At 70.1% G+C, this 57,671-nt stretch carries 40 protein-coding genes and 10 pseudogenes (2 of these 50 only partly in view); all 50 read right to left on the bottom strand.

Annotated elements, in window-relative coordinates; all coding sequences use genetic code 11:
• A protein-coding gene (locus ABTV91_RS11880; protein WP_433851627.1) for a methyl-accepting chemotaxis protein crosses the window boundary here: on the bottom strand, window positions 1-1,868 show its 5' portion. Its footprint begins 784 nt before the window's first position; the window shows 1,868 of its 2,652 coding nt (coding positions 1-1,868); it begins with the start codon at window positions 1,866-1,868; the stop codon falls past the left edge of the window.
• Between the two features lie 143 nt (window positions 1,869-2,011).
• Window positions 2,012-4,237 carry a methyl-accepting chemotaxis protein gene (locus ABTV91_RS11875; protein WP_433851626.1) on the bottom strand — a complete coding sequence of 742 codons (2,226 nt, stop codon included), beginning with the start codon at window positions 4,235-4,237 and terminating at the stop codon, window positions 2,012-2,014.
• A gap of 199 nt (window positions 4,238-4,436) precedes the next feature.
• Window positions 4,437-7,238 carry a methyl-accepting chemotaxis protein gene (locus tag ABTV91_RS11870; RefSeq protein ID WP_433854176.1) on the bottom strand — a complete coding sequence of 934 codons (2,802 nt, stop codon included), beginning with the start codon at window positions 7,236-7,238 and terminating at the stop codon, window positions 4,437-4,439.
• 158 nt (window positions 7,239-7,396) lie between these two features.
• Window positions 7,397-8,884, bottom strand: a pseudogene (locus ABTV91_RS11865) (methyl-accepting chemotaxis protein); the annotation flags it as partial.
• A gap of 171 nt (window positions 8,885-9,055) precedes the next feature.
• Window positions 9,056-9,556: pseudogene (locus tag ABTV91_RS11860) on the bottom strand (MCP four helix bundle domain-containing protein); the annotation flags it as partial.
• Between the two features lie 218 nt (window positions 9,557-9,774).
• The gene (locus tag ABTV91_RS11855) at window positions 9,775-10,935 is read right to left on the bottom strand and encodes an OprO/OprP family phosphate-selective porin (protein ID WP_433851625.1); all 1,161 of its coding nucleotides are present in this window, start codon (window positions 10,933-10,935) and stop codon (window positions 9,775-9,777) included.
• A gap of 187 nt (window positions 10,936-11,122) precedes the next feature.
• A complete protein-coding gene (locus tag ABTV91_RS11850; protein WP_433851624.1) occupies window positions 11,123-13,117 on the bottom strand; it encodes a chemotaxis protein CheA in 1,995 nt (664 codons plus the stop codon).
• A gap of 44 nt (window positions 13,118-13,161) precedes the next feature.
• Window positions 13,162-13,527 carry a response regulator gene (locus ABTV91_RS11845; protein ID WP_433851623.1) on the bottom strand — a complete coding sequence of 122 codons (366 nt, stop codon included), beginning with the start codon at window positions 13,525-13,527 and terminating at the stop codon, window positions 13,162-13,164.
• Window positions 13,524-13,832, bottom strand: a complete 309-nt coding sequence (locus tag ABTV91_RS11840; RefSeq protein ID WP_433851622.1) for an STAS domain-containing protein — start codon at window positions 13,830-13,832, stop codon at window positions 13,524-13,526. Before ABTV91_RS11840 ends, ABTV91_RS11845 begins: the two co-directional genes overlap by 4 nt.
• Before the next feature lie 205 nt (window positions 13,833-14,037).
• A pseudogene (locus ABTV91_RS11835) lies at window positions 14,038-14,901 on the bottom strand (chemotaxis protein CheW); the annotation flags it as partial.
• Window positions 14,901-15,683, bottom strand: a complete 783-nt coding sequence (locus tag ABTV91_RS11830; RefSeq protein WP_433851621.1) for a ParA family protein — start codon at window positions 15,681-15,683, stop codon at window positions 14,901-14,903. The gene ABTV91_RS11830 and the pseudogene ABTV91_RS11835, both read right to left, overlap by 1 nt.
• Window positions 15,683-16,636, bottom strand: coding sequence for a flagellar motor protein MotD (gene motD / locus ABTV91_RS11825; RefSeq protein ID WP_433851620.1), 954 nt, complete (start codon window positions 16,634-16,636; stop codon window positions 15,683-15,685). The genes ABTV91_RS11830 and motD overlap by 1 nt, the downstream gene beginning before the upstream one ends.
• A 3-nt stretch (window positions 16,637-16,639) precedes the next feature.
• Window positions 16,640-17,380 carry a flagellar motor protein gene (locus ABTV91_RS11820; protein WP_433851619.1) on the bottom strand — a complete coding sequence of 247 codons (741 nt, stop codon included), beginning with the start codon at window positions 17,378-17,380 and terminating at the stop codon, window positions 16,640-16,642.
• A 160-nt stretch (window positions 17,381-17,540) separates the two neighbouring features.
• Window positions 17,541-19,580: a chemotaxis protein CheA gene (locus ABTV91_RS11815; protein ID WP_433851618.1), complete on the bottom strand. Its 2,040-nt coding sequence runs from the start codon at window positions 19,578-19,580 to the stop codon at window positions 17,541-17,543.
• Window positions 19,581-19,584: 4 nt separating this feature from the next.
• Window positions 19,585-20,214: a protein phosphatase CheZ gene (locus tag ABTV91_RS11810; RefSeq protein ID WP_433854175.1), complete on the bottom strand. Its 630-nt coding sequence runs from the start codon at window positions 20,212-20,214 to the stop codon at window positions 19,585-19,587.
• An 8-nt stretch (window positions 20,215-20,222) separates the two neighbouring features.
• Window positions 20,223-20,615, bottom strand: coding sequence for a chemotaxis response regulator CheY (gene cheY, locus ABTV91_RS11805; RefSeq protein ID WP_194269699.1), 393 nt, complete (start codon window positions 20,613-20,615; stop codon window positions 20,223-20,225).
• 127 nt (window positions 20,616-20,742) lie between these two features.
• Window positions 20,743-21,492: an RNA polymerase sigma factor FliA gene (locus ABTV91_RS11800; RefSeq protein ID WP_433851617.1), complete on the bottom strand. Its 750-nt coding sequence runs from the start codon at window positions 21,490-21,492 to the stop codon at window positions 20,743-20,745.
• Complete coding sequence (locus ABTV91_RS11795) at window positions 21,489-22,373, bottom strand: MinD/ParA family ATP-binding protein (protein WP_433851616.1); 885 nt, start codon at window positions 22,371-22,373, stop codon at window positions 21,489-21,491. The genes ABTV91_RS11800 and ABTV91_RS11795 overlap by 4 nt, the downstream gene beginning before the upstream one ends.
• Window positions 22,360-23,534: pseudogene (gene flhF / locus ABTV91_RS11790) on the bottom strand (flagellar biosynthesis protein FlhF); the annotation flags it as partial. The pseudogene flhF and the gene ABTV91_RS11795, both read right to left, overlap by 14 nt.
• 364 nt (window positions 23,535-23,898) lie before the next feature.
• Window positions 23,899-24,082, bottom strand: a pseudogene (locus ABTV91_RS11785) (flagellar biosynthesis protein FlhF); the annotation flags it as partial.
• A gap of 158 nt (window positions 24,083-24,240) precedes the next feature.
• The gene (gene flhA / locus ABTV91_RS11780; RefSeq protein ID WP_433851615.1) at window positions 24,241-26,346 is read right to left on the bottom strand and encodes a flagellar biosynthesis protein FlhA; all 2,106 of its coding nucleotides are present in this window, start codon (window positions 26,344-26,346) and stop codon (window positions 24,241-24,243) included.
• Window positions 26,343-27,473, bottom strand: coding sequence for a flagellar biosynthesis protein FlhB (gene flhB / locus ABTV91_RS11775; RefSeq protein ID WP_433851614.1), 1,131 nt, complete (start codon window positions 27,471-27,473; stop codon window positions 26,343-26,345). The genes flhA and flhB overlap by 4 nt, the downstream gene beginning before the upstream one ends.
• Window positions 27,474-27,682: 209 nt before the next feature.
• Window positions 27,683-29,783, bottom strand: a pseudogene (locus ABTV91_RS11770) (putative bifunctional diguanylate cyclase/phosphodiesterase).
• A 165-nt stretch (window positions 29,784-29,948) separates the two neighbouring features.
• Complete coding sequence (fliR, locus tag ABTV91_RS11765) at window positions 29,949-30,740, bottom strand: flagellar biosynthetic protein FliR (protein WP_433851613.1); 792 nt, start codon at window positions 30,738-30,740, stop codon at window positions 29,949-29,951.
• A 7-nt stretch (window positions 30,741-30,747) separates the two neighbouring features.
• Window positions 30,748-31,017, bottom strand: coding sequence for a flagellar biosynthetic protein FliQ (locus ABTV91_RS11760; protein ID WP_433851612.1), 270 nt, complete (start codon window positions 31,015-31,017; stop codon window positions 30,748-30,750).
• Between the two features lie 114 nt (window positions 31,018-31,131).
• Window positions 31,132-31,914: a flagellar type III secretion system pore protein FliP gene (fliP, locus tag ABTV91_RS11755; RefSeq protein ID WP_433851611.1), complete on the bottom strand. Its 783-nt coding sequence runs from the start codon at window positions 31,912-31,914 to the stop codon at window positions 31,132-31,134.
• 2 nt (window positions 31,915-31,916) lie between these two features.
• Window positions 31,917-32,324 carry a flagellar biosynthetic protein FliO gene (gene fliO / locus ABTV91_RS11750; protein ID WP_433851610.1) on the bottom strand — a complete coding sequence of 136 codons (408 nt, stop codon included), beginning with the start codon at window positions 32,322-32,324 and terminating at the stop codon, window positions 31,917-31,919.
• On the bottom strand, window positions 32,321-32,665 hold the full coding sequence (gene fliN, locus ABTV91_RS11745; protein ID WP_433851609.1) for a flagellar motor switch protein FliN: 345 nt from the start codon (window positions 32,663-32,665) through the stop codon (window positions 32,321-32,323). The genes fliO and fliN overlap by 4 nt, the downstream gene beginning before the upstream one ends.
• Window positions 32,658-33,674, bottom strand: a complete 1,017-nt coding sequence (fliM, locus tag ABTV91_RS11740; protein WP_433851608.1) for a flagellar motor switch protein FliM — start codon at window positions 33,672-33,674, stop codon at window positions 32,658-32,660. Before fliM ends, fliN begins: the two co-directional genes overlap by 8 nt.
• Before the next feature lie 10 nt (window positions 33,675-33,684).
• Window positions 33,685-34,212 (bottom strand): flagellar basal body-associated FliL family protein, encoded by a 528-nt coding sequence (locus tag ABTV91_RS11735; protein WP_433851607.1) that lies wholly within the window; start codon window positions 34,210-34,212, stop codon window positions 33,685-33,687.
• A 379-nt stretch (window positions 34,213-34,591) separates the two neighbouring features.
• On the bottom strand, window positions 34,592-35,236 hold the full coding sequence (locus tag ABTV91_RS11730) for a flagellar hook-length control protein FliK (protein WP_433851606.1): 645 nt from the start codon (window positions 35,234-35,236) through the stop codon (window positions 34,592-34,594).
• A 616-nt stretch (window positions 35,237-35,852) separates the two neighbouring features.
• A pseudogene (gene fliJ, locus ABTV91_RS11725) lies at window positions 35,853-36,269 on the bottom strand (flagellar export protein FliJ); the annotation flags it as partial.
• A pseudogene (locus tag ABTV91_RS11720) lies at window positions 36,266-37,664 on the bottom strand (FliI/YscN family ATPase). The pseudogenes fliJ and ABTV91_RS11720, both read right to left, overlap by 4 nt.
• A pseudogene (locus tag ABTV91_RS11715) lies at window positions 37,661-38,298 on the bottom strand (FliH/SctL family protein). Before ABTV91_RS11715 ends, ABTV91_RS11720 begins: the two co-directional pseudogenes overlap by 4 nt.
• Window positions 38,295-39,281: a flagellar motor switch protein FliG gene (gene fliG / locus ABTV91_RS11710; RefSeq protein ID WP_433854174.1), complete on the bottom strand. Its 987-nt coding sequence runs from the start codon at window positions 39,279-39,281 to the stop codon at window positions 38,295-38,297. The pseudogene ABTV91_RS11715 and the gene fliG overlap by 4 nt, the downstream one beginning before the upstream one ends.
• A gap of 13 nt (window positions 39,282-39,294) precedes the next feature.
• Window positions 39,295-40,938 (bottom strand): flagellar basal-body MS-ring/collar protein FliF, encoded by a 1,644-nt coding sequence (fliF, locus tag ABTV91_RS11705; RefSeq protein WP_433851605.1) that lies wholly within the window; start codon window positions 40,936-40,938, stop codon window positions 39,295-39,297.
• A gap of 13 nt (window positions 40,939-40,951) precedes the next feature.
• Entirely contained in the window at window positions 40,952-41,308 is a 357-nt protein-coding gene (gene fliE, locus ABTV91_RS11700; RefSeq protein ID WP_433851604.1) for a flagellar hook-basal body complex protein FliE, read from the bottom strand.
• Between the two features lie 320 nt (window positions 41,309-41,628).
• Complete coding sequence (locus ABTV91_RS11695; protein ID WP_433851603.1) at window positions 41,629-45,144, bottom strand: glycosyltransferase; 3,516 nt, start codon at window positions 45,142-45,144, stop codon at window positions 41,629-41,631.
• 5 nt (window positions 45,145-45,149) lie between these two features.
• Window positions 45,150-46,412 carry a CDP-glycerol glycerophosphotransferase family protein gene (locus ABTV91_RS11690; protein WP_433851602.1) on the bottom strand — a complete coding sequence of 421 codons (1,263 nt, stop codon included), beginning with the start codon at window positions 46,410-46,412 and terminating at the stop codon, window positions 45,150-45,152.
• Between the two features lie 16 nt (window positions 46,413-46,428).
• A complete protein-coding gene (locus ABTV91_RS11685; protein ID WP_433851601.1) occupies window positions 46,429-47,559 on the bottom strand; it encodes a DegT/DnrJ/EryC1/StrS family aminotransferase in 1,131 nt (376 codons plus the stop codon).
• Between the two features lie 73 nt (window positions 47,560-47,632).
• Complete coding sequence (locus ABTV91_RS11680) at window positions 47,633-49,147, bottom strand: glycosyltransferase (RefSeq protein WP_433851600.1); 1,515 nt, start codon at window positions 49,145-49,147, stop codon at window positions 47,633-47,635.
• Window positions 49,144-50,424, bottom strand: coding sequence for an ATP-grasp domain-containing protein (locus ABTV91_RS11675; RefSeq protein WP_433851599.1), 1,281 nt, complete (start codon window positions 50,422-50,424; stop codon window positions 49,144-49,146). The genes ABTV91_RS11680 and ABTV91_RS11675 overlap by 4 nt, the downstream gene beginning before the upstream one ends.
• Window positions 50,421-52,046 carry a CDP-glycerol glycerophosphotransferase family protein gene (locus tag ABTV91_RS11670; protein ID WP_433851598.1) on the bottom strand — a complete coding sequence of 542 codons (1,626 nt, stop codon included), beginning with the start codon at window positions 52,044-52,046 and terminating at the stop codon, window positions 50,421-50,423. The genes ABTV91_RS11675 and ABTV91_RS11670 overlap by 4 nt, the downstream gene beginning before the upstream one ends.
• Window positions 52,046-52,498, bottom strand: a complete 453-nt coding sequence (locus ABTV91_RS11665) for an adenylyltransferase/cytidyltransferase family protein (RefSeq protein ID WP_433851597.1) — start codon at window positions 52,496-52,498, stop codon at window positions 52,046-52,048. The genes ABTV91_RS11670 and ABTV91_RS11665 overlap by 1 nt, the downstream gene beginning before the upstream one ends.
• Before the next feature lie 72 nt (window positions 52,499-52,570).
• Window positions 52,571-53,230: an acyltransferase gene (locus tag ABTV91_RS11660; RefSeq protein WP_433851596.1), complete on the bottom strand. Its 660-nt coding sequence runs from the start codon at window positions 53,228-53,230 to the stop codon at window positions 52,571-52,573.
• A gap of 50 nt (window positions 53,231-53,280) precedes the next feature.
• A pseudogene (locus ABTV91_RS11655) lies at window positions 53,281-54,745 on the bottom strand (sigma-54 dependent transcriptional regulator).
• Window positions 54,738-55,121: a response regulator gene (locus tag ABTV91_RS11650; RefSeq protein ID WP_433851595.1), complete on the bottom strand. Its 384-nt coding sequence runs from the start codon at window positions 55,119-55,121 to the stop codon at window positions 54,738-54,740. The pseudogene ABTV91_RS11655 and the gene ABTV91_RS11650 overlap by 8 nt, the downstream one beginning before the upstream one ends.
• A gap of 13 nt (window positions 55,122-55,134) precedes the next feature.
• Window positions 55,135-56,547: an RNA polymerase factor sigma-54 gene (gene rpoN / locus ABTV91_RS11645; protein WP_433851594.1), complete on the bottom strand. Its 1,413-nt coding sequence runs from the start codon at window positions 56,545-56,547 to the stop codon at window positions 55,135-55,137.
• Window positions 56,548-56,808: 261 nt separating this feature from the next.
• Window positions 56,809-57,441 (bottom strand): response regulator, encoded by a 633-nt coding sequence (locus ABTV91_RS11640; RefSeq protein ID WP_433851593.1) that lies wholly within the window; start codon window positions 57,439-57,441, stop codon window positions 56,809-56,811.
• An 87-nt stretch (window positions 57,442-57,528) separates the two neighbouring features.
• Window positions 57,529-57,671: the end of a PilZ domain-containing protein gene (locus ABTV91_RS11635; RefSeq protein WP_433851592.1), read on the bottom strand. Its footprint extends 442 nt past the window's final position; the window shows 143 of its 585 coding nt (coding positions 443-585); its start codon lies beyond the right edge, outside the window; its stop codon occupies window positions 57,529-57,531.

The following is a 57,671-nucleotide window of genomic DNA, read 5'->3' as shown; positions in this document are numbered from 1 at the left end:
AGTTCCTCCATCGAGGCCGCGGTTTCTTCCAGGTTGGCGGCCTGCTGCTCGGTGCGGCGCGACAGGTCGTTGTTGCCGGTGGCGATCTCCGAAGCGGCCAGGTTGATGCTGCCGGCCGATTGCTGGATGCGGCCGACGATCGAGGTCAGCTGCGCCACCGTGGCGTTGGCATCATCGCGCATCCGGGCGAACACGCCGTGGAAATCGCCGTGCATGCGCGCGGTGAGGTCGCCGCGGGCGATGGCCTGCAGCAGCGACGAGACCTCGGACAGATTGCCGTCGGTGGTTTCCATCAGCCGGTTGAGCCCGGCCACCATGTCGCGGAAATCGTGCTCGAAACGGCCCTCGTCGCCGCGCAGGCTGAAGTCGCCGGCGGCCGCGGCGCCGGCCAGGCGCTTGATCTCGGCGTTGATCGCCGACAGGCTGGCCTTGGTCTCGTCCATGGCCTGGGTGATGGCGGCCTTCTCGCCGGGCAGGCGGTCCATGTCCACCGACAGGTCGCCGCGCGCGTAGTGCTGCATCACCTCGACGATGCGCCGGGTCACGTCCAGGTGGCTGGACACCAGCTGGTTGGTGCCGGCGACCATCACGCCGTAATCGCCGGGGAAGCGGGAGGCATCGATGCGATGGCTGATGTTGCCCTCGTCGTGGCGCGCGGCCATGTCGCCCTGGGCGTGGATGACCGCCCGGATCTGCTCGCGCATGTGCGACTGCGCCCGCAGCAGCTGGCCCAGCTCATCGTTGCGGCGTTCGGGGATGGCGGTGTCCAGCCGGCCCTGGGCGACGTCGCCGGAAACGCGCACGGCCTCGGCCAGCGGGCGCAGCACCATCGCGCGCAGCAGCAGCCACAGGCCGGCGCAGAGCGAGGCGGCGGCGAGCAGGCCGACCAGCGCCACCAGCCCCAGCAGCGAGCGCGCCTGCGCGGTGAGCAGGTCGCGCGGCACCATCACGCCAAGCGCGAAGCGGCGGTTGCTCTGGCCAACGCGCAGTGGCGCATAGACTTCCACCATGCCGGCTTCGTCGGCCTTGAAGTCGCTGTAGAGCCTGTCCTCGGCGACGGCGGCCAGGATCGCCTTGGTGGTGGCGTCATCCCGGGTCTTGCCGACATTGGCCGCGTCCGGCGAGGCCACGACCATGCCCATCGGCGACAGCAGCTCGGCGCGTCCTTCGCCCATCGGGCGCAGCTTGGACACGCGTTCCTGCAGGGCGGAAAGCTCGAAGTCGGCGGTGACCACGCCCAGCACCTTGTCGCCTTCCATGATCGGTATGGCGATGGTGGTCAGCATCAGGGTCTTGCCGCCGACCTCGTAAGGATAGGGCTCGATGATGACCGGCTTCTTCAGCGTCTTGGGGGTGACGTACCAGGCGCCCAGCTTGGGATCGTCGTAGTCGCGCAGCGGTTCGCTGACCAGCTGGTCGCCGACCCGCGCCCAGTAGCTCATGAAACGCCCGGTGGAATCGTGCTCGGGCGCGTCGACGAATTCGGCGTCCTTGCCGTCGAAGGCGTCCGGTTCCCACAGGACGCACATGCCGGCACGCTCCGGGTGCAGTTCCAGCTGCTGCCTGAAGGTCTGCGAGACGGTGGCGCGGCTGATCTGTCCGCGCTGGGTGCCCAGGTTCTCGGCCAGGGTCTGCACCGTGTCGTAGGTCTGGCTCATCTCGGCGGCCAGGTGCTGGGCTTCGAAGCGGGCCAGGTTCTCCAGCGTGGCCTGCGAGGAGGCGAGCAGGGCGCGGCTGCTCTTCCAGTAGCTGATGGCGGCGGTGAGGCCGAAGGCGGCCAGGGCGATCAGGGCGATGCCCAGCATCAGGCGGGTGGCGACGCTGCTCTTGCGTTCGCCGGACGAGGCGCGGGGTGACGAAGCGGACATGGAAGAACCGATGAGGGCGGAATCCCCTGATTCATCGGTCGGCGGCGGCGGTTCTTGAGGGCCGGGCCCTGCCGTCCGTCGGGAAGTTCCTGCCTGGCCGCCGGCCCCGGCGGGGCCGGCGGCGGCTTTTCACGCGGGCGTACTCAGAATTGCTGCCAGTCGCCGGCTTCGGCGACCATCGCCGATTCGATCGGGCGCGGGGCGGGGGCCAGCTTCGGGGCCGGCGCGCGCGGGCCGGCGGTGGCGCGCCGGGCCGGTCGCGGGTCGGCGCCGGGCTTGCCGGTTCCGGTACGGAACACCGATACCGCCTCGGCCAGCTGGGTGGCCTGTTCTTCCATCGCGCGTGCCGCGGCGGTGGCTTCCTCCACCAGCGCGGCATTCTGCTGGGTGGCTTCGTCCATCTGCACCACGGTCTGGTTGACCTGCTCGATGCCGGCGCTCTGTTCCTGCGAGGCGGACGAGATCTCGGCCATGATGTCGGTCACGCGCTGCACCGAGGTGACGATCTCACCCATGGTGGTGCCGGCCTGGTGCACCAGCTGCGAGCCTTCGGAGACCTTTTCCACCGAGTCCTCGATCAGCCCCTTGATCTCCTTGGCCGCGCCGGCGCTGCGCTGCGCCAGCGTGCGCACTTCCGAGGCGACCACGGCGAAACCGCGGCCCTGCTCGCCGGCACGCGCGGCTTCCACCGCGGCGTTGAGCGCCAGGATATTGGTCTGGAACGCGATGCCGTCGATGACGCTGATGATGTCGGCGATCTTCTTCGAGGAGGCTTCGATGGCCGACATGGTGGTGACCACTTGGCCGACCACATCACCGCCCTGCGAAGCGACATCGGCCGCGCCCTGCGCCAGCTGGTTGGCCTGGCGCGCATGCTCGGCGTTCTGGCGCACGGTGGAGGTCAGTTCCTCCATCGAAGCGGCGGTTTCTTCCAGGTTCGCCGCCTGCTGCTCGGTGCGGCGCGACAGGTCGTTGTTGCCGGTGGCGATCTCCGAGGCAGCCAGGTTGATGCTGGACGCCGCCTGCTGGATGCGGCCGATGATCGAGGTCAGCTGGGCCACCGTGGCGTTGGCATCGTCACGCATTCTGGCGAACACGCCGTGGAAGTCGCCCTGCATGCGCACGGTCAGGTCGCCCTCGGCGATGGCGTGCAGCAGTGCCGAGACCTCGGACAGGTTGCCGTCGGTGGTTTCCATCAGCCGGTTGAGGCCGGCCACCATGTCGCGGAAATCGTGCTCGAAACGGCCCTCGTCGCCGCGCAGGCTGAAGTCGCCGGCGGCCGCGGCGCCGGCCAGGCGCTTGATCTCGGCGTTGATCGCCGACAGGCTGGCCTTGGTCTCGTCCATGGCCTGGGTGATGGCGGCCTTCTCGCCCGGCAGGCGATCCATGTCCACCGACAGGTCGCCGCGCGCGTAGCGCTTCATCACCTCGATGACACGCAGCTTCACGCCGATGTGCTGGCCCACCAGCGCGTTGCTTTCCTCGACCATGCGCCGGTAGTCGCCGGCGAAGGGCGCCGCGTCGATGCGGTAGCTGATGCTGCCGGCGTCGTGCTGGCGCGCCATCTCGCCCTGCGCGCCGATCACCGCCTGCACCTGCGCCTGCATGTGCTGCATGGCGCGCAGCAGGTCGGTGACCTCGTCACGGCCGGAAAGGTCGATGGTGTTGTCGAGCCGGCCGCCGGCGATGCCCTTGGCCAGGCCCACGGCGTCGGCCAGCGGGCGGGTCAGGCTGCGGGTGATCAGCAGCGCCAGCACCACGCCGAGCGCGATGCTCAGCAGGCCGATGCCCAGCGACAGCTTGCCGGTCCAGTTCTCGATGGCGTTGTACTCGTCGCTGCTCTTCCGGGTCAGCACTTCCTGGTGCTTGAGCAGGGCCGACAGGGCGTCGTTCCAGGCAGTGGCGCGCGCGGCCTGTTCGGCGAGCAGGACCTGGACGGCGGCATCGAAATCGCCGGCCTGCATGAGCCCATCCAGCCTGCCGGTCGAAATGGCGGCCTGGCGGCGGGCGTCCTCGATCCCGGCGACCATGCGGTCGCCGGTCGCATCGCGCGGGATCTTGACGTACTGCTGCCAGATTTCGTCGTAGTGGGCGGTGAGCCTGTGCAGCTCCGCCTGGTCCTGGGCGAAGCCTTCGCCACGCTTGAGCAGCATCAGGCGACGGTCGCGGATGACGGCGTTGTTGGTGTCGAGCATGTCGTTCAACAGGCGCATCTTCACCATGTTGACGTTGGTGAGGTACTTGAACTGCTCCGACTTGCGGCTGTTGCCGTACACGACGACGGCCAGGATGGCGACGATGAGCAGCAACAGCAGGCCGAAGCCAATGGCCAGCCGCGAACCAACCTTCAGATTCCTTGAAGTAAGCATGTCATTCCTTTGCTGTGGGTGTCGGGGCGATGGCGGTCCTGCCATCGGTTACGTCAGCGGTGGGCGCCTGTAACCGTGTTGGACGGGGCCGGCATCATGAAGTCATCCAGTTCTCTGCCTTCTCGATCTGCGGGTAACAAACGGGGTGGTGCGACAACGCTTTGCCGACAACGGGCGCCCCGCGCAACGGGGCGCCGGATCAGAACTCCTGCCAGTCGCCCGCGTCGGCGGCCACCACCTCGCGGGGCTGGACGACGGCCCTGGGCCGCGGAGCGGGCGCAGGGGCCACCGCCCGCGTAGGCGTCTTGCCAGCGACGGTGACTGGGGCAGGGGCAGGCGCGGGGGCGGCCAGCCTGGCGTCGGTGCGGAACTCCGCCACGGCATCGGCCAGCAGGGTGGCCTGTTCCTCCATCGAACGCGCGGCGGCGGTGGCTTCCTCCACCAGCGCGGCGTTCTGCTGGGTGGTTTCGTCCATCTGGGTGACGGTCTGGTTGACCTGCTCGATGCCGGCGCTCTGCTCCTGCGAGGCGGCGGAGATCTCGGCCATGATGTCGGTCACGCGCTGCACCGAAGTCACGATCTCGCCCATGGTGGTGCCGGCCTGGTGCACCAGCTGCGAACCTTCGGAGACCTTGTCCACCGAGCTCTCGATCAGCTCCTTGATCTCCTTGGCGGCACCGGCCGAGCGCTGCGCCAGCGTGCGCACTTCCGAGGCGACCACCGCGAAACCGCGCCCCTGTTCGCCGGCGCGCGCGGCTTCCACCGCCGCGTTCAACGCCAGGATGTTGGTCTGGAAGGCGATGCCGTCGATGACGCTGATGATGTCGGCGATCTTCTTCGACGAGGCCTCGATATCGGCCATGGTGGTGACCACCTGGCCCACGACCTGGCCGCCCTGCGAGGCGACGCCGGCCGCGCCTTGCGCCAATTGATTGGCCTGGCGCGCGTGCTCGGCGTTCTGGCGCACGGTGGAGGTCAGTTCCTCCATCGAAGCGGCGGTTTCCTCCAGGTTCGCCGCCTGCTGCTCGGTGCGGCGCGACAGGTCGTTGTTGCCCGAGGCGATCTCGCCGGCGGCGGTGTTGATCGCCGACGATGCGCTCTGGATGCGGCCGACGATCGAGGTCAGCTGGTCGACGGTGGCGTTGGCGTCGTCGCGGATGCGCGCGAACACGCCCCGGTAGTCGCCTTCCATGCGGGTGGTGAGATCGCCGTGCGACAGCGCGCCGAGCAGGGTCGAGACCTGGCCGACGCTGGTGGCGAAGCTGTCCAGCAGGTCGTTGAGCTGTTCCGAGAGCTGCAGCAGGAAGCCGCTCTTGCCGTCCAGCGCGATGCGTCCGGACAGCTCGCCGCTGGCCGCCGCGGCGACGATGCTGCTGACCTCGCGCTCGACTTCGACCTCGGCGGTGCGGTCGTCCCATTCCACTACGTAACCCAGGCGCCGGCCGTCGGCGTCGGTGACCGGGTTGATGATCTGGCGCATGACGTGGCTGCCGACGGTGATCTGTGCGCGGTGGGTGCCGTGCAATTCGCCCAGCAGCTTGCGCTGGTGCGTGGGATGCTTGTGGAAGACGTCGATGTTGCTGCCGATCAGCGTCTTCATGTCGAAGTTCGGCAGGTCGCGGCGCATGTCCTGCTCGGCCTTGCCCAGCATCTGGAACAGCGGGCGGTTGGCGTAGATGATGGTGAGGTCGGCATCGGCGATCATCACGCTGGTGGTCACGTCGTCCAGCGCCGAGCGGATGCGCAGGTTCTCGGCGGCGAGCGCGGCATCGCGTTCGAGCCGCTCGCGCAGGTTGCCCTGCATCAGCTGCATGGAGCGCATCAGCGTGCCGATCTCGTCCTGGCGCGCCACCTCGATGCGGCCGTCGAGCTTGCCGGGGGCGTCGTCGTCGGCGACGCCGGCCGCGGCGGCCAGCGGGGCCACCACCTGCCGGCGCAGCAGCACGAACAGCGCGGCGCACAGCGCCAGCGCGGCGAGCAGGCCGACCGCGACCACGATGTACAGCAGCACGTTGGCCTGCCGCGTGAGCAGCGACTGCGGGGCGATCACACCCAGCGCGAAGTACTGGGCGGCGTCGCCGACCTTGATCGGCACGTAGACCGCGACGTTGCCGGCGGCATCCGGCGCGAAGACCTCGGCGACCTCGCCCTTGGCGATGCGCGCGAGCATGGCGCCGGTGGCGGCGTCCTGGCGCTGCGTGCCGATCCCGGCCGGGTCGCGGCTGGCCAGGATGCGGCCGGCCGGCGAGAGCAGCTCGACGTGGCCTTCGCCCATCGGCGACAGCCGCGCGAGGTGTTCCTGCAGCGAGGACAGGGCGAAGTCCACCGTCACCACGCCCAGGAAGCGGCCTTCCTCGACGATCGGCATCGACAGGGTGGTCATCAGGATCTGCTTGCCGTTGATCGCGTAGCTGTAGGGCTCGACCAGCGTGGGCTGCCTGCTCTCGCGCGGCTTGAGGTACCAGTCGCCGTCGCCGGCCACGTCGAAGCCGCGCAGGGCCTCGGTGACGGGCTTGCCGTCGGCCCAGGCCCAGTAGCTCATGAAGCGTCCGCTCTCGTCATGGGCTTCGTCGCCCACGTGCTCGGCATCGGCGCCGTCGAACGCCTCCGGTTCCCACAGCGTGCTCACGCCGACCCATTCCGGATGGGCGAGCAGCTGCTGCTTGAGCAGGGCCGATACGCCTGGGCGGGTCAGGATGCCCTGTTGGTGCTGCAGGCGCAGAGTGGTGGCCAGGGTGTTGGCCGTGTCGTAGGCCTCGCCCAGCTCGGCCGACACCCGCTGCGCCTCCAGCCCGGCCAGGTTGCGCATCGTGTCCTGCGACGAGGCGAGCAGGGCATGGCTGCTCTTCCAGTAGCTGATGGCGGCGGTCACGCCGAAGGACAACAGCGCGATCAGCGCCACGCCCAGCATCAGGCGGCTGACGATGCTGGAACCGGAACGGGGATGGGGCACGGCTCTCTCCTCTGCCTTGTATTCCTCGACATCGGAACGCGGGCGCATAACTTTAGTGAACAGGGGCGGCGGGAGACCGTTGCCGGCCTTCCGTCGCCCCCGCGGGATGCCTGTGCGCCGCCTGGCGGGCGGCGTCATGGCGGTGCGGTCAGTACGCGTGCAGGTCGCCGCCGGCATCGCGCGCGGCGCCGGCGCGCCGACGCTGCGCAGGACCGGGCGCGCGGACGGCGCGGCGGCCACGCGCGCCAGCGAGGAGGCGACGGTATCGGACAGGCGGAACTGGGAAACCGCGTCGCTCAGCTGGTGCGCCTGTTCCTCCATCGAACGGGCGGCGGCGGTGGCTTCCTCCACCAATGCCGCATTCTGCTGGGTGGTTTCGTCCATCTGGGTGACGGTCTGGTTGACCTGCTCGATGCCGGCGCTCTGTTCCTGCGAAGCGGCGGAAATCTCGGCCATGATGTCGGTCACGCGCTGCACCGAGGTGACGATCTCGCCCATGGTGGTGCCGGCCTGGTGCACCAGCGTCGAGCCTTCGGACACCTTTTCCACCGAGTCCTCGATCAGCCCCTTGATCTCCTTGGCCGCGCCGGCCGAGCGCTGGGCCAGCGTACGCACCTCGCTCGCCACCACGGCGAAGCCCCGGCCCTGCTCGCCGGCACGCGCGGCTTCCACCGCGGCGTTGAGCGCCAGGATGTTGGTCTGGAAGGCGATGCCGTCGATGACGCTGATGATGTCGGCGATCTTGCGCGAGGACGCTTCGATGTCGGCCATGGTGGTGACCACCTGGCCCACGACCTGGCCGCCCTGCGAGGCGACGCCGGCCGCGCCCTGCGCCAGCTGGTTGGCCTGGCGGGGGCGTGTTCGGCGTTCTGGCGCACGGTGGAGGTCAGCTCCTCCATCGAGGCGGCGGTTTCTTCCAGGTTCGCCGCCTGCTGCTCGGTGCGGCGCGACAGGTCGTTGTTGCCGGTGGCGATTTCCGACGCGGCCAGGTTGATGCTGGACGCGGCCTGCTGGATGCGGCCGACGATCGAGGTCAGCTGGTCGACGGTGGCGTTGGCGTCGTCGCGCATCCGGGCGAACACGCCCTGGAAGTCGCCGTGCATGCGCGCGGTGAGGTCGCCGCGGGCGATGGCCTGCAGCAGGCTGGAGGTTTCGGCCAGGCTGTGGTCGGTGGCCTCCATCATCGCGTTGAGGTTGTGCACCATCTGCCGGAAGTCGAACTGGAAGCGCTCCTCGTCGCCGCGCTGGCTGAAGTCGCCGCCGGCCGCGGCGCTGCTCAGGCGCCGGATCTCGCTGCTGATCGCGGTGAGGTTGCGTTTGATCATCGCCATGGTCTCGGTGATCTCGGCCTTCTCGCCGGGCAGCTGCGGCATGTCGCGGGTGAGGTCGCCGACGGCATAGCGCTGCGCCAGCTCGATCACCTGCATCTTGACGCTGATGTGCCCGGCGACCAGCTCGTTGGTGCCTGCCACCATCACGCCGTAGTCGCCGGGGAAGGCGGTCTGGTCCATGCGGTAGCTGATGATGCCGTCGCCGTGCTGGCGCTCCATTTCCTGCTGCGCGGCGATCACCGCGCGCAGCTGCGACTGCATGCGCTGCATGGCCGACAGCAGCTGGCCGACTTCGTCGCGGCGCGAGGTGTCGATGCGGCGGTCGAGCTTGCCGGCGGACACGTCGTCGGCCACGCGCACCGCCTCGCCCAGCGGCAGCGTGATCGAGCGGATGATGGCCCAGCCCAGCAGCGCGGCCAGCGCCAGCGCCAGCGCCATGCCGGCGACCACGGCGATCACCGAGCGGGTATGCGCGGTCTGCGACGCGGCCACGTCCTTGGCCAGCTGTTCCTGGTTGTACTGCGACATCGCCTTGAGCTGGTCGAACAGCACGCGGCGCAGCTTGCGCGACTCGTCGGAGGAGATGCGCCGCGCGGCATCGAAGTCGTCGGCGGCGATGGCCGCGGCGATGCGGTCGTGCGCCTCGAAATAGGCCGCACGCTGCACCTTGAGCTTCTCGTACATCGCCCGTTCTTCGGGCGTGTAGTCGGTGTCGATGTCGTCGTAGGCCTTCTCGGCGGCCTCGATCAGGCCGCGGGTATCGGCCAGCCGCTTGTCGTAGTCGGCCAGCTGCTCGGCGTTGCCCTGGTAATTGAGCTGCGACTGCTCGTAGGTGCGGAACTCGCCCAGCTGCGCGCGCATCTCGCCGAGCTGCTGCACGGCGGGCATCCAGTTGTTGTTGATCTGCTCGATCTGGGTGTTGGCGAGCATCATGCGCCACAGCGAGAACCCGCCCATCAGCAGGGTGAGCAGGCAGGTGATGCAGAAAGCGAGGATCAGCTTGCGCGTGATCGAAAGGTTCTGGAACCATTTCATCGCAGGGTTCTCCAAGGGGCAGGCGTCAGCGAAAGGCAGGCCCGGCGCTCCTGCGGGGTGTCATCGATGCGGATGGGCCGCGACGGGAGGCCCGCACCCCGGGGGTGCACAACTGCGGTATCGGCGCCGGCGTCCGGTTCTTGACGCCCGTATTGAGGCGTTGCCGGAATCCCGTGACGGCCGGCACGGAATGCTCCCGCGCCGGCCGGGCCGGGTGGTCAGAAGTGCAGCTGGGCGCGCAGCTGCATGATCTCCGGCTGCACGTGCCGGTTGCCGCGGCGGGCGTCGGCGAACACGTAGTTGGCCTGGAACTTCATGTGGCTGCCGAGGTACCAGTTGGCGCCCAGGGTCCAGTTGCGCTCGCGGCCGCCGCGGATGGCGCCATCGTCCAGATCGATGCGGCTGTAGCGCGCCAGCAGTTCGATGGCGCCGCGCTTGCCGGCCGGCCGCGGGTTGGCGACGTTGCCGCCGCTGTAGGCGCGGGATTCGCCGGTGAGCAGCCAGCTGCCGGCCACGTACCAGCCGTCGCCGCGGTAGTCGGGCAGGGCGTGGCGGCGGGTGGTCTGCTGCAGGTATTCGCCCTGCAGCGACCACGGCCCTTCGATCCACAGCGCTTCCAGCCCGCGCCGGTCGATGCGGCCGACATCGCGCAGGGTGCCCGAGTCGACCAGCCGCGACGGCGTCAGCGAGGCTTCGGGCTTGGCCCGCCAGCGCACGCTCGGCGCGATCTCCACGCCCAGGCCGTTGGTCTCACCGTCGGGACGCTCGCGGGTGGCGGACACGCCCAGGTGCAGCACGTGGGTGGCGTCCTTCCACGGCGTCCAGGCCAGGCGCGCGGCCAGGCTGTCGCCACGGTTGTTGCCCTGCAGGTCGTGCGTATAGGCGCCGGCGTTGAGCAGCCAGCGCGGCCGCTCCAGCGCCCAGTCGATGCCGATGCGGCGGCCTTCGTAGAACGCCTGGGTGGGCAGCGCGTTTTCCAGGAAGGCGCCGTTGCGGGTGGCGGTGTTGCCCTCGAAGCCCAGCGGCAGTTTCATCTGGCCGATGCGCCACCTGCCGGCGTCGCGGCCGGTCAGGCCCTTGCTGTCCAGGCGCAGGGCCACGTCCATCCAGGTGTCGGACTGGAAGTCGTAGGAGGCGGTGAAGTCGTACAGGCCCTTGCGCTTGATGGCGACGCCGAACTCCTTGCGGCGCCAGTCCTGGTCGTTCTCCAGCGCGCTGCCGTCGGCGTCGAAGCGGTTGACGTCCCAGGCGAAGTTGCCGGTGAACGCGGCCTCGGTGCCGTCGGCGAAGGTCAGTCTGGGCGGCCACGGGCTTGCCTGCGTTCCGGCGAAGGCCGGCGCGGTCAGGGCGAGCAGGGCAAGCGGGGCGATGCGTTTCATGCGGGTGTCCTGGATTCAAAGACGCATTACCCAACAGGGCGCGAGGTGAATGCCCCTCTCCCCTCGGGAGAGGGGTTGGGGAGAGGGTTCGGGGCGAAGCCATCGCAATGTCCGACTGCACGAGGCTTCGCCCGAACCCTCATCCGCCCCTACGGGGCACCTTCTCCCGAAGGGAGAAGGAAAAACCTCAAGCCGCCTGCGGCAGGCGCAGCGAGCGGACCAGACCGCCGACGTCGACGATCAGCGCGACGCGGCCGTCGCCCAGGATCGTGGCGCCGGAAACGCCGGAGATGCGCCGGTAGTTGTTCTCGATGTTCTTGACCACGACCTGCTGCTGGCCGAGCAGTTCGTCCACTTCCAGCGCGATCTTCTGGCCATCGCCCTCGACCACCACCACCAGCGGGTCGGCGTGGGTTTCCTGGCGGTAACCGTAGTAGTGTCCCAGCGCCAGGATCGGCAGGTACTCGCCGCGCACGCGCAGCACGCGGCCTTCGCCTGCCATGGTGCGGATGTCCTCGGCCTTGGGCTGCAGCGCCTCCAGCACATAGGCCAGCGGCAGGATCAGGGTTTCGCCGGCGACCGACACGGTCATGCCGTCGAGGATGGCCAGGGTCAGCGGCAGGCGGATCAGCACGCGGGTGCCGGCGCCGCTCTGGCTTTCCAGCTGCACTTCGCCGCCCAGCGCCTGGATGTTGCGGCGGACCACGTCCATGCCGACGCCGCGCCCGGACAGGTCGGTGACCGCGTCGGCGGTGGAGAAGCCGGGCTGGAAGATCAGGTCCCAGACCTGGGTGTCGGTCGGGTTGTCCGGGATCGCCAGGCCGCGCTCATGGGCCTTGGCCAGGATCTTGTCGCGGTTCAGGCCGCGGCCGTCGTCGCTGACCTCGATGACGATGTGCCCGCCCTGGTGCGAGGCGGCCAGGGTGATCGTGCCCATCTCGTCCTTGCCGGCCTGGCGGCGCACGTCGGGCATTTCCAGGCCGTGGTCGATGGAGTTGCGCACCAGGTGCACCAGCGGGTCGGCGATCTTCTCGATCAGGCCCTTGTCCAGCTCGGTGCCTTCGCCGATGGTGCGCAGCCGCACCTGCTTGCCCAGGCGCGAGGACAGGTCGCGCACCAGCCGCGGGAAGCGGCGGAACACGGCGTCCACCGGCAGCATGCGCACGCCGATCACCGCTTCCTGCAGGTCGCGGGTATTGCGTTCGAGCAGGTCCAGGCCGGCCAGCAGGCGCTCGGCGTGGGACGGGTCCAGCCCGCCGGAGACCTGCTTGAGCATGGCCTGGGTGATGACCAGTTCGCCGACCAGGTTGATCAGCGCATCGACCTTGTCGACGCTGACGCGGATCGAGCTTTCGGCTTCGTGGCTGGCGCCGGCCGGCGCGTTGGCCGCGGCGGCAGCCGGCCGCACGGCCGCGGCGACTTCGGCCGCCACTTCCTGCGCCGGGCCCGGCGCGCTGGTAGCCAGGCTCGGCGGGGCGATGATCGGCTGGATGTCCAGCTCGCAGTCGTCCACGACCCAGGCGAAGGTGTCTTCGATCTTGCTGCGCGGGATGCGCCCGGTCAGGCCCAGGTCCCAGGCGATGTAGGCTTCCAGCGGGTCCATCTGCTCGAAGCCGGGCAGGCGCTCCATGCGCGCATCCACCTGCAGCTGGCCGAGGGTTTCCAGCTCGCGGATGATGCGCAGCGGGTCGTTGCCGCTCATGAACAGCGACGGCGCCGGCACGAAGCCGATCTGCCAGCCTTCCGGCTCGGCCGCGGCTTCTTCCTGCTTCGCCGCGACCGGCGCAACCGCCTGGCCGGACAGCACCGCTTCCAGGCGCGCCTTCACCGCGGCGACGGCCGCCGGGTCGGCGGCCTGGCCGTGCTCGGCCTCGCGCAGCAGGGCGCGCAGCACGTCCACCGAGGACAGCATGGCATCGACCGCGGCGCTCTCCAGCGCCCGCTTGCCGGCGCGCAGTTCGTCCAGCAGGGTTTCCAGCACGTGGGTCAGGCCGGCGATGGCCTCGAAGCCGAACGTGCCGGCGCCGCCCTTGATCGAGTGCGCGGCGCGGAACACCGAATTGATGATCTCCGGGTCCTGCTGACCGTCTTCCAGGGCCAGCAGCCCGGCCTCCATGGCGTCCAGCCCTTCGCGGCTTTCCTCGAAGAAAGTGGCGTGGAAACGTTGCAGGTCCATGCTCATCGGCGCGCTATCCGGTCGGGGTTCGGGACGGTGGGGGTGGGCGATCAGCCCAGGACTTTCTGGACGGTGGCGACCAGCTGCTCGGGGTTGAACGGCTTGACCAGCCAGCCCGTGGCGCCGGCGGCCTTGCCTTCGGACTTCTTGTCGGCGGCCGATTCGGTGGTCAGCATCAGCATCGGGGTGAACTTGTAGTCCGGCAGCTGGCGCAGTTCGCGGATCAGCGAGATGCCGTCCATGTTCGGCATGTTCACGTCGGTGACCACCGCGTTGAACCTGGCGCCCTTGGCGCGGCCTAGGGCGACGGCGCCGTCTTCGGCTTCCTCCACGGAATAGCCGGCCGAGGTGAGGGCGAAGGCCACCATCTGGCGCATCGACGCCGAGTCGTCCACCACCAGGATTCGAGCGCTCATGCAACGTTCTCCACAGAATTCGATTTGTCAGGGGTTGCTTCCAGACCGAGGGTCTGGAGGACGCCGAGCAGGCGCGCGGCGTCGCGGAAGGTATCGGTAGCGTCGTCGAAGACGGTGGCGTGGCCGGCCTGGCGGCGGGCCAGGACGAAGGCGCACAGCACCTGGATGGCGGCGGTATGCACGCGGCCTACCTGGCTGGCATCCACGCGCAACGCGCCGTTCCGGCCCAGGTGCGGGGCCAGGTGTTGCTTCAGCTCGCTGGTGGACTCGATGCCCAGGTCCTGCGCCAGTGCCACAGTGCTCATCGTTGCTCCGGAGAGACGGTACTGGACCAGATAGCGGCAACCGCGCGGCGTTCTTTAGCGGTGTGAAGGCCGGCGGGCAATTCTGTGAACGGGTGCGCGGAATGGGGTGGGGCAGGATTTGCCCCGTAGGCATGGGGCTTGCCCCATGCATGGCTTTCCCGGTGGGGCACCGTGCGGGGCGAGCCCCGCACCTACCGAAGCCCCTTCAGCGCTCGCACTGCAGCAGTTCGGAGGCGTCGAGCAGGATCATCGGTTGCTGGCCGATGCGGGCCACGCCGCGGAACAGGGTGTTGGAGATCTGGCAGATGCGCGCGGTGTCCGGCGGCTCGATCTGCGATTCGGTCAGGTTGGCCACGTCCTCGACCGCCGACACGCGCAGGCCGAGCGTCTCGCCCTTCTCCTCGAGCACGACGATGCGGGTCAGGCTGTCCTCGCCGACCGCGGCGAAGCCCAGGTGCAGGCCGAGGTCGATCACCGGCACCACCTGGCCGCGCAGGTTCATGATGCCGAGCATCGCCTTGGTGGTGCCGCGCAGGCCGAGCAGCGGCACCGGCAGCACCACTTCCTGCACCTTGAGCAGTTCCAGCGCATAGGCCTGGACGCCGCAGCGCAGGCGCAGCCAGCGCGAGGTCCGTTCGCTGGCGCGGCGCTGCTGCGGTGGGTGCGGTTCGCGCGCCTGCGCCTGCAGCGCCGCCCAGACGTTGTTGCCGGGGGCTGCCGGCGCCGGTGCGGCGGCCGGCTGTACCGGCGCGGCATCGGGCGGGGCAGGGGCGGCGGGGGCGGTTCTGGCCACCGGCCTGGGGGCCGGCATCGCGGGAGGGGCGGGCGTCGGCACCACCAGGGCGGCCGGAATCGGCGCGGGCGGCGCCGCGGGCGTTGCTTCGGCCTCGGCCACTGCCGGGGCGGGTGCCGCTGGCGGCGGAGGCAGCGCTTCGGCTGGCGCAGGGGTAGGCGCCACCGCGGGCGCGGCGGCGACCGGCATGGCGGTCACCGGGGCCGGCGCGGCCTGCGCCGGCATCGCGTCCAGCAGCAGTTCGCCCAGGTAGTCGTCCAGTACGTCCACGCCGTTCATGCCGCGCGCTCCAGCTGCGCGGCGTCTTCGGCGCGCAGCCATTCCAGCGCCCGGCGGTAGGCCGACAGGCCGCGGCCGGGGTAGTTGTCGTCGTGCGCCGGGGCGGTGAGCGTGGCCGGCGTGCTGATGCGGGTATCGACCGGGATCGCGTCTTCCCACACCCGCTCGCCGTAGCGGTCCTGCATCAGCTTCAGGGTTTCGTTGCCGGTGCGGGTGCGGCGGTCGAACAGGGTCGGCAGGATCGACACCGGCAGCGGGCGGCCGCGCGAGCGTTCGACCATCTGCCCGGTCCGCACCATGCCTTCCAGCCCGTGCAGCGCCAGCGGTTCGGCCTGGGTGGGGATGATCAGGCGGTCGGCGGCGGCCAGCGCGTTGATCATCAGCAGGCCCAGGGTCGGCGCGCAGTCGAGCAGGATGTAGTCGTGGCGCTGGCCGTGCTGGGCCAGCGCGTGCTGCAGCGCCAGGCCCAGGCCGGGCTGGTTGGCGCTGCGCCGTTCCAGGGTGGCCAGCGCGGCCTGCGCGCACAGGTAGTCCAGCCCCGGGATGGCGCCGTCGCGGGCGAGGGCGGCGATCTCGCCGGGCGGGGTGGCGAACAGTTCCAGCACGCCCTGCGGCGGCGGGTCCAGCGGCACGCCGAAGGCGCGGGTCAGCGAGGCGTGCGGATCGAGGTCGATCAGCAGCACGCGATGGCCGAGCGCGGCCAGGCCGCGTCCCAATGCCAGCGTGGTGGTGGTTTTGCCGACGCCGCCCTTCTGGTTGGCAATGGCCCAGATACGCATCAGTGCACTCCTTCTATTGCTGCCGGCAACGCCGGTCCGGACGCGCGCGCGGGCGCATCGGCGCCGTCGGCATCGCGGGTGGGGTGTTCGGCGGCGACGGGGGTCGCGCCGTCGGCCAGCGTGTCGGCGCTGGCGGCCGAGTCGGCCAGGATGATGACCATCACCCGCCGGTTGCGGTTGCGGCCTTCGATCTGCGCGTTGCTCTCGCGCGGGCGGAATTCGCCGTAGCCCATCATCGCCAGCCGCTGCGGCTGCACGCCGTGGTCGGCGAACAGGTGCACCACGCTGGCGGCGCGGGCGGCCGACAGTTCCCAGTTGGACGGGTACTGCGCGGTCGCGATCGGCATGTTGTCGGTGTGGCCTTCCACGCGCACGCCGTTGGGCGCGTCCTGCAGCACGTCGGCCAGCTTGCCCAGGGTCTCCCGCGCGCGCGCGTCCAGCGTCGCCGAGCCGGTCGGGAACAGGATGTCGCTGTTGATCTCCACCTCGATCCACAGCTCGGTGCGGCGCACGGTGATCACGCCCTGACTGACCAGCGGCGCCAGCGTCTGGGTCAGCTTCTCGGCGATCTGTCCGAGCTGGCGCTCGGCGCGCTGCAGCTGCTCGCGGTCGCGCAGCGACACCGGACGGGTCATCTGCGAGGCCATCGACGGCAGCCGGGTCGGGTCGGCGACCGCGCCGCCGGTCATGCTCGGCGCGCGGATCACCGCCGGGCTGTCGTTGCCGCCGCCCTGCAGCTGCTGGTGGCCGACCTGCACCTGGGTGATGGTGCGCGGCGCGCCGCCGAAGGCAGTGGTCAGGGCATCGGCCATGACCCGGTACTTGCCTTCGTTGATCGAGGAAATGGCGTACATCACCACGAAGAACGCCAGCAGCAGCGTCATCAGGTCGGCATAGGGGATGGCCCATGCCTCATGGTTGGCGTGCTCTTCGTGGGACTTGCGACGGGCCATGGGTCAACCCACGAAGCCGGCCAGGCTGGTTTCGATGTTGCGCGGGTTCTCGCCCTGGGCGATGGCGATCAGCCCCTCGATGATCATCTCGCGCTCGCGGCTGTTGTGCGCGATCACGCTCTTGAGCTTGGCCGCGACCGGCAGGAACAGCAGGTTGGCCGAGGCGATGCCGTAGATGGTGGCGGTGAACGCGGCGGCGATGCCGTGGCCGAGCTTGCTCGGGTCGGCCAGGTTCTTCATCACCGCGATCAGGCCCAGCACCGCGCCGATGATGCCCAGGGTCGGCGCGTAGATGCCCATGCCCTCGAACACCTTGGCCGCGGCGAGGTCGCGGTGCTCCTGGCCGCTGAGCTCGATCTCCAGCATGTGCCGGATCGCGTCGGGCTCGACGCCGTCCACCACCAGCTGCAGGCCCTTGCGCAGGAACGGGTCGTCCTGCATCTCCACCTGCGGCTCCAGGCCCAGCAGGCCCTGGCGGCGGGCGATGTTGCTCCAGTCCACGATCTGCCGGATCAGCGCCTGGCGGTCGCTGGCCGGCGGCTGCACGACCCAGCGGGCGATCTTGAACGCGTGGCGGAAGATCGCCGGCGAGGTGTGCAGCAGGATCGCGGCGACGGTGCCGACGATGACGATGACGAACGCCGCCGGCGACCACAGCGAGGACAGGCCCGCTCCCTTGAGAATGCTGCCGCCCACCAGCGAGGCCAGTGCGAGGAAGAGTCCGATGATGCTGAGTCTGTCCATTTAACGGATATCGGCTTTTGCGGGGGGTACTTGAACGGTGGGTGCAGGAGCGACGGTAGGAGCGGCTTCAGCCGCGAAAACTCCTGGCGAAGGTCCGCGGATGCTTTCCGGCCAAAGCCCTGAAAGCACTCGCGGCTGAAGCCGCTCCTACGGGCGGGGCTCACTCCTGGCCGCGCAGCCCGTCCACGTCGAGGATCAGCGCCATGCGCCCGTCGCCGATCAGGGTGGCGCCGGCGTAGCCCCTCAGGCCGCGCAGGGCCTTGGGCAGCGGCTTGATCACCACTTCCTCGCGGCCGCGCACCTGGTCCACGACCAGGCCGAAGCGGGCCTCGCCGACCTGCAGCACGACGATGGTCAGCAGGGTGGACTGCGCCGGTTCCACGTCCAGCCACTGGCGCAGGTCGAGCAGGGCCAGCGTGTGCGACTTGCGGTCGAGCACGGCGCGGCCGTCGAACCAGCCCAGCGAGGTGCGCGGCGCGTGCAGCACTTCCATCACGCGCGCCAGCGGCAGCGCGTAGATGTCCTCGCCGGCCTGCACCAGCAGGGTTGGCAGGATCGCCAGGGTCAGCGGCACGCGGATCAGGAAACGGCTGCCGCGGCCCAGCTCGGACTGGATCTGGATCTGCCCGCTCAGTTCGCGGATGCGCGACTGCACCACGTCCATGCCGACGCCGCGGCCGGAGATGTCGGTGACCTGCTGCTTGGTCGAGAAGCCGGGCAGGAACACCAGGTGCAGGCATTCCTCGCTGCTCAGGCGCGCGGCGGCCTCCGGGTCCAGCAGGCCCTTCTCGCGGGCCTTGGCGCGCAGGCGCTCGGGATCGATGCCGGCGCCGTCGTCCTGCACCTCGATGCTGACGTAGTCGCCTTCCTGCTGCGCCGACAGGCGCACGCGGCCCATGCGCGGCTTGCCCTGCGCCTCGCGCAGGTCGGGCATTTCGATGCCGTGGTCGATGGCGTTGCGCACCAGGTGCACCAGCGGGTCGGCCAGCGCCTCGACCAGGTTGCGGTCGAGCTCGGTCTCGGCGCCGACCAGCTCCAGGTCCACTTCCTTCTTCAGGCTGCGGGCGACGTCGCGCGCGACCTTGGGGAAGCGCGAGAACACCTTGCCCACCGGCTGCATGCGGGTGCGCATCACCGCCGACTGCAGGCGCGCGGTGGCGATGTCCAGGGTGGAGACGGCGCGGTCCAGCTCCTCGTCCTTCAGCCGCATGCGCAGGGTCTTGAGGCGGTTGCGCGAGAGCACCAGTTCGCCGATCAGGTTGACGATGGCGTCCAGGCGCTTGGTGTCCACGCGCACGGTGTGCTCGGGTTCGGCGGCCTTTCGGCTTGGGCGCGGGCGCGGCGGCGGGCGGGCGTCGCGCGCGCGCGCGGGGGCCGGCGGCGCGGCGGCGGGCGCGGGCGTCGCCGCGCGCGGGGCCGGGGCCGGGGCGGTGCGCGGCGCTGCGGCGGGTGCGGGCGGCGTGGCCGGCAGCGCGCGGGCGCCGGGCGCGGCACCGCCGTGCAGGGTGTCGAGCAGGGCCTCGAACTCATCCTCGCTGATCAGGTCGTCGCCCCCCTTGGCCGACGCCGTGGAGGCGGGAGCGGCCGCAGCGGGCTTTGCGCCGGGCGCGGCACCGCCATGCAGCTGGTCGAGCAGGGCTTCGAACTCGTCCTCGCTGATCAGGTCGTCGCCGCCCCTGGCCGACGGCGCGGGCGCCTTGGCGCCGGGCGCGCCGGCGCCGTGCAGCTGGTCGAGCAGGTCCTCGAATTCGTCCTCGGTGATCAGGTCGCCGCCGGCCCCGGCGGCGGGCGCCGCGGCCACCGGCGCGCGGCGCGGCGGCGCCGCGTCGACGTCGAACAGCGCGATCAGCGCCGGCGGCGCGTGCTCGGGTTCGGTGCCGGCGGACACGGCGTCGAGCATCGCCTGCAGCCAGTCCAGCGACTGCTGCGCGGCATCGAAGTGGTGCGCCTGCAGCACCGCCTTGCCCGAACGCGCCATGCCCAGGGTTTCCTCGGCGGCGTGGCACAGTTCGACCATCGCGTTGATGCCGAGGAAGCCGGCGCCGCCCTTGAGCGTGTGGAAGCCGCGGAACACCGCGTTGAGCTGGTCGTTGTCCTGGGGCGACTGCTCCAGCGTGACCAGCTGTTCGCCCAGGCGGTCCAGGATTTCCTGGGCCTCGAGGATGAAGTCGGCGGCGATGTCGTCGGCGAAGGCGCTCATGGCGTCACAGCCCCAGGTCGGAGAGCAGGTCGTCGGCGTCGATCTGGCTGACGGCGTGGCGGTCGATGCCTTCCAGCGCCGGGCCGGCCAGGCCGCCGTCGCGCGACGGGTCGCGGGACTCGTGCTCCGGCGGCGGCAGGCCGAGCGCGCCGAAGCCCTCGTGCACGCGGCGCACGATGCCGACCACGCGGCGGATGATCTGCCCGGTCAGGTCCTGGTAGCTCTGGGTGAGCGCGATCTCGGTGAGGTTCTGGCGGATGCGGTCCAGCGCCTGTTCGTGCTCGACCGCCGGCAGGCCGCCTTCGCGCAGGCCGGTGACCAGTTCGCGGCACTGTTCGGCCAGGTCCAGGGTGCGGTGGGTGGCCTTTTCGGTCATCTCCACCACGTGGTCCAGGCGCGCGCAGGCGTCGTCCAGTTCGCCGGCCTCGGACGGAACCGTCGGCAGCTCGCCCAGCGCCTGGCCCAGCTCGCGCGCCAGCCGGCCCAGGCCGGCCATCATCGGCTGGGTGCGCAGCGCGGCCAGCGCGTCGATTTCCCGGCGCCAGCCGCTCTCGTCGCCGCTCTCCAGCGCCGCCAGCGCGTCCTGCAGGCGTTGCACCAGGGCCGATTTCTCGCTCAGGGTTTCGCTGGCCATGGTCGTCATCAGGCGCTCGCCGCCAGCCGCTCGAAGATCTTGCCCAGCTTCTCTTCCAGGGTCTGCGCGGTGAACGGCTTGATGATGTAGCCGTTCACGCCGTTCTGCGCGGCCTCGATGATCTGCTCGCGCTTGGCCTCGGCGGTGACCATCAGCACCGGCAGGGTCTTGAGCTTGGCGTCGGCGCGGATCGCCTTGAGCAGCTCGATGCCGGTCATCACCGGCATGTTCCAGTCCGTGACCACGAAGTCGAACGGCTGGCTGTTGAGCAGCGCCAGCGCGGCATGCCCGTCCTCGGCTTCGGCGGTGTTGGTGAAGCCCAGGTCGCCCAGCAGGTTCTTGACGATGCGCCGCATGGTCGAGAAGTCGTCGACGATCAGGATCCGCATGTTCTTGTTCACTAAAAACTCCTAGGTAAAGCGTTGTTCGGGACCGGGGACTGGGGACCCGGGACCCGGCGAATCAAAAGCGCATTGTGCCGGCATCGGCTTTTCCCGGGTCCCCAGTCCCAGGTCCCCGGTCCCGGCCTCACGGTTCCACCAGCCCCGCATCCGCCGCCTCGAAAATCTTCAGCCGGCCGCGCAGGCGCAGCATGGCCTGGCCGTGGATCTGGCAGACGCGCGACTCGCTCACCCCGAGCACCGCGCCGATCTCCTTCAGGTTCAGTTCCTGCTCGTAGTACAGCGACAGCACCAGCTGCTCGCGTTCGGGCAGCTGGCCGATGGCCTTGCCCAGCTCCTCGCCGAACTGGCTGCGCTCGAGCACCTGCTGCGGGGTCGGGCCGCCGCTGGCCGGGGTGTCCAGTTCGCCCTGGTCCTCGATGCGCGATTCCAGGCTCAGCACCTGGCCGCGCGCGGCGTCCTCGATCAGCCGCAGGTACTCGGGCAGCGGCATCTCCATGGCCTCGGCCACTTCGGTGGCGCTGGCGGCGCGGCCGGTGGTCTGCTCGATGCGGCGGATGGTGGCGGCGGCGTCGCGCGCGCGGCGGTGCACCGAGCGCGGCACCCAGTCGCCGCGGCGGATCTCGTCGATCATCGAGCCGCGGATGCGGATCGAGGCGTAGGTCTCGAAGGAGGCGCCCTGTTCAGCGTCGTAACTGCGCGAGGCCTCGATCAGGCCCATCATGCCGGCCTGGATCAGGTCGTCGATCTCGACGCTGGCCGGCAGCCGCGCGGCCAGGTGGTGGGCGATGCGCCGCACCAGGTCCGAGTGGCGGGCGATGCAGTCGTTGGCGCTGGCGCGCTGCACCTCGCGGTAGTGGGCGGCGGCGGGCTTCATGTGGCCACCCCGCGCTGGATGATGCGCTCCAGGAAGAACTCGACGCCGCCGCGCGGCTCGGTGGGCGCCTGCCAGCGGGCGGTGCGGCGGGCGATCTCCTGGATGGCCAGCGCGGCCGGCGCCGACGGATACAGCTTCACCACCGGCTGCTGGCGCTGCACCGACAGGCGCAGCCAGTCGTCCTGCGGCACGCAGCCCAGGTAGTTGAGCGAGACGTCGGCCAGGAACTTGTCGCACACGCGCACCAGCTTCTCGTACAGGACGCGGCCCTCGTTGGGGTCGCGCACCATGTTGGCCACGACCTGGATGCGGTCCACGCCGCGCTCGCGCGAGAGCACCTTGATCAGCGCGTAGGCGTCGGTGATCGAGGCCGGCTCGTCGCACACCACCACCACGGTGTCCTGCGCGGCCTGGCAGAAGGTCAGCACGCTGTCGGTGATGCCGGCGGCGGTGTCGATGATCATCACGTCCAGGTCGCGTTCCAGCTCGGAGAACACGTTGACCAGGCCGACGTGCTCGGCCGGCTGCAGCTCGGCCATGTGCCGGCGCCCGGACGCGGCCGGGACCACCAGCACGCCGCCGGGGCCCTCGATGATCACTTCCTCCAGCGTGCAGCGCCCGGCGACCAGGTCGGCCAGGGTGCGCTTGGGCTGCAGGCCGAGGATGACGTCGATGTTGGCCAGGCCCAGGTCGGCGTCCAGCAGCAGCGTGCGCTTGCCCATGCCGGCCAGCGCCACGGCCAGGTTGGCCGAGACGTTGGTCTTGCCCACGCCGCCCTTGCCCCCGGTCACCGCGATGGTGCGCACGGGGCCGGCGGGCTGGCGGCGGGTGGCCGACAGCGGGAAGGCATTGGTCAGCTTGGCGTACTCACGCGACGGCATGGTTCAACTCCGGATTGCAGGGCATATCGGCCGCGCGGCGCAAATCTTCAAGGCGAAGTACGAGATTGGCCGCCGAGGCCCGGTGCAGATCTTCCGGCACATCCTGCCCGTCCGTCACCCATGTGATCGGCAAATGGTGATCCACTGCCACCGACAGGGCCGAGCCGAAGCGGCCGGTCTCGTCCAGCTTGGTCAGCACCAGGCCCTGCGGGTTGGCCGCGCCGAAGCGGCGCACCACCTCGTCCATGTCCTGGAAACTGGTGTTGGCCGGCAGCACCAGCAGGGTGCGGATCTGGCCGGCGGCGCGCAGCCACTGCAGCTGGGCGGTGAGGGCGCGGTCGCGCTGGCCCAGTCCGGCGGTGTCGATCAGCACCAGCTTGTAGTCGGCCAGGCGCTCCAGCAGCTGGTTGAGGTTGGTGCCGCTGCTGGCCTCGTGCACGGCGATGCCGAGCTGGCGGCCGAAGCCGTACAGCTGCTCGCGCGCGCCGATGCGCTGGGTGTCGGTGGTGACCAGGGCGACGTCGCGGGCGGCGTGGGCCTCGGCGAAGCGCGAGGCCAGCTTGGCGATGGTGGTGGTCTTGCCGGCGCCGGTCGGGCCGACCAGCGCGATCACGCCGCCGGCCTCGATCGGGTCGACCGGGGCGATCGGCAGCCGCTTGGAGATCAGCCCCAGCATCAGGCCGCGGGCGCGCGCCGGGTCGGTGTCGGCCGGCATCTGCACGGCCACGTCGCGGGCCAGGCCGGCGTCGAAGCCGTACTCGTCCATCAGGTCCAGCGCGTTGGCGCGCACCGGGCTGCCGCGCAGGCGTTCGTCGGTGAAGCGGTGCATCTCGCGCTCGATCAGCTGGCGCATGCCGGCCACTTCCTGGCGCAGCTGGGCCAGCTGGCCGTCCTCGCGCGGGGCCGAGGCGACCACGCTCAGCGCCGGCGCGGCGGCAGCGGCTTCCACCGCCGGCGCCGGAACATTGACGGTCGCCGCGATGGCCGGCATCGCCGGTTCGATCGGGGCCGGCATGGCCATGCGCGGCGAGGCCGCTTCCGGCAGGGCCGGGGGGGCGCGGCCGGTTCGGCGCGCGGCGCCGGCGCGGCGGCCAGCGGGGCGGGCACGGCGACCGGCTCGTCCAGCGGCGGGTCGATCACGAAACGGGCGCGGTTGGCCTGCGTCGCCACCGGCGCCGGTTCGGCGATGGCGAACCCTTCGGGGCGGAACGCCGGCACCACCGGGGTGTCGTCCAGCGCCGCCGGGAAGGTGGCGAAGATCTGTTCCGGCAGCTCCGGCGCGCGCGTGGCGGCCGGCCGCGGCTGGGACTGCGGCTGCGGCTTGAGCAGCGAGGAGAGAAGCGGCTGCCCGGCGCCAGTTCGACGCTGCTGTCGATCGAGCGGCCGGTGGCGCCGACCGCCGAGCGGGCGAGGGCGGCCACGGCCGAGGCGGTGGCCACCACCGGTTCCGGCTCCGGCGCCTTGCGGCGGGTCATCGCCGCGATGATCGCCTCGGCGGCACTGCGCGGCTTGGGCGCCGGCGGCGGCGCCGGGCGGGCGGCTTCCAGGGCGCGCTGCACCGCGGTCTCGTCGTAGTGGGCGGCGGCCACGATCTCGACGCCTTCCTCGATCCGCCGGTTGGACAGGATGACGGCATCGGGGCCGTGTTCCTTGCGCACCAGGTTCATGGCGGTGCGCATGTCGGCGGCGACGAAACGTTTGATCTTCATGCTGGAGTACCGGGAATTCGTGTGCGGGTGCGACGCGGGAGCAGGGGCGTTGGCGGTGTCGTACATGGCGATGCGTGCTCCTTCGTCCTTCGTTGTGGCGGTGGCCGATCAGGTGTCCGTTCTTTGACGTCGCCCGGGCCGCCGGTTTCCAGGCGTCCTCAGCTGATCGTGCCGACCAGCTTCAGGCGCTTGTCTTCCGGTACCTCGCTGTAGGCCAGCACCGACAGCGAGGGGACGCTGTGGCGGACCATCCGGGCGAGGGCGGCGCGGACCGGGCCTGGTACCAGCACCACGGCCGGCTCGTTGCGCGCCTCCTGCTTGCCGACGCATTCGGCAAGACTCTGGTGGAGGCGCTCGGCGAGACCGGGTTCCAGTGCGGCACCGTTGCCCTGCGTGGATTCCTGCAAGACCCGTTCCAGTTGCGGATTCAGGGTGAACACCGGCAGCTCGGGCGACATCCCGGCGATCTCCTGCACGATGAAACGGCCCAGCGCGTTGCGCACGGCGGCGGTCAGCGCCACCGGGTCCTGGGTGAGCGGGGCGTTCTCCACCAGCGCCTCGGCGATCTTGCGCAGCTGGCGGATCGGGATGCGCTCGATCAGCAGGTTCTGCAGCACGCGCGCGACCACCGAGATCGGCAGCGCCTTCGGGGTGAGGTCCTCGACCAGCTTGGGCGCGCTCTTGGCCAGGGTCGCCAGCAACTGCTGCACTTCCTCGTGGCCGAGCAGCTCGGGGGCGTGCTCGCGGATCAGGTGCGAGAGATGGGTGGCCACCACCGTGGCCGGATCGACCACGGTGTAGCCCAGCGATTCGGCGTGGCCGCGCTGGTGCGGCTGGATCCAGGTGGCGTCCAGACCGAAGGCCGGGTCCTTGCCGGGGATGCCGTCCAGCTGGCCCATGGCGCTGCCCGGGTCCAGCGCCAGTTCGCGGTCGGGGTGGATCTCGGCGCTGGCCACCGGCACGCCGTGGATCAGCACGCGGTAGGTGGTGGCCGGCAGTTCCAGGTTGTCGCGGATGTGCACCGAGGGGATCAGGAAACCGACGTCCTGGGTGAGCTTGCGGCGCACGCCCTTGATGCGCGCCATCAGTTCGCCGCCCTGGGCCTTGTCCACCAGCGGGATCAGCCGGTAACCGACCTCCAGGCCCAGCGGATCGACCGGGCGCAGCTCGTCCCAGCTCAGTTCGGCGGTCGGCGCCGGCTGCGAGGAGTGCAGGCCGGGAATCTCGCCCGGCGCGGCGGCGCCCTCGGCACCGGCCTGGGCGGCGTTGGCCGCTTCGCGTTTCCACAGCTTCCAGGCCAGGAAACCGAGGATCGCCGCCAGGATCAGGAAGGCGAGGTTGGGCATGCCCGGCACCAGGCCGACCAGGCCGATGATGGCCGCGGCAATGGCCAGGGCGCGGTACTGGCCGAACACCTGGCCCATCATCGCCTGGCTCATGTCCTGGGCGCGCGAGGCGCGGGTGACCAGCATCGCCACCGCGCTGGATACCAGCAGCGCCGGCAGCTGCGCCACCAGGCCGTCGCCGATGGACAGCAGGGTGTAGGTGGAGGCCGCGTCGCCGAACGGCATGCCGTGCTGGAGCACGCCCACCGCCAGGCCGCCGAGCAGGTTGATGAACAGGATCAGGATGCCGGCGATGGCGTCGCCGCGGATGAACTTGCTGGCGCCGTCCATCGCGCCGTAGAAATCGGCTTCCTCGCGCACTTCCTCGCGGCGGGCCTTGGCCTCCTCGCGGGTCAGCAGGCCGGCGTTGAGGTCGGCGTCGATCGCCATCTGCTTGCCGGGCATGGCGTCGAGGATGAAGCGGGCGGTCACTTCCGACACGCGCCCGGCGCCCTTGGTGATGACCACGAAGTTGATGATGGTCAGGATCGCGAACACCACGATGCCGACCGCGTAGTTGCCGCCGATCACGAACTCGCCGAACGAGGCGATGACCTTGCCGGCGGCCTCGTGGCCGTTCTGGCCGTTGAGCAGGATGACGCGGGTGGAGGCCACGTTCAGCGCCAGCCGCAGCATGGTGGTGACCAGCAGCACGATCGGGAAGATGGTGAAGTCCAGCGGCCGCTTCACGTACACCACCGCCAGCAGCACCATCAGCGAGATGGCGATGTTGAAGGTGAACAGCGCGTCCAGTACCGGCGCGGCCAGCGGCACCACCACCATGGCCAGCAGCGCCAGCACGATCAGCGGGGCGCCGAATCCCTGGCGGATCATGTCCAGCAGGCGGCGCGCGGTGGCCGGCATGGGCTGGGCGCTCATGGGCGGGCCCCCGGGCCGAATTCGTCGATGTCGATGGCCGGCTGCTGCGGCATCGGCCCGCTGCGCCAGGCGCGCAGCTGGTAGACGTAGGACAGGATCTGGGCGACGGCCGAATACAGTCTCACGGGGATTTCCTTGCCGAGTTGGCTTTCCCTATACAAGGCGCGTGCCAGCGGCGGCGCCGAGACGATGGCCACCCGGTTGCCGTCGGCCACCTGGCGGATGCGCAGGGCCAGTTCGTCCACGCCCCGCGCGACCACGGTCGGCGCGTTCATGCGCCCGGCCTCGTACTTGAGCGCCACCGCATAGTGGGTGGGGTTGACCACGACCACGTCGGCGCCGGGCACGGCCTCCATCATCCGCCGCTGCGACAGCTGCATCTGCATCTGCCGGATGCGGCCCTTGACCTCGGGACTGCCCTCGCTTTCCTTCATCTCGCGCTTGACCTCGTCGCGGGTCATCTTCAGTTTGCGCAGCCAGTTCCAGTGCTGGTAGGGCGCGTCGATCGCCGCCAGCAGCGCCATCGCCCCGGCCGTGGCCAGCAGCAGCCGCAGGGTGAAGCCGAGCCCGTCCAGCACCGCCCGCTCCAGCGGCATCCGCAGCAGGCCGCGCAGCGCGTCGAAGCCGTGCCAGATGCACAGGCCGGCGGCGGTGCCGACGAACAGCACGCGCAGCAGCGACTTGGCCAGCTCGGCCAGCGACTGCGCGCCGTAGATGCGCTTGAGCCCGCTCATCGGGTTCATGCGGTTCAGGTCGGGCATCAGCGCCTTGGACGAGACCCGCAGCCCGCCCATCAGCAGCGGCGAGACGAAGCTGGCCAGCAGGCACACCAGCAGCAGCGGCCAGGCCGCCAGCAGCAGCTTGAGCAGCAGCAGGCCGGCATGGCCGAACAGCGCGCCGGGCTGCTCGAACAGCCCCGGGTCGGGCGACAGCGCCGCGCGCATCCACGCCCGCGCGTTGCCGCCGATCATTCCCGACAGGGTGGTGACGGCGATCACGCCGGCGCCGAACACCGCGGCGGTCGCCAGTTCGCGCGATCGCGGGATGTCGCCCTTCTCGCGGGCGTCGCGCAGGCGTTTGCCGGTAGGTTGTTCGGTTTTTTCGGTGCCGTCTTCGTTCTCGGCCATGGCCAGGCGCGGATGCGGGAGTCGGCTGCTGCCGTGCAAGAACCGTTCCGCGCCGTCGAGGCCGGGGGCGGAGGCTCGCCCGGGCCGGCGCCGCGGCGGAGGACCTTTCCTTGACCGGCTGCCGGGCCGGGGCGGGCGGTCAGCGCGCCCGCTGGCATGCCCCCGGCGCGGCGCGGGCACGCCGGTTTCCCGGCGCCCGGCCTTCGCGGTCAGACGCCGCCGCTGTACAGGCGCATGAAGCTTTCCGCGCCGACCGGGCGTCCGAGCTGGAAGCCCTGCAGGTGGTCGCAGCCCAGGCGTTCGGCGTAGGTGCGCTGGCCCGAGGTCTCGATGCCCTTGGCGACGACTTCCATGTTCAGCGCATGGCCCAGCGCGACGATGGCCGAGACCACCACCACGTCCTCGTCGCTGTCCTCCAGCGCCAGCACGAAGGCGCGGTCGATCTTGATCTCGGTGGCCGGCAGCCGCCGCAGCTGCAGCAGGCTGGAGAAGCCGGTGCCGAAATCGTCGATCGAGATGCCCACGCCGAGCGCGGCGATGGCGCGCAGCACGCCGACCGTCGCGTCCGCGTCGCGGGTCACCGCGTTCTCGCTGACTTCCAGGACCAGGCGCGAGGGCTCCAGTTCGTTGCGCTGCAGGGCCTGGCGCACGTCCTCGACCAGCCGCGGCGAATCCAGCTGCAGGCCCGACAGGTTGACCGACACCTGCCAGTCCGGGTGGCCGGCATCGTGCCAGCAGCGGATCTGCCGGCAGGCCTCGTCCAGCACCCAGCGGCCGATCGTGTCCATCAGCCCGTTCTGCTCGGCCAGGCGGATGATGCGTTCGCTCGGCACCGGCCCGTGCGCGGGGTGGCGCCAGCGGATCAGCGCCTCGGCGCCGGTGACGCGGCCGCTGTCGGCGTGCACCCGCGGCTGGTAGTGCAGCGTCAGCTGCGCGCTGCCGACCGCCCGGCGCAGGTCCTCGAGCAGGCGCCGGTCCTGCTCGGCGTCGGCGACCATCCATTCGGCGAACTGCGCGTGGGTGTTGCGCCCGGCCTGCTTGGCGTGGCGGGTAGCGGTTTCGGCGTGCGCCAGCAGCTGCGGCGCGGCCGCGCCGTGCTGCGGGTAGAGCGATACGCCCAGGCTGCCGGTCACGCGCATGTCGCGCCCGCCCACGCGCACCGCGTTGAGCGCGATGAGGATGCGTTCGGCCAGCGGTGCGGCGTCGGCGCCCCGGCCAGCGGCGCGCGCGTGGCGATCACGTACTGGTCGCCGCCCCGCCCAGGCGCCCGACCAGGCCGCCGTCGGGGGCGTCGGGCAGCAGGCGGCGCAGCTGTTCGGCCACGTCGACCATCACCGCGTCGCCCGCCTGCGGGCCGAAGGCGCTGTTGATGTGGCGGAACTCGTCCAGGTCCAGGGTCATCACCGCGCACGACAGCCCGTCCTGGCCGCAGCGCTGCAGCAGCTGCTCGATGCGGTCGTGGGAGAGCTGGCGGTTGGGCAGGCCGGTCAGCGAATCGTGGCGGCTGGCGTGGAACAGTTCCTTGCGCGCGTCGTCCAGCGAGGCCGACAGCGTCGAGTTGCGCAGGTGCAGCAGGCGCGCCTGCATGCGCTGCTCGAACAGCGAGATGACCAGCACCACCGCCATCACCGCCACCGTCAGCATCACCACGCAGGCGGCCAGCCATTCGACGCTGATCCCGCCGTTGGTCGCCGCGGCGCAGACCGAGCCGGCCGGAAAACGCGCCGCGGCCATGCCGGTGTAGTGCATGCCGACGATGGCCAGGCCCATCACCGCCGCGGCGGCCAGGCGCTGCGGCAGCGCCTTCTCCACCGCGCGCAGGCGGAAGGCGATGTACAGCGCGCTCCACGAGGCGACCACCGCGATCACGATGGAGAGCACGAAACGCAGCGGGTCGTAGTCGATGGCCGGCTGCATGCGCAGCGCGGCCATGCCCACGTAGTGCATCCAGGCGATGCCCAGCCCCATCAGCAGGGCGCCCAGCGCCAGCCGCAGGTGCGGCAGGGTGGCGCGCGAGACCAGCCACAGCGCGAACAGCGAGGCGGCGATGGCCACCAGCAGCGATTCGACGGTCAGCCCGAGGTCGTAGCCGAGCGGGATCGGCAGGCGGAAGGCCAGCATGCCGACGAAGTGCATCGACCAGATGCCCGCGCCCATGGCGATGCCGCCGGCCAGCAGCCAGCCGACCGCCGCGCCGGAGTGGCGCGAGGCCGACACGCGCGAGGCCATGTCCAGCGCCGTGAACGAAGCCAGCATCGCGACAAGGACCGACAGCACGACGAACAACGGGTTGTAGCTTCCTGCAAGCATCGCCCCCTCCCTACGCTCGATGGCACGTTCGGGTGTGCCACGGTCCCGTGCGCCGGCGTTTCCGTGCCGGCGGCGACAGCGCTCCAGACTATCCCGGCCCGGCCCCGTCCGGGCAAGGGTTCCTGCGCGGCAAACGCCGCCCCGGTCTCCCGGCTGTGCCGGGCATCACATCGTCACCTGGCGCGCCGCGTCGAACGCGCCGTCGAACAGGCGCTGCACCGGCGCCGCCATTTCCCCGGCCAGCAGGGTCAGCAGGAACAGGCCCAGCAGCAACGACACCGGCAGGCCCAGCTGCATCGGGTTCAGCGCCGGCGCGGCCCGCGCCAGCGCGCCGAAGGCCAGGTTCACCGCCAGCATCGCCACGATCAGCGGCAGCGACAGGGTCAGCGCGCCGCGGAACACCTGCAGGAACAGGGTGGGGGCCACCGACGCCATCGCGTGCGGGTCGGGCAGCGCCGTGCCGATGGGCAGCGCCTTGTAGCTTTCCACCAGCAGCGAGATCAGCGCCAGGTGGCCGTTGCTGGCGAAGAACAGCAGGCCGAACAGCAGGTAGAACCATTGCCCGACCACGCCCGAGCTGCCGCCGCGCAGCGGGTCGGTCAGCTGCGCGAACGCCAGGCCGGTGCCCTGGGCGATCAGTTCGCCGGCCATCGCGCCGGCCTCGAAGATCAGCCGCAGCAGGAAGCCGATGGTCACGCCGATGGCCAGTTCGCGCGCCACGCCGAGCACCGTGGCCGCGTCGAATCCGTTCCACGCCGGCACCGGCGGCAGCACCGGCGCCAGCGCCACCGACAGGGCGACGGCGAGCATGGCCCGCACCCGCGTCGGCACCGCGCGCGAGCCCACCATCGGCATCGCCATCAGCATCGCGCCGATGCGCAGCATGACCCACAGGGTGGTGCCGATGATGGCGAAGGCCTGCTGGCCGTCGATGGCCATCCGGGTGACGGGATCCACGGCGCGCCTAGCCGATCAGGTGCGGGATGCGCTGGAACAGCAGGGTGGTGAATTCCACCAGGTGGCCGAGCAGCAGGCTGCCGAGCGCGAACAGCGCCGCCGTCAATGCCGCCGCCTTGGCGATGAAGGCGATGGTCGGCTCGTTGAGCTGGGTGGCGGCCTGGATGATGCCGATCACCACGCCGACCACCAGCACGACGATCAGCAGCGGGCCGGCGACCCAGAGGGTGGCGACCAGGCCGCCGCGCAGTTCGGTAAGGGCGAGTTCGGGGGACATGGGGAAAGGCCGGGAACGGGGAATGGGGAACAGGGAATGGAGGAGGCTGGCTGGCGGGGAGGGGCGGGTAACGGGGAATCCACGTTCCCTGTTCCCCTTTCCCCGTTCCCCGCGTCAAACCGCGTTGAAACTCGCCGCCAGCGTGCCGACCACCAGCACCCAGCCGTCCACCAGCACGAACAGCAGGATCTTGAACGGCGCGGAGATCAGCATCGGCGAGAGCATCATCATGCCCATCGACATCAGCACGCTGGACACCACCAGGTCGATGATCACGAACGGGATGAAGATCAGGAAGCCGATCTCGAAGGCGGTCTTCAGCTCGCTGGTCACGAACGAGGCCACCAGCACCGGGAAAGGGATCGCGTCCGGGCCGGCGTACGGGCCATGGCCGGCCAGGCCGGCGAAGGTCATCAGGTCGGTCTCGCGCACCTGCGCCAGCATGAAGGCGCGCAGCGGCTGGGTGGTCAGCGTCCAGGCGGTCTGGAAGTCGATCTGACCGTCCAGGTAGGGCGCCATGCCGGTGGACCAGGCCTTGTCCCAGACCGGCATCATGATCATCGCGGTCAGGAACAGCGCCAGCCCCAGCAGCACCTGGTTGGACGGCGTCTGCCCGGTGCCCATCGCCTGGCGCAGCAGGCCGAGCACGATGATGATGCGGGTGAAGGCGGTCAGCACCAGCAGCAGCGACGGCAGCAGGGTGATGGCCGTCATCAGCAGCAGGGTCTGCAGCGGCAGGCTGACCGGCTGGCTGCCGATGCGGCCGACGTTCACGTCGGGCAGGGCCGGCATCTGCGGCGCGGCGGGCGCGGCCCAGGCGAACAGCGGCAGCGCCAGCAGGGCGAGGAGAACCGCCAGCTGCCAGCAGCGGCGGAGATCGAAACGGTGGACCGGCATGGTCAGGCGTCCTTGCGCAGCTTCTGTTGCAGCAGCTGCGCGAAATTCGGGAGGTGTTTGAGGTTGGGAAGCGACGGCGGCGGCGCCTGCGGCAGCGGTTCGGGCAACTGGTGCAGCGTGCTGATGCCGCCGGCGGTGACGCCCAGCAGCAGCTGCTGGCCGTTGACGTCCACCACCACCACGCGTTCCTTGGCGCCGACGTTGAGGCTGGCCACGACCTTCAGTCCGTCGGCCGGGCGGAAGCCGCTGCCGGGCATGCGCTTGAGCAGCCAGCCCAGGCCGACGATCAGCGCCAGTACCATCAGCAGCGCCATCACCGCGCCGAACAGGCCCGGCGCGGCCGGAGCGTGCTGCCCGACCGGCGCGGCCTTGGCCGCGACGGCGAGGGCGGCGGCAGGCAGCAGGTTCAACGCAGTCTCCGGATGCGCTCGCTGGGGCTGACCACGTCGGTCAGGCGCACGCCGAAGCGGTCGTTGATGACCACCACCTCGCCGTGGGCGATCAGCGTGCCGTTGACGAACACGTCCAGCGACTCGCCGGCGCCGCGTTCCAGTTCCACCACCGAGCCCTGGTTGAGCTGCAGCAGGTTGCGGATCGGCACGCGCGCGCGCCCGACTTCCAGCGACAGCGTCACCGGCACGTCCAGGATCACGTCCAGGTTGAGGTCGGCCTGGCCGTCGCCCTCGGCCTGCAGGTTGGCGAACTGCGCCGGGGCGGCGGCGGGGGTTTCGATGGGGTCGTTCTCAGTCATTGGACTCTTCCTGGGACACGGGCGGGCGCTGGCGCTTGCCCGGCGGATGGGTTGCGGTGATCTTGATGGCGTTGCGGTCGTTGGCGATGCCGAACTCCCCGGTGAACACCGGGATGCCTTCCACGCACAGCGGGACGTCCTTGATCATGTCGATGGGCAGCACGTCGCCGACCTTCAGGCGGGTGAGGTCGCGCAGGCTCATGCGGCGGCGCGCGATCACGCTGGACAGCTCCACCTCGGCAGTGTCCAGCTGCTCGCGCAGCATGATCGCCCAGCTCTCGTCGCGGTCGTTGCGGTCGCTCTGGATGCCGGCGTCGAGCAGCTCGCGGATCGGCTCCAGCATCGAATAGGGCAGGGTGATGTGGATGTCGCCGCCGCCGCTCTCCAGCTCGACGTGGAAGCGGCACACCACCACGTATTCGCGCGGGCTGACGATGTTCGCGAAGTGCGGGTTGATCTCGGAATTGATGTAGTCGAAATCGACGTTCATCACCGGGCTCCAGGCCTCGCGCAGGTCGACGAAGGCCTGCTTGAGCATCAGCTGGATCACGCGCATCTCGGTGGCGGTGAACTCGCGGCCCTCGATGCGGGTGTGGTAGCGCCCGTCGCCGCCGAAGAAGTTGTCCACCACCGCGAACACCAGGGTCGGCTCGAACACGATCAGGCCGGTGCCGCGCAGCGGCTTGAAGCGCACCAGGTTCAGGTTGGTGGGCACGTACAGCGAGTGCAGGTAGTCGCCGAACTTGATCAGCTCGATGCCGCGCACCGAGATCTCGGCCGAGCGCCGGATCAGGTTGAACAGGCCGATGCGCCACAGGCGCACGAAGCGCTCGTTGACCATCTCCAGGGTGGGCATGCGCCCGCGGATGATCCGGTCCTGGCTGGCGAAATCGTAGGACCGCGCCTCGCCCGGCGGCGGCTCGGGTTCCACGGTCTCCACCGCACCAGAATCGACGCCATGCAGCAGGGCGTCGATTTCATCCTGGGACAGCAGGTCGTTGATGCTCATCGGCGTCGCCTTACTGGGTGACGAAACTGGTGAACAGCAGGTCGTCGGCGGTCTTCTTGCCGGTCTCGGCCGTCATCAGCTTCTGCACTTCGGCCAGCGCCGCGGCCTGCAGCTTTTCCTTGCCGGCGCGGTCGGCGATCTGCTCCGGCTCGACCTGCGAGAACAGCATCAGCAGCCTGGCGCGGATCGCCGGGGCATGGGTCTGCAGCGCCGGCAGCGCTTCCGGGTCGCGGGTCATCAGCTGCACTTCGACCTGCAGGTAGCGCGGGCCGTCCAGGCGGCCGCTGAGGTTGACCACGAAGGCCGGATCGAGCGCGAAGTACTGGGCGGGGGCCGGCGTGGCCGACGTGGCGACCTTGGCCTTGGCCGGCGCCGCGTCGGCGCGGCCCTGGGTGAAATACCAGACCGCGCCACCGGCGCCACCGGCGGCGATCACGGCGACCAGGACCGTGGCCAGCATCGAGCGGCGTGGCTTGGCGGCCGTGTCCTTGTCCTTGGAGGGGTCTGGCTTGCGGGATTTGTCGGCGGCGGCTGCCACGTTGTGCTCCTCAGGGTTGCTGTCCCTGAATATGCAATACGCGTGCCGCGGCGCGGTCAAGGGTGATGACGGGAAGTTGACGGGGTGGGGAATGGGAAGCGGGAGGCGGGAACGTAGTGAACAGGAACCAGTGAAAGCGCGGGTGCAAGGCCGCGGCTTCGGGGCTCGGCGCTGGCAGGCCCTGCCGCGCTTTCTTCCTTGAGCCGACATTGGAACATCTGCCCGGGGCAGGCTTCCGGGAAAGTCCATGTCCTCTTTGCGCCGGCGGGTATCAGGACGCCGATACCTCGGGGCAGGGAGCAACTTCCCGAGGCTGCGCTATCCGGCTTCTGCCTTGGCTTTCGCTGGTTCCTGGTTCCTGCCCTCTATGTTCCTGCCGTCAGGCATACGCATCGAGCAGGCCGCGCAGCCGGATCGCGTGCACGCCTGGCGTGGCCGGCGCGCCAGCGCCGTCCGCGTCGGTCCCGGTCCCGGCGCCACCGGCCGCCTGGCCGTCGCCGTCGGAGGCGTGCGGGTGGGAGGACTGCTGGCCGACGTCGGCGTGGGCCAGCTGCAGGCCCTGCTCGCCAAGCATCTCGCGCAGCCTGGGCAGGCCGTTCTCCAGCGCGTGGCGGACCTCGGCGTGGGCGCTGGAGAAGGTGGCGTGCACGCGGTCGCCGTCCAGCTGCAGCTTCACTTCCACCGGTCCGAGGTCGTTCGGGGTGACGCGGATGTGGGCATGGCCGATCTTCTGGTCGGCCAACCAGCCGACGCGCGCGCCGACGGCATCGTCGAAGCCTGCGGACTGCATGTCCACCGGCGCCGACAGGGCCGGCGGGAAGGCCGTTGCCGGCCGGGCGTCGGCCACCGCGGCCAGGTTCTGCAGCAGCGGGCCGAACAGCGCGGCGGTGGCGGCGGACGGTTCCATCGCCGGCAGGGCGTTGCCGGCATCGGCGCGCGGCGCGCTCGACGGAAGATCGATGGCCAGCTGCGCCAGCGCATCGCCGGCCGCGGCCTGTGGCGCCTGCGCGGCGGGCGCGGCCACGGCCGGGTTGGGGAGCGCCACAGCGGGGCCGGGCGGTTGCGGCGTCGCCGGCAGCGGGGCCGCCAGGTCGGCCGGCAAACCGCTGCGGCCGTGGCCGCGCGCGGGTCGCCCGCGACGGCCGCGGCGACGGCAGCAGCAACGCCGGCGGTGGCGGTGGCGGTGGGGGGGGTCGGGCGTCGCGGGCGCCGGCGCCGGCGCCGGAATATCGACGGCCAGACCGGACAGGCCGGGCGGCGGCCATGGCAGTTCGTCCGGATCGCGGCGGCGTCCTGCGACGGCCGGGCATCGGTTTCGGCGGCGGTCGCCGGCTTGTCGGTGCTGCTGGCCGCGGCCTCGTCGGCGGTCCCGGACGGGGCGGTGGGCCGAGCCGGGGCGGTGGAATCGTCGGCGCCCTTGCCCTGCCCCGGCGGCGCGGCCTTGGCGGCCGGCTTCGGTGCCGGGCGCGGCGTGGGCGGCGGCGCGGTCTGCAGCAGCGCGTCGAAGCCGCTGCCGTCCTTGCCGTTGCCGCCCGCGGCGGTGGACGCGGTGCCCGCGCCGCCGGTGCTGGCGGCCGCGGAGGCGCCGAGGGACAGCGGGGGGTCATGGCGCTTCGTCCTCGGCCGTACGCTGGGCCTGGGCGCACGCGGCGCGCGCCCAGGTCGTCCATCTCGCGCTGGTCGCGGCGATCCTCGACCTGCTTTTCCTGGGCGCGGTAGCTGGCCGCCAGCTGCTCCAGCACCTGCTTGTCGCGGCTGGCCAGCAGCAGCCGCGCGCGTTCGGCGTCCACGCGCTCGCGGTTGCGGTCCACGGTCTGGCTCTGCTGCTGCACGGCGCTGTCCAGGCGGTCGAGGAAAGCGCGGCGGTTCATCAGCTGCGACGGGCTGGTGGCGGCCATCTGCGCGCCGGCGTATTCCTCGGCGTAGCGGCGCAGTTCCTCCAGGCGCGACAGGTGCATGTCCAGCGCCTGCTGGCGCTCGGCCAGGGTGCGGGCCACCTCGTCTTCGTGATCCTGCGCGCGGCGCAGCAGGGGGTCCAGGCGACGGGATTGTTTCATGGGACGTTCTCGCTTTCGACCAGGCGTTTCAATGCGGCAAGGCTGTGGGGAAGGTCGGCGGCCAGGCTGACGTCCTGGCCGAGGAAGTCGAGGATCTCCGGCCAGCGTTCCAGCGCTTCGTCGGTGGCCGGATCGTTGCCGCGCTGGTAGGCGCCGATGGCGATCAGGTCGCGGTTGGCAGAATACGCCGCCACCAGCCGCTTGAGCTTGCGGATGCGCAGGCGCCAGGCGTCGTCGGCGATGTCCTGCACCACGCGGCTGACCGAGGATTCCACGTCGATGGCCGGGTACAGGCCCGAATCGGCGACCCGGCGCGAGAGCAGGATGTGGCCGTCGAGGATGGCGCGGGCGGCGTCGGCGATCGGGTCCTGCGGGTCGTCGCCCTCGGTGAGCACGGTGTAGAAGGCGGTGATCGAGCCGCGGCCCTTGGCGCCGTTGCCGGCGCGCTCGACCAGCGCCGGCAGCTTGGCGAACACGCTGGGCGGGTAGCCGCGGGTGGTCGGCGGTTCGCCGACGGACAGGCCGATCTCGCGCTGCGCCTGGGCGAAGCGGGTCAGCGAATCCATCAGCAGCAGCACGTTCAGGCCCTGGTCGCGGAACCACTCGGCGATGGCGGTGGCGCGGTAGGCGCCGTGCAGGCGCGCCAGCGGCGGACGGTCGGCGGGGGCGGCGACGACCACGGCGCGGCGCAGGCCTTCTTCGCCGAGCGTGGTTTCGACGAAGTCGCGCACTTCGCGGCCGCGTTCGCCGATCAGGCCGACCACGATCACGTCGGCCGAGGTGAAGCGGGTCATCATGCCCAGCAGCGTCGATTTGCCGACGCCGGAACCGGCGAACAGGCCCACGCGCTGGCCGCGGCCGATCGGCAGCAGCGCGTTGATCGCGCGCACGCCCACGTCCAGCGGCTGGGTGATGGGTTCGCGCGCCAGCGGGTTGATCGACACGCCGGCCATGCCGGCGCTGCCCTCGGCGCGGATCGGGCCCTTGCCGTCCAGCGGCACCCCGTCGCTGTCGATGACCCGGCCGAGCAGGCCTTCGCCGACCTCGACGCCGCCGCGCCGGTAGAGGGCACCACGCGCGCGTTCGGCAGCAGGCCGTGCAGTTCGGCGCTGGGCATCAGGTAGGTGCGGTCGCTGGCGAAGCCGACCACTTCGGCGTCGACCCAGCCGCCGTCGACCTCGACCTTGCAGGTGGCGCCATCGGCGCCTCGCAGCCGACCGCTTCCAGGGTCAGCCCGACCGCGCGGCGCAGCACGCCTTCGCGGATCAGGCCGCGGCCATGGCCGGGTTCGACGTTGATGGCGTCCAGGCGCGCGGCCAGGCGCAGGTTGCGCGCGGCCGACCAGGCGGCCGGCGCCGGCGCGGCGGGAGCGGGGGCCGGGGCGGGCGTATTCATGGCGCGGCCCCGGCCTTGCGCATCACCGTCGACAGGGGGCGCGCAGGCGCGCGTCCAGGGTGCCGTCGATGCGCACGCTCTCGGCGTGCACGCGCAGGTCGCCGCGGCTCAGCCCCGGGTCGGGGCTCAGGCGCTGGCCAGGGGCGAGCCTGAGCAGCGGCGCCAGCGCTGCGATGTCGTCCGGATGCAGGCGCACCTCGACCTCGCGGCTGCTGCCGCCGACGGCTTCCAGCGCCTCGTTGACCAGTTCCTGCAGCAGCGCCGGTTCGGCTTCATAGGCGCGGCCGAGCAGCTGCCCGGCCACGCGCACCGCCAGTTCGCCCAGGGCGAGCACCACCTCGTCCTCCAGCCGCACCAGCGGGCGGCTGAAGTTGTCCAGGATGCCGTCGATCTGCGCGACCAGCCGCCGCACCTCGGCCTGGCCCTGGGCATAGCCTTCGGCATGGCCCTGTTCCAGTCCTTCCTGGCGCGCGGCGTCCTGGATGGCCTGGATCTCCTCCAGCGTCGGCGGCTGCAGCACCGGCTCGGGCGGGAAATCGCCGGCGTCGTCGGCGGTTTCGTCGGCATCCGGCACCGCGACCGGTTCCGGCGCGGCGGTGAGGTCGGGGGCCATCCAGCGCACCACCGGGCTCACAGCATGGTCTCCGCGTTGCCGCCGATGGTGACGGTGCCTTCATCGGCCATGCGCTTGACGATGACCAGGATTTCGCGCTGCGCGGCCTCCACGTCGGACAGCTTGACCGGGCCGCGGGCCTCCATGTCCTCCAGCAGGATCTCGGCGGCGCGCTGGGACATGTTGCGGGTGATCTTGTCGCGCACCTTGATGTCGGCGCCGCGCAGGGCCAGCCCCAGGCGTTCGCCGCTGACTTCGCGCAGCACCAGCTGCATCTCGCGGTCGTCCAGGTCCACCAGGTCGTCGAATACGAACATCAGGTCCTGGATGCGGCTGCCCAGCGGCGCGTCGACCTGCGCGATCGCGCCGAGGATGGCCTGGTCCTGGCCGCCGTCCATGAAGTTGAGGATGTTGGCCGCGCACTGCACGCCGCCGATGTTGGACGACTTCAGGTTCTGGTTGCCGGCGAACTGGCGCTCCATGATTTCGTTGAGTTCGTTCAGCGCGTTGGGCGGGATGCCGTCGAGCGTGGCGATGCGCAGCAGCACGTCCACGCGAGTGCGTTCGGGCAGCAGCTTCAGCGCCTCGGCGGCCTGGTCGTTCTCCAGGTGCGACATGACGATGGCGATGATCTGCGGGTGCTCGTTGCGCACCAGGTCGGCGACCGCGCGCGGGTCCATCCACTTGAGCGTGTCCAGGCCGGTGGTGTTGCGGCCCAGCAGGATGCGGTCGATCAGGTTGTTGGCCTTCTCGTTGCCCAGCGCCTGCACCAGCATGTTGCGGATGTAGTCGTCCGAGCCGACGCTGAGCGAGGTCTTGTTGCCGAGCTCGTTGCTGAACTCGTCCATGACCTGCTGCACCTGCTCGCGGCTGACGTCGGTCAGGGTGGCCATGGCGATGCCGATCTTCTGCACCTCCTTGGGCTCCATGTGGCGCAGCACCTCGGCCGCGTCGGCCTCGCCCAGCGAGAGCAGCAGCACCGCGGCGCGCTGCACGCCGCTCATCTGTACGGTGGACTCAGTCATTGGCCACCCATCCCTTCACGACCTGGGCCACGCGCTTGGAATCGGCGCGGACCGCCTCGCGCGCCATGCGCAGGCGCTCCTCGTAGGCGTCCAGCGGCAGCGCCAGCGGCGCGGCGCCGCCCAGCTGCAACTGGTCGTTGGCCAGGCCGGGCAGGCCGTCGGCGTCCTCGACCAGGTGCACGTCGGCGCTGAGCGGGTCCTGGTCCGGGCCGGCCAGTGCCTTGGGCGGACCGGCGATCTGGCGCAGCGCCGGGCGCAGCACGCCGAACAGCAGGGCCAGCACCACGATGGCGCCGAGCACCAGGCGCAGGCCGTCGCGGACCTGCGGGATTTCCCACCACTTGGGCTGCTCGACCGGAGTGGTGTCGCGCACGAACGGCGCGTTCATCACCGACACCGTGTCGCCGCGCGCGGCGTCGAAGCCGACCGCCTGCTTCACCAGTGCCTCGACGCGGGTCAGCTCGGCGGCGCTGAGCGCCTGGTCGCTGACCTTGCCGTTGCTGCCCGGGCGCGGCACGTGGTCGACCAGCACCGCCACCGACACGCGCTTGACGCGGCCGGCCGGCTGGCGGGTGTGCTGCAGGGTGCGGTCCAGCTCGTAGTTGCGGGTGGCGTTCTTGCTGCTCTCGGTCGGGGTCGCGGCGGTGGCCGGCGCGGCCTCCGGGCCGGGCGGGGTATTGCTGGCCGCGCCGGGCACGCCCTGCGGGCCCTGCGTGGTGCTGGTGTTCTCGCTGATCTGCTCGCTGCGCACCTTCTGCGGCTCGCCGTTGTACAGCTCGCGCGCTTCCTCGGTGATGGAGAAATCCATGTCCACGCTGACTTCCGGGTTGACCCGGCCGGCGCCGGTCATCGGCTCGAGCAGTTCGCGGATGCGCTGGTTGTAGGAGGTTTCCAGGCGGCGCACCTGGTCGAACTGGGCGGCGTTGAGCGCCGCGTCGCTGTTGGGGTCGGCGATGGTCAGCATGCGCCCGCTCTGGTCGACCACGGTCACCCGCTCCGGCGCCAGGTCCGGAATGCTGGAGGCGACCATGTGCACGATGGCGTCGACCTGGTTGCGCTCCAGCTGCTGGCCCGAACGCAGTTCCAGCACCACCGAGGCGCTGGCGACGTCGCGCTGGCGGGTGAAAGCGCTGGGCTTGGGAATGGCCAGGTGCACGCGCGCGTCGCGCACCGGGCGCAGGGTGGTGATGGTGCGCACCAGCTCGGTTTCCAGCGAGTGCTGGTAGCGGGCGTTCTCCATGAACTGGCTGACGCCGAAGCCGGGGTCGCGCTCCATCAGCTCGAAGCCGAGCCGGCCGCTGTCGGTCAGGCCCGAGCCGGCCAGCTTGAGGCGGGCGTCGTGGATGTTCTTCTCCGGCACGCTGATCGCGCCGGTGGCCGCGTCCAGCTCGAACGGGATCTGCGCGGCGCGCAGCAGGTCGGTCGCCTCGGCGGTCGCCTTCTGGTCCAGGCCGGTGTACAGCGGCACCATCGGCGCCTTCTGCGCCCAGAAGAAGACGAACAGGCCGGCCGCCACGGCGATGGCGATCATCGCCATCAGGCCCAGCCGCCGGGTGATCTGCAGGCTCTGCAGCCGGTCGAACCAGGCGCCGGCCTTTTCCGAATTGAATGAATCCTTGGACAGCGCGAGTGCCATGGCGACCGGTTCCTTACAGCGGCATGTTCATCACGTCCTGGTAAGCCTGGACGAGACGGTTGCGGACTTCCACCGTGGCGCGGAACGCCAGCTGGGACTGCTGGGAGGCGACCATGACCTTGGCCAGGTCGGCGCCGGACTCGCCGCGCTCGAACGCGGCCGCCAGCGCGCCGGACACCTGCTGGGCGCGGTTGACGTCGGCCAGGGCGCCCTGCAGCGTGTCGGTGAAGCTGGCCGCCGGGGCCGGCCGGACCCCCGCCAATCCGTCGATGGCGTTGCTGCGCGCGACGTCGGCGGCCGGCAACGGCTGGCTCGCCTGGGTCTGGAAGCTGCGGATCTGGGAAAGGATGGAATTGACGGAGTGGGACATCGGCAAGGTTCCGGGACAGGGGAGTACTGCCTGTTCATGTGCAAGTCGCGTGCCGGAACCGGAGTCACGGGAAAACCCGCAGGGAAGCGTGCGATGGCGGGACGGGCGGCGGACCCGGCGACGGTTTTCCGTCGGGGAGGCCGGGAATCGTGACGGTGTGGTGGAGGCCGGGCCGATGCGGGGCCGCCGGCGGTGGATGCCGCCGCCGGGTGCCGGCCGCTGGCCGGCTCTCTCCGGGACGGTGAAGCGCGCCGGCGCGTCGTCCCGCGGCCGGCGTCAGCGGACGACGGAAAACCGGCGTCGGGCGGCCCGCTTCCGGCTCAGGGCAGCCAGGCTGCCCGCCATTCCGCCAGGCCGGCGTCGGCCAGCATCCAGTCGCGGTGCACCACCGCACGCAGCGCGTCGCCGGCGGCGGCACGGGCCTGCGCGTCGGCCAGATGCGCGCGGATCGCCCCGACCCAGTCGCGGTGGCGGTTGCGGACCCGCGTCACCGGCAGCCCATCGTCGCGGTAGGGGCCGACATCGCTGCACACCACCGGCACCGCGCAGGCGCCGTATTCCAGCAGGCGCAGGTTGCTCTTGCACTCGTTGAAACGGTTCTGCTCGAGCGGAGCGATGGCCAGGTCCAGATTCAGGCGCGCCAGGAAACGCGGATAGGCCTGGATGTCGACGCCGGGATGGAACTCGGCCACGTGCGGGCGCAGCCGGTCCGGGCACATGCCCAGGAACACCCAGTCGACCTCGCCGGCCAGCTCGGCCACCACGTCGGCCACCATTTCCAGGTCGCCGGTATGGCCCAGTCCACCGGCCCAGCCCACGCGGGGGCGGGGGCCGGCATTGCGGCGCGGCGCCGGCAGCGCCTTCCACCAGGACGGCGGCAGGCGGTTGCGGGCGATGCGGATGTCCGGGTGCAGGCCGGCGAACGCCTCGGCCAGGGCGGGAGTGGAAACCACGAAGCGGTCGACCGTGCCGAGCGCCTGGCGCAGGCTGCGCAGGACATCGCGCGGCATGTGCTCGCGGTGCACGCTCTTGGCCGGCAGGTTGGGCAGGTAGTCGTCCAGCTCGTAGACCTTCAGCGCCCGCGAGAAGCGCGGCATGCGCCGCATGCGTTCCAGGTCCTCGTCGGAAACCCGGCGCTGCAGCACCACCACGTCCGGATCGATGCGCGCCTGCTCGACCGTATCCAGCAGCGTGGCGTAGAGCGCGCCCTCGGCATCGCCGGCGGCGCGCAGCGCCTCGAACGGCTGGATCACCCGGTACTGGCCGCTGCCCCAGGGATCGGCCGGATGCGCGAGCACGCGCGGAACCGGCCGCCACGGCAGCGGCTGCCAGGAGAAATCCGACTCGCCGAGGCGGAAACCGCCGGGTACGTCCAGGCGCAGGTTCGGGTTGTAGGCCGGATCGTGGGCCAGGGCGGGCAGCCAGCGCTCCAGCAGCGCATCGCTGGCCGCCTCCGGCAACGGCGCGGCATCGAGCGAATGCAGCAGCAGCGCGTGCGGCGTCCATACCGTCAGGTAGCCGCGCTGGCGCGCGCGCAGGCACAGGTCGACGTCGGCGCCTTCGTCGGAGAAGGCGGCGTGGTCGAAACCGTCCAGTTCCATGAACAGCGCCTTGTCGACCAGCAGGCAGCTGTCGGCCACCGCCGAATAGTTCTGCGCCACCTGCAGGCGGTTCATGTAGCCGGGCGCGTCCATCGGCGAACCGGCGAAGGCGCGGCCGCCGCTGGACAGCAGGCCCGGCACCAGCCCGGCGTGGGTGACCTTGCCGTCGGCCGAGATGGTCTTGCCGCCGACGATGCCGACCTCGGGACGCAGGCCATGGTTGAGCAGTTCGTCCAGCCACTGCGGCTGCAGCGCCGCCACTTCCGGGCGCAGGAACAGCAGGAATTCCCCCGCGGCCTGGGTGGCGGCGACGTTGCACGCTGCCGCATGCGGCAGCGGCGGATCGAAGGCGAAGGCGCGCACGCGCGCGGCCGCCAGCGACTCCACCTGCTGCATCCACTGGCGGGTCTGCGCGCTGGCGCCGTTGTCGACCAGCAGCAGTTCGTAGTCCGGGTAGCCGGTCTTCTCCAGCAGCGAGACCACGCAGCGCTCCAGCGCCGCCAGCGCGGTGTCCGGCGCGACGACCACGACCATCGAGACCGTGGGCCGCCGCTCGTGGCCGTAACCGATCCGGTACAGGCCGGCACCGGCGCCTTCCACCGTCGCGCCGGCATAGCCGCGCGCGTGCAGGTGGCGCAGGATGACCCGCTGCTGCGCCTGCGCGTCGAAGCGCGGCGGCGCGCAGGTCAGCAGCGGCTCGGGCAGGTGGGCGATGCCGTCGAAGCCGCCGTGCTGGACCAGGCGCAGGATCAGGTCCAGTTCCGCCGCATCGCCGGCCTCCGGATCGAAACCGCCGGCGTCGAGCGCCACGTCGCGGCGGAACACCCAGTGCCCGGCCAGCATCGTGGGGTTGCCGAGCAGCAGGTCGAGGTTGAGGTCGGGGCGGAGGCAGGGCGCCAGGTTGTACTGCGCATCCACATGCCACTCGTCGCCGTATACGGCGCGCAGGGCAGCGGCATCGCCGGAGCCCAACCGGACCAGCAGCCGGTCCAGCCCGGAGGCATGGAGTTCGGCGCCGGCGTCCACGAACAACACCCAATCGGCGGAACTGTTGCGCAGCATGCCGGCCGGCGCCGCGTTCGCAACGGTGTGGTGACCGGAGATGGCATCAGAATCGGGAGTCTGCCTTCCCCCCATCACGCGGCAGCGGACCGCGTCGCCCGCGGTGGCGTACCGGGCCACGCTCGCCAGTGTCCTGCGCAGGGCGGCAGCGGGCCGGTCCTGCGCACGGATCACGATTTCCAGGCACGGACGGGGCAGGCTGGCCAGGGCGGCGCGCTGCGCTTCCCGCTGCGCGCGGGTGGGCTGGCGCCGTGCCTGCCAGTCCAGCAACGGCCATCGGCCCCTGGAAATGACCAGGGCCTGTTCCAGCGCATCGAGGAGATCCACCTTTCTGGCGGAATGGCTGCCGTCGAGCGGAGCGATGGTCACCTGGCGGGTGTCGCCTCCGGGGTACCAGCCCAGACTGTGCAGCGCGTGGCGGAACTTCTCGTGCCACTCATTGGCGATACCGGGGCGATCCCGCCCCTGTTGGCTGAACTGCTGGCGCGAGATGCGGAAATCGACCAGCGGCCGTGCGCTGATCGCCACCGGCCCCTGGTGCAGCAGCTTCACGTACATGGACAGATCGGCGAGCCAGGAGATATGCGTGCCGTCAAGCACGGCAAGCTGCTCGCCCATCCCGAGCAACGGCGCCCGCCGGCACAGCGCGACGCTGGGTTCGCCGAGGAAATTGAGCGTGTGGTCGCAGAAAAACCCGATCAGGTCATGGCCGTCGAGCCATACGTCGTGAGTTGCCGGAAAGGCGGACGGCAACTCGTCGGGCAAGGGCATGCCCGATTCGTCGACAAGCCGGCGCCGGGAGGTCGCCAGTGCCAGCCCCGGGACCCGCTCGAACGACTCGAGCAGAGTGGCCACGCAGTCGTCGTGCAGCACGTCGTCATCGTGCAGGAACTTGACGTACTCGCCCTCGGCCAGCCCGATCGCCCGCGCGGTACTGCGCACTTCCCACAGCCGGCCGGGGTTGCGCGAGTAGCGCACCGGGAAATCCACCTGCGCGGCGAACGCCTCGACAACTGCCTGCACGTGGCCGGCGGGCGAGTCGTCGCAGACCACCAGTTCCAGCGGCCGGTGGGTCTGGCGGCGCACGCTCTCCAGAGCCTGCGGCAGCCAGCGCGCCTTGTAGGCCGGCATCACCACGCTGACCAGGGGAGGGGAGGACGGAGGAGAATTCATCGGCATCAGGGGGCGTTGCGTCCGGCGATTGCCGCGTGGATTCGTTGCACCACGCGACTGGAGTTGTTGGCATCCAGGTGCTGGAAGAAAAGGCGGCGGGCGCTGAGGTAACGCTCATCGGGCCGGTATTCGGACTGTGCCAGCAGTGCGTCCAGTTCGGCGAGCAGGGCGTCGAAGGTGGTGGTCATCGGTCCCGGGAAAGCGAGGTCCAGGTCGTACAGCAGCCCGTTCTGCCGCGTACGGTAGTGTTCCAGGTCGTAGGCGAAACCGAGCACCGGCAGTCCCAGGTAGAGCGCGTCGATGTAGACCGAGGAATAGTCGGTGAAGACCAGCGCGCTTTCGCGCAGCAGCGGAGCGATTTCCTGGAAGCGCTCATGACCCAGGTCCACCAGCACGTCGCCGTCAAGATGATGCGTCGGATGCAACGGCGACGGGGCGTTGACCAGATAGTGACAACGGATTCCGAGCACCGCGTTGTGGCGGCGCAGCACACGCTTCAATCGCGCCACTTCGTCATCGTTGAAGCAGTAGGCGCGCTCGCTGGCGACACTCGCGTCGCGGTAAGTGGGAGCGTACAGCACCAGGCGTCGCCCACGGCGCAACGTGCGCACGCGCTCGGTTTCCTCGCGCAGGGCAACGGGAAGTGCGTGCTCTGCGATGCGCAGGAAGTCGTTGCGGGGCAGGCCGGTGACCCAGACATTCGTCGGCGGCAGCGGATGGAAGATCGCCGCCATCGCGTAGGCATCGATTGCGGAGGACGCCACCAGTCCGGTGTAGAACCGGCGCTCGCGGCGGCGGTACCTGTCGCGGTCGCCGTGCTGGCGCTGCTCCGGGTTGGCCAGCGCGAACAGCCTCTTGAGCGGAATGCCGTGCCAGAGATTTACCGTGATGCGGCGGCGCAATGAAGGGCGGGGCGCACCGTAACGGCCATCACTCCAGGCCAGCGACATGTCCAGTGCGCTGGAGTTCGTCAGCAGCAGGACGCCGCAGCGGGTGAGCATCCAGAGGCCGGCGAGGGTGTCCAGGCGCACGACCCGGACACGCGCGCTTTCTTCCACGCCCCGCGGCCATTGGCTGCCGCGTACGAACACCCGGCAGTGGACGCGTGGATCGTCTTTCACCTGCTCATAGACCGCGCGCGCGTTCTCGATGAACTGCCCACGCTTGAGCGGATGGTCGAAGAACGCCCAGTAGTCCCTGCGCTTGGGCACCAGCAGGTCCAGCAGCCGCCACGCGAGCAGCAGCGGGGTTCCCAGCCATGCGGGCATCACGGCCGCGCTTCCATCAGGCGGCGCGGACCCGCGCGTGCGCCGTCAGCAGCTCGCAGATGTGTTCGACCTCTGCATCCGGAAGATCCGGATGGATCGGCAGGCACAGCACCTGGCGCGCCGCCGCATGCGCGACCGGCAGGTTGTCCGGCGCGGCGGAGGGGAAACCGCGATACATCGGGAATTCGCTGATCAGCGGGTAGAAGTAGCGCCTTACCAGGATGCTCTCGGCGCGCAGCAGGTGGTAAAGCTCGTCGCGCTGCAACGGGTAGTCGTCACCGACGAGTACCGGGAAATAGGCGTGGTTGTGCCGCACGTCCGAGGGCCTGGACAGGCATTTCATCCCGGCGACACCGGCCAGGCGCTGCCGGTAGAGGGCATCGATGGCCGCGCGGCGTTCGAGTGCCCGGTCGATATGCTTGAGCTGGAGCAGGCCGAACGCGGCGCTGACCTCGTTCATCTTGCCGTTGATGCCGGGCGCCACCACGGTCGTCTCGTTGACGAAACCGAAGTTTTTCAGGTGGTCGATGCGCTGCTTGGTGCGCGCGTCCGGGCAGATGATGGCGCCGCCTTCGAAAGTGTTGAATACCTTGGTGGCGTGGAAGCTGAGTACCGACAGGTCGCCATGCCGCAGTACGCTGCCCCGGGCATCGCCGACCGCGAAGGCGTGGGCGGCGTCGTAGATCACGCGCAGGTTGTAATTGTCCGCGATGCGGCCTATGGCGTCCACGTCGCACGGCGTGCCGTAGCAATGCACCGGCATGATGGCGGTGGTCTGGGGGGTGATGGCCGCCTCGATCCGGGCTGGATCGAGATTGAAGGTGACCGGGTCGACATCGACGAACACCGGCTTGATGCCGTTCCACAACAGCGAATGGCCTGTGGCGACGAACGAATAAGGCGTGGTGATGACTTCGCCGGTGATGCGCAGCGACTGCAGCGCGGTGACCAGCGCCAGCGTGCCGTTGGCGAACAGGGCGATGTGCTCGACGCCGAGGTAGGCGCACAGCGCCTTCTCCAGCGCTTGGTGCATGCTGCCGCCGTTGGTCAGGATGCGGCTCTCCCAGATCCGTTCCAGGTACGGTACGAACTCTTCCAGCGGGGGCAGCAGGGGGCTGGTGACCGGGATCGGCTTCTTGGTAGTCATCGCAGGCGGGCCAGGGCGTCGGCGGAGTGCCGGCCTGCGACAACATGCAAAGCCTGTGCCTGCGGGGCGCCGGTCAGTTGACGGCCAACCCCAGGCCACCGGCTTCCGGGGAAAACGCCAGGCTGCCCAGCGACGAGCGCAGGGGCAACGAGGCCGGCAACCCGGGCGGCACCATCGCCGGGCCGATCCGGTAGCGGCCATGGATGCCGTCGGCGGCGCGGTAGTGCAGGACCAGCCCGTAGAGGCCTCCGCTTCTCCACTCCGGGACCCGCATGTCCAGGCGGTAACGCCAGCGATGCTCGCCTGTTCTGCCCCCGGGCTGGAATTCCCAGCTGCCCTCGCCATCGAGGGAGTGCAACTCGAACCGGACTTCGCAACCGGCCATGATCCGGTCATGAAGCTCCAGGGTCAGGCCCAGGCAGTCTTCGTCCAGCGAGATGTCCTCCACGCGGAAAAAACCGATGTTGGGGAACTCCAGGCGCATCGAGGCGCGAGGCAGGGCAACCTCGGGGTTGTCCAGGAAAGGCTGCTTCCAATAGCAGGCCCCATCGATCTCCGCGATCCAGCCGCGCTCGCTGGTGACGCCCAGCAGGAAGCACAGTCCTTCCAACTCCCCCCGTTTGATGAGTTCCAGGTAGAGACAGCGCCGCGCGCCGAGTGCGCGCCAGTCCAGGTCTCCATACAACGCGATCAGTTGCTGCATCGCAGCGATGAACGCACGCCGGAAGGCCGGGGAGCCGACGATGCCCGGGGCGGCATGCAGAGCGCGTTGCAGGTTGGCCACGGCGATGGCGCGGCGGTAGTCCGCCGCCTCGGGGATGGCGTCGAAGTCGTGCCATTCCAGCATCATCGAGCGGATGCGGTCGATGAAGTTGTCCGCCTGGCGGATGTTCTGCGAGATGGAGGAAGCGGCGCCCTCTGGACGCTGGCGCCAGTAGTAGACCAGCTCGGGAACGATCACGGTCCGCCGGCTGTACCAGTAGGCGCGGTGGACGAACGGGCGGTCCGCATACAGCAGCCCGGGGACCATGCCCAGCCCGTTGCCGCGAAGGAATTCTGTGCGGAATACCTTGTTCCAGTAGAAGCAGTCGTGGATGACATCGGGGAACTCGGCCACCGAGTCGAAGCTGCGGCGGCGCGACCAGACGTACGGCTCGTACAGGAACGCCACCGACGAAACCTTGTCGTTCTGCAGGCGTGCCGCACGGCCGATGACGATGTCCGCCTCGGCCTGCAGCGCCTGTTCCATCAGCAAACGGTAGCCGGCGCGGGTTACCTTGTCATCGGAGTCAACCAGCGCCACATAGCGCCCACGGGCCAGTGACACGCCAAGATTTCCCGAGACCGCGCCGCCTTCGTTGTGCTTGCTTACGCAGAAGAAGTTCGGGTAGCGCTGCGCGTAGTCGCGGCAGATCGCCAGGCTGTCGTCGGTACTGGCGTCATCGATGGCGATGATCTCGATGTTGCGGTAGTCCTGCTGCAGCAACGAATCAAAGCACGCCGGAAGGTACTGGGCGGTGTTGTACACCAGTACCACGATCGACAGAAGCGTGGCGGTATCTTCGCAGGCGGGGCGTTCCAGGATCATGCGCGCGTCTCCCTCAGCTGCTCCAGGGCGTCGACGTCGAATACCGGTATGCCGCGCGCGGCGGCCACCTCGGCGCGCTCGCTGAAGGCATCGTCGATGAAGATGGCCGCCTCGCCCGGCGGGATGGCCGTGCTCTTGGGCGATCCGTCACGTACATGCACGATCCGCTCGAACAGCGCGGTGCAGATGCGGTGCCGGGCGAGGGTCTGTTCCGGTTCCGCGGCGTGACGGGTGATCAGGACCACCGGGATTCCCCGCGCATTCCATTGGTACAGCAGCGCCACCACCAGCGGCTCCGGTGCGCCGCGCACAAGCAGCGTGTCGTCCAGGTCCAGGTAGACGCGCTCGTAGGCGATATCCGCCCGCCAGCGATTGCCCAATGCCCGGTCCATGACCAGCGGATAGTGCTGGGGCATGACGGTGAAAGACATGCCAAGGTGCGCATAGACGCTCAGCAACGGGTAGTTGATGCCGCGCATGCGGTTCAGCGCCATGGAGCCGGCGATGCGCGGCGCGACTTCCAGCAGCTTGGGCATTCCCTCGCGGTCGCGTCGCGCCTGGAAGAACCATGCTCCCTTCAGGCGCAGCTCCGAAGCGATGGCTTCGGCCATTGCCTGGAGCGCCGGGTCCGACGCCGCCGGTTCGGTACGCACGCTGATCCCGGACTTGACGCGCCCGCGTACCCGCGCCGCGGCATGCAGTAGATCACCGCTGCTGCTGGAAATGCAGTCCACCGTGTACTCGGTGCCGGGCAGGTACTCGCTGAAGACATACTCGATGCCGCTGGCGGCCAGTTGCCGGTGACGCGCGATATCGTCAACGCGTTCGGCACCCTGGCTGCCCTGGCCGACCGCGGGCTTCGCGAAAATTGGATAGCCCGTGGCATCCGGTTCGGCGCGGCGTGGCACGATGCCCAGTCCCTGCAACTTCTCGTAGGTCCGGTTCTTGTTGCGGCAGATCGCAGCCGTGGCCGCATCGGGCACCATCGCTGGAGCGCGCAGGCGCTGCCGGTTGTCGGCAAGGACGGGGATGACGCTGTCGTGCGCCGGCACCACCAGATCGATGTTCCACGCATCGATCAGCATGTTGAGCTGGGAGACGAGTTCGGCCGAACCGGCCAGCGCCGGGATCTGCCTATAACGCGCATAGACGAACTCGCCATGGTCCGATACCGAGGATGCGCCATGCAGGCAGATGTCCTTGGCGTGGCGCAGGGCCGCATGGATCTCCAGGCCGATTTCCGAGCCGCAGGGGAACACCAGCACGTTCACCATCATGGCTGTGCATCCTCGCAGGACCGGGCGAGCAGCATCGCTTCCGTTCCATCGCTGCCGGATGACATCCGTTCGTCCGTGAAGCGGTTGCTGGGGGGAAATGGGCCGAAGAATGCAGCGACCACGCGCTCGGCGGCCCTGCCGTCGTTGAGCGCGCAGAACCGTTTCCTGAATGCCGCATACCGTTCCGCGTGGGCGGCTTGCACGGTGGGCAGGTCGGAAAGCAGCTCGATCAGTTCCTCGTTGCTGCGCGCGATCGGACCGGGCAGGTCCTGCTCCATGTCCAGATAGAAACCGCGGACTTCCTTCGCGTACCGCTCCATGTCATAGCAGTAGAAAAGGATCGGGCGACCGGTGGTAGCGAAGTCGAAGAAGATGGAGGAGTAGTCGGTGACCAGGACGTCGGCGATGACGCAGAGGTCGGTGGCATCGTCCACGTGCGACATGTCCCGGACATTCGATGGCAGCGGCCGATCCTGCAGGCCGCGGCTCACCAGATGATGCGCACGGATCAGCAGGACCTGGTCCGGCTGCAGCGCGGCGGCCACCCTGTCTATGTCCAGGCGCAGATCGAAGTCGAACCGCCAGTGCCCCACCTGCCGGTCGTCGCGCCATGTCGGCGCGTACAGCACGAAGCGATGATCGCCGGGCAGGCCAAGGCGGCAAAGGATGTCCCGGCGGTCGGCTGCCTCTCCCGCCAGCGGATCGGCCAGCGGGTAGCCCACTTCCAGGACTTCGCCCCCGTGGCGGAAAGCGCGCGCCAGAATCGTGCTGGAATAGCCGTTTTCGCTCAGCAGATGGGTCCAGGCGCGGGATTCCCGGTACAGGTTCTCGCGGGCATCGACCTCCGGGCCGGAGACCTCGATATCGTAGCCAAGCCGCTTGAGTGGAGTGCCGTGCCAGGTCTGCAGGTAGCGTGTTTCCGCCTTGCGGCCGTGCGCGGCGAACAGGATGTTGTTGACGCGGTACCTGGCCTGCGCGAGCAGCCGGTAATAGGCCGTCGAACCGCGTTTCACCCGTGGCGGATCGCCCGGGATGGGCGCTTCCCCGTTATAGGCCCAGACGCACCGCAGATCGGGGCGCATTCGTCGCAATGCTTCGTAGATGTATCGGGGATTGCCCGCATATGCCTTGCCCAGGAAGCTTTCGAACACGACCAGGTCGTCCTGGAGGGGCAACTGCTCCAGCAGCATGGGAAATGCGGCGCGCGTGTTTTCCACGTCGACGGTCTGGGCATGCTGCTGCAACGGGGCAGTGAACAGCACCAATGAGCTGACGCTGTCGCTCAGATAGGCGGAGATGCCATGGCCGTCGACGGTCTGCTGGAAGAAGTGACGATGGCCGGTTCCGGCCGTTGTTCCGATCAGCGGCTCGAACACGCCGCTGCCGTCCAGTTCGATCTGCACGTCCCAGCGCAGGGGGCGGTCGTCCAGCAGGGCCGTTGCCGGCAGTTCCGCCCGGATCGCGTCGCCTTCCGGCTGGAAGTGCAATGGCAGCAGCCGCCGACCATCGCGCGAGCGCAGGCGAAGGCGGGTCACCCGCGTCGGGCGGGGATGCAACAACAAGGCGGGGCAGCGCTGGTCGGCACCCTCGCCGGCAGGCTGGATGGCGAATACGGGAAGCATCAGCGGGAACCGCCGGCCAGAACGTTGGCCACCAAGGGCGTGCCGGCGATGGTGGACTCGACGTCGTCGCGGCGTATCCGCGCCTTGATCGACGAACTGGAGATGTCTTCGGTCCTGGGCAGGTAGCGGACTTCGCAGTGGCAGGAAAGCGCATCGAAATGACCGGTCCAGTCCGAACCCATCACCAGGAGGGCGGCACCATGGCGGTGGATGTCGGCGGCTTTTTGATCCCAGCTTTCCTCCGGAAAGACATCGTCGACATAGCGGATGGCACGCAGCACGGCCTCGCGGTCGGCATAGCACTGGGTGGCCGTCTTGTTCTTGATGGCATTGAACCGGTCCGAGGACAGGCCGACGATCAGCCGGTCCCCCAATGCCCTGGCACGGCGCAGCAGATTGACATGCCCCACATGCAGCAGATCAAAGGTCCCGTAGGTGAGAACGAGCGTCATGAGGGGTAATCCGTGCGTCCAGGTTGAACGGACGCAGGCAAGTTCCGTGCCGTGCCGCGCACAACGGATGGCTCAATCGCAGGTCGGGTTCCAGTAGTTCGAACGACTGATGCTGCCGCCGTCGGGCTTGTAGGGCGGCTGTGCCATGGACAGATGGGGGCGCTCCCAGGCAATGTCGCGACGGACCACGCGGGCGGGGGCGCCGACGGCTACGCAGTTGTTGGGAACGGGGCCGGTGACCACGCTGTCCATGCCGATCACGCTGCCATCACCGATGCGCGCGCCCCCCAGGCAGCGCACTCCGTAGGCCAGCCATACGTGCGCGCCGATGGTGATGTCCTCGGCCGGATTGACGCGCAGGCCGGTATGGATGTCGAAGATGGGGTGCGCATCGTCACTGCGCAGCTGCACCTCCGAGGCAAGCATGCAATCGTCGCCGATCACCAATCGAGCCCCTTCGCTGGTGGCGATGAAGGCTCTCGCGGTGGTGGTCACGCCGGCACCGATCTCCACCCGGCAATCCTCGCCCAGGCGGATGGTCGCCGAAAAGTTGCCGCCCGGGCCGGCCGGACCGATCCGGCAATGTGCATTGGAACCATGGAACTCCACGGACAGCGCGCCCAGCCGCGCGCGTGGATGGATCTCCAGCGTGCAGTTGCTGCCTTTGAACAACGTGGTCAGATTGTTCAATCCGACCGGGGCGAGGACCCGGTTGCCTCGCTCATCGCGCAACTCGCAGTGTTCCGGGGCAGCGGTTGCTGCTCGTTTGTTTTCCGTCCTGCTCACTCGGCACCTGACTCGCGGTCGATCCCGTACTTGCGCAGCTTCTCCACCAGGGTGGTGCGGCGCAGGCCGAGCAGCTGCGCGGCGTGGGCGACCACGCCCTGGGTGCGTTCCAGGGCCTCGTTGATCAGCTTCAGCTCGATGCCGGCTATGTGGTCGCGCAGGTCCAGGCCGTCGCTGGGCAGGTGCGCCGGGACCGGCGCGGTCGTGGCCGTGGCCGGTGCGCGCGGGCGCGGGCGCCGCGCCGTTGGACAGGCTGGCCAGCGGGCGTTCCTCGTCGTGCGCGGGCGCGCGCGCGCCGGCGCCTGGTCGCCGCGGTAGCGGGCGGGCAGGTCCTGCACCCGCACCAGTCCGCCCGGATGCAGCACGGCCAGGCGTTCGACCAGGTTGGTCAGCTCTCGCACGTTTGCCCGGCCAGCGGTAGGCGGCCAGCGCCTGCAGCGCCTCGGCGGCGAAGCGGACTTCGCCGCGGCCGGTGCGCGCCAGCTGCGCGGCGATGGTTTCCACCAGCGCCGGGATGTCGGCGATGCGCTCGCGCAGCGCCGGCACGTCGATGGGGAACACGTTCAGGCGGTAGAACAGGTCCTCGCGGAACTTGCCTTCTGCGATGCGCGTTTCCAGGTTGCGGTGGGTGGCGGCGATCACCCGCACGTTGCAGCGGATGGTCTGGTTGCCGCCGACGCGCTCGAAACTGCGCTCCTGCAGCACGCGCAGCAGCTTGACCTGCATCGGCAGGCTCATGTCGCCGATCTCGTCCAGCAGCAGGGTGCCGCCCTCGGCCATCTCGAAACGGCCCTTGCGCGCGGTCAGCGCGCCGGTGAAGGCGCCTTTCTCGTGGCCGAACAGCTCGCTTTCCAGCAGGTCCGGCGGGATCGCGCCGCAGTTGATGGCCACGAACGGGCCGTCGCGCCGTGGCGAGCGCTGGTGGATGGCGCGCGACACCACTTCCTTGCCGGTGCCCGATTCGCCCAGCACCAGTACGGTGGTGTCGAAGCCGGCGACCTGCTCGATCAGCTGGCGCAGTTCGGTCACCGCCGGGCTGGCGCCGGTGGGGCCGTCGTCCTCGCCGCCGCCGGCATGGTGCTCGGCATCCAGCCGCTTGAGGCTGGCGCGGCGCAGCAGGGCCTCCATCTGCGCGTGACGCATGGGCTGGTCCAGCGGCCAGACGTTGGCTTCGTGCAGGCCGTAGTGGCGCGCGAAGGCGAGCGGATCGCCCTCGGCCAGCAGCACCGGCGGCGGCATGCCGGTGCCGGCCAGCCAGTTGAAGAACGGCGCGGCGCGCGCCGGGTCCTCGACCGTGCCCACCACCAGCGCCATCCAGTCGTTGGAGCGGTGGCGCGCGATGTCGATGTCGCCCACGTCGGTGACCCAGCGCGGGTTGAGGTCCATGAACTCCAGCAGGGCCACCGTGCGTTCGGCGCGCACGCCCTCGCTGTCGATCACGAGGATGCGCGACTCACTCATGGCCCTGTTCCTGGCGCACGCTTTCCAGGATCGGCATGACCTCCTGGATGTAGGACAGCTTGCTGACGAAGTTGTCGGCGCCGGCGCGCTGGGCGTGCTCGCGGTGCTCGGCGTCGTCGAAATGGCTGGCGATCACGATGTAGGGCGGCTCGTCCTGGGTCTTGATCAGGCGCGTGGCCTGCAGCCCGCCCATTTCCGGCATGGCCAGGTCCATCAGCACCACCCGCGGGCGCAGCGCCTCGGAGCGCTCGATGGCCTCCAGGCCGTTGGCGGCGCTGCCGACGATCTCCAGCCAGTCGACCTTGCGGAAATGGCGCATGGCCGCGTTGATGAAGCCTTCGTGGTCGTCGACCAGCAGAACGGTGAGCTTGCTCATGGAATTCCTCGGATCAACCTGCGCGGGCCAGCAGCGGACGCGCATTGTGCCGCTTCCGCTCGCGCGCGGGGGCGATGTCCAGCTGTTCGCGGTACTTGGCCACGGTGCGGCGGGCGATGTTGACGCCCTGGCGCGACAGCAGCACGGCGATGGCCTCGTCGGCCAGCGGGCGCGAGGCCGGTTCGGATTCGATCAGGCGCCGCACCATGGCCTTGACCGCCTGCCCGGAGATGCTGGCGCCTTCCAGCCGCACGGCGAAGAAGTGCTTCAGCTCGAAGGTGCCGCGCGGGGTCTGCATGAACTTGCCCGAGGTGATGCGCGAGACGGTGGATTCGTGCATGCCGATCGCGTCGGCCACTTCCTTGAGGGTCAGCGGCGCCATGGCTTCCTCGCCCTCGGCCAGGAACGCGGCCTGGCGTTCGACGATGACCCGCGCGGTGCGCAGCAGGGTGTCGTAGCGCATGGACAGGCCGCGGGTGAACCAGCGCGCTTCCTGCAGCATCTCGCGCATCGGCTGCGCGGCGGCGCCTTCGCTGGCGGCGAGGGCGCGCTCGTAGGTCGGGTTGAGGGTGACGCGCGGCGCCGTGGCCGGGTTCAGCGCGACCCGCCATTGGCCGTCGGCGCGCCAGGCCACCACTTCCGGCACGACCGCGGATTCTTCCTGCGGCAGCAGGGTGTCGCCCGGGCGCGGCTGCAGCGACAGCACCAGGCGGATCGCCTCGTGCGCGTCGGCGTCCTCGACCTCCAGCCGCCGGGCGATGGCCGCGTAGTCGTGGCTGGCCAGCAGCTGCAGGTCCTCGCCCAGCAGCCGCGCCGCCAGGTGGCGCGCGGGAACGGCGCCGGGCAGGGCGGCCAGCTGCGCCTGCAGGCATTCGCGCAGGTCGCAGGCCGCCATGCCGGCCGGATCGCCCAGCAGCAGGCGCTGGCGGATGCTTTCCACGTGCGCGCCGTCGCGGTCGAAGCGGGCGCTGGCCAGCAGGGTCAGCTGCGGCAGCGGCGCCTGCAGGTAACCGGCATCGTCGCAGTGCTCCAGCCAGAACGCGGCGATGGCCAGGTCACCGTCGTCCAGGTCCAGGGCCAGCGCCTGCAGGATGCGCAGGTGCGGGTCGCTGGATTCGCCCATGGCCAGGCGCGCGGTGCGGTCCTCGTCGGCATCGTTCCAGCTGGCGCCGGCCACGTCCCACATCGAGCTTTCCGGCAGTTCGTCGAACGCGGCGGTTTCCACCTGCGCGTCGCCGGCCGGGGCGGCGTCGGCCGTCGCGGAAGGCGCTTCTTCCTCGAGTTCGAGCAGCGGGTTGTTCTCCAGCACCTGGCGGATTTCCTGTTCCAGCTGCAGGCCGTTGAGCTGCAGCAGGCGGATCGACTGCAGCAGGGCGGGCGTGAGGTGCAGCTGCTGGCCGAGCTGGGTGGCGAGCGTGGTCTTCATTTCGTCTGATCCCCGTGGGCGCCGTGTGAAGCGACCGTTATGGAACGCATCTTGCGTAGGGGGTGTCAGGGAATGAATCGGTGAAAACCTGTACTGCCTGGGATTTCCCCTTACTTCGTGTAAGGGATTTCCCTACTCAACGTCATTAATCCGTCGCATCGCAGTGTAGGGAAACCAGAGAATCAAGGACTTACGGATTTCTGACGGGGGTGGTGACGGGTTTCCGGATCTGTGACGTGGTTCCAGCCCGACTGTCCGCCGTCAGGCCAGTTCCTGCTGGTGGCGCACCGCCAGCAGCAGCAGGTCGTTGGCGCGGCGGCAGCCCAGCGCCTCCATCATGCGCGCGCGGTGGGTTTCCACCGTCTTGACGCTGATGCCCAGCTCCGCCGCGATCTCCTTGGTCGTCTGCCCGTTGCCGAGCTGGCGCAGGATCTGCCGCTGGCGCGGCGACAGCGCGGCGATGCCGGTGGGGCGCTCGCGCCCGAGCATGGGCGCGAGCATGCGCGCGGAAATCTGCGGGCTCAGGAACACCTGCCCGGAATGGGCCGCACGCAGCGCGATTTCCAGTTCCTGGGGCGCGGCGTCCTTGACCACGAATCCCACCGCGCCGCGGTCCAGCGCATCGCGCACGTGCGCGGCGTCGTCGTGCATGGACATCATCACCACGCGCGCGTTGGCGACCTTGTGGCGGATGTCCGACAGCGCTTCCAGGCCGCTGCGGCCCGGCAGGGAGAGATCCATCAGCACCACGTCTGGCTGCTGCTGCACGGCCAGCTCCAGCGCCTGCTCCGCGCTGCTGGCCTCGCCGGTCACCAGCACCCCGCCGAACGTCTGCAGCAGGCGGCACAGGCCGGCACGGACCAGCGTATGGTCATCGACAATCAGGACACGCACGGGCAGGGGGCATCGCTTGGGGATGGCGGCACCTTAGCCGAGCGCGCGCATGCGCGCCAAGCGGCAGAGGTCATGGCCGCGCGCGGATCAACGCGGACGCCGGCTGTCGGCGATCTGGCGGCGGTGCAGGCGGAACAGGTGGCGCTCCAGCGCCGTTTCCAGGGCCTCGCCGGTGCTTTGCAGGCGCAGCCAGAGGTAGACGCCGCCGTTGCCGGACGTGGCTTCGCCCA

Origin of the sequence: Stenotrophomonas nitritireducens, assembly GCF_050984405.1 — a bacterium.
GTDB classification, from domain to species: Bacteria; Pseudomonadota; Gammaproteobacteria; order Xanthomonadales; family Xanthomonadaceae; genus Stenotrophomonas; species Stenotrophomonas nitritireducens_B.
Note: the sequence above shows the minus strand (reverse complement) of the source record. Positions and strands in the feature narration are given on the sequence as shown.

Excerpts from the sequence above, each read along its gene's own strand:
- ABTV91_RS11875 (WP_433851626.1), bottom strand. The coding sequence starts at position 4,237 with ATGCTTACTTCAAGGAATCTGAAGGTTGGTTCGCGGCTGGCCATTGGC.
- ABTV91_RS11870 (WP_433854176.1), bottom strand. The coding sequence starts at position 7,238 with ATGCGCCCGCGTTCCGATGTCGAGGAATACAAGGCAGAGGAGAGAGCC.
- ABTV91_RS11855 (WP_433851625.1), bottom strand. The coding sequence starts at position 10,935 with ATGAAACGCATCGCCCCGCTTGCCCTGCTCGCCCTGACCGCGCCGGCC.
- ABTV91_RS11850 (WP_433851624.1), bottom strand. The coding sequence starts at position 13,117 with ATGAGCATGGACCTGCAACGTTTCCACGCCACTTTCTTCGAGGAAAGC.
- ABTV91_RS11845 (WP_433851623.1), bottom strand. The coding sequence starts at position 13,527 with ATGAGCGCTCGAATCCTGGTGGTGGACGACTCGGCGTCGATGCGCCAG.
- ABTV91_RS11840 (WP_433851622.1), bottom strand. The coding sequence starts at position 13,832 with ATGAGCACTGTGGCACTGGCGCAGGACCTGGGCATCGAGTCCACCAGC.
- ABTV91_RS11830 (WP_433851621.1), bottom strand. The coding sequence starts at position 15,683 with ATGCGTATCTGGGCCATTGCCAACCAGAAGGGCGGCGTCGGCAAAACC.
- motD (WP_433851620.1), bottom strand. The coding sequence starts at position 16,636 with ATGGCCCGTCGCAAGTCCCACGAAGAGCACGCCAACCATGAGGCATGG.
- ABTV91_RS11820 (WP_433851619.1), bottom strand. The coding sequence starts at position 17,380 with ATGGACAGACTCAGCATCATCGGACTCTTCCTCGCACTGGCCTCGCTG.
- ABTV91_RS11815 (WP_433851618.1), bottom strand. The coding sequence starts at position 19,580 with ATGAGCGCCTTCGCCGACGACATCGCCGCCGACTTCATCCTCGAGGCC.
- ABTV91_RS11810 (WP_433854175.1), bottom strand. The coding sequence starts at position 20,214 with ATGGCCAGCGAAACCCTGAGCGAGAAATCGGCCCTGGTGCAACGCCTG.
- ABTV91_RS11800 (WP_433851617.1), bottom strand. The coding sequence starts at position 21,492 with ATGAAGCCCGCCGCCGCCCACTACCGCGAGGTGCAGCGCGCCAGCGCC.
- ABTV91_RS11795 (WP_433851616.1), bottom strand. The coding sequence starts at position 22,373 with ATGCCGTCGCGTGAGTACGCCAAGCTGACCAATGCCTTCCCGCTGTCG.
- flhA (WP_433851615.1), bottom strand. The coding sequence starts at position 26,346 with ATGAGCGCCCAGCCCATGCCGGCCACCGCGCGCCGCCTGCTGGACATG.
- flhB (WP_433851614.1), bottom strand. The coding sequence starts at position 27,473 with ATGGCCGAGAACGAAGACGGCACCGAAAAAACCGAACAACCTACCGGC.
- ABTV91_RS11760 (WP_433851612.1), bottom strand. The coding sequence starts at position 31,017 with ATGTCCCCCGAACTCGCCCTTACCGAACTGCGCGGCGGCCTGGTCGCC.
- fliP (WP_433851611.1), bottom strand. The coding sequence starts at position 31,914 with ATGCCGGTCCACCGTTTCGATCTCCGCCGCTGCTGGCAGCTGGCGGTT.
- fliN (WP_433851609.1), bottom strand. The coding sequence starts at position 32,665 with ATGACTGAGAACGACCCCATCGAAACCCCCGCCGCCGCCCCGGCGCAG.
- fliM (WP_433851608.1), bottom strand. The coding sequence starts at position 33,674 with ATGAGCATCAACGACCTGCTGTCCCAGGATGAAATCGACGCCCTGCTG.
- fliG (WP_433854174.1), bottom strand. The coding sequence starts at position 39,281 with ATGAGCGGCGTGCAGCGCGCCGCGGTGCTGCTGCTCTCGCTGGGCGAG.
- fliF (WP_433851605.1), bottom strand. The coding sequence starts at position 40,938 with ATGGCACTCGCGCTGTCCAAGGATTCATTCAATTCGGAAAAGGCCGGC.
- fliE (WP_433851604.1), bottom strand. The coding sequence starts at position 41,308 with ATGTCCCACTCCGTCAATTCCATCCTTTCCCAGATCCGCAGCTTCCAG.
- ABTV91_RS11695 (WP_433851603.1), bottom strand. The coding sequence starts at position 45,144 with ATGAATTCTCCTCCGTCCTCCCCTCCCCTGGTCAGCGTGGTGATGCCG.
- ABTV91_RS11690 (WP_433851602.1), bottom strand. The coding sequence starts at position 46,412 with ATGCCCGCATGGCTGGGAACCCCGCTGCTGCTCGCGTGGCGGCTGCTG.
- ABTV91_RS11685 (WP_433851601.1), bottom strand. The coding sequence starts at position 47,559 with ATGACTACCAAGAAGCCGATCCCGGTCACCAGCCCCCTGCTGCCCCCG.
- ABTV91_RS11680 (WP_433851600.1), bottom strand. The coding sequence starts at position 49,147 with ATGATCCTGGAACGCCCCGCCTGCGAAGATACCGCCACGCTTCTGTCG.
- ABTV91_RS11675 (WP_433851599.1), bottom strand. The coding sequence starts at position 50,424 with ATGATGGTGAACGTGCTGGTGTTCCCCTGCGGCTCGGAAATCGGCCTG.
- ABTV91_RS11670 (WP_433851598.1), bottom strand. The coding sequence starts at position 52,046 with ATGCTTCCCGTATTCGCCATCCAGCCTGCCGGCGAGGGTGCCGACCAG.
- ABTV91_RS11665 (WP_433851597.1), bottom strand. The coding sequence starts at position 52,498 with ATGACGCTCGTTCTCACCTACGGGACCTTTGATCTGCTGCATGTGGGG.
- ABTV91_RS11650 (WP_433851595.1), bottom strand. The coding sequence starts at position 55,121 with ATGAGCAAGCTCACCGTTCTGCTGGTCGACGACCACGAAGGCTTCATC.
- rpoN (WP_433851594.1), bottom strand. The coding sequence starts at position 56,547 with ATGAAGACCACGCTCGCCACCCAGCTCGGCCAGCAGCTGCACCTCACG.